Origin of the sequence: Chitinophaga chungangae, assembly GCF_017742215.1 — a bacterium.
GTDB classification, from domain to species: Bacteria; Bacteroidota; Bacteroidia; order Chitinophagales; family Chitinophagaceae; genus Chitinophaga; species Chitinophaga chungangae.
On record NZ_JAGHKP010000002.1, the window covers coordinates 1,335,175 to 1,392,845 of the forward strand.

The following is a 57,671-nucleotide window of genomic DNA, read 5'->3' on the forward strand; positions in this document are numbered from 1 at the left end:
TCGCCAAGAATGGCTCCACCGTTACCACGGCGGCTACTAAACTGGCACGCGCGTACACGGGCCGGAAGCTCATCGCGTTTCCCGGTGATCATCCGTTTTATTCGTACGACGACTGGTTTATCGGTAAAACCGTTTGCGACAAAGGTATCCCGGAAGAGATCTCCGCGTTGTCCGTCACCTACAGATCCGACGATCTCGATTCCCTGCGGGAATTGTTCGAAAAATATCCCGGTCAGATCGCCTGCGTGATCTCCGAGCCGGAAAAGAATTTCGGCCTGCCGGAAGGTTATCTCGCCAAAGCCATCGAACTGACGCACCGGCATGGCGCGCTGTACATTATCGACGAAATGATCACCGGTTACAAAACGGCTTTCCCCGGCTCGCTCACCAAATACAAGGTGAAGCCGGACATGGCTACCTGGGGCAAAGGCGTGGCGAACGGCTTTTCGTTCTGCGCGCTCACCGGCACCAAAGAAATAATGGAACTGGGCGGCATCCGGGAAACGGGGAAAGAAAAAGTTTTCCTCGTATCCACCACGCACGGCGGCGAAACGCATAATATCGGCGCGGCCATCGCCACCATCGATGTATTCGAACAGCACGACGTGATCGGGCATAATCATGCCATCGGCGACCGGCTGATCGCGAAATGTAAAGAAGCTGTGAAAAGCGCCGACCTCGGAGATTTCGTGGGCATTGCGCCCTGCAACTGGATGCCTGTTTTTATTTTTAAAGACAGGGAAAAGACTGCCAGCGCGGGTTTGCGTACGCTGGCCATGCAGGAGATGATCCGCAACGGCGTGTTGTTCCAGGGTGTGTTCGTACCGTGTTTTTCGCATACGGAAGAAGATGTGGCGCACTTTGCGGACGCTTTCGGCAAAACGCTGGACGTATACGCCAAAGCGCTGGAAGATGGTTTTGAAAAACATTTGAAAGGCGAACCGGCTAAACCTGTTTTCAGAAAATACCTGTAATGGGGAAGCAGACAAAAATATTGTTCCGTTGCGACGGCGGCCCGCAGATCGGTCTGGGCCACGTGATCAGGAACTGCGCATTGGCACAGATGCTCCGCGGGGAGTTCGATTGCCGGTTTTATATCCGCAATCCTTCGAAAGCATTGTGGAAATATGTGGAAGACGCGGGTTTCCCCGTGATGGAGCTTCCCGAAACGGACTTCGAAACGGAAGCAAAAGATTGGGCGGAGCAGCTGGATGGGAATGAAATACTGGTGCTGGACGGTTATTCCTTCAACACGCGTTATCAACAACTCCTGAAAACAAAAGGCAATAAGCTCGTTTGCATCGACGATATCCATGCGTACCATTTTGTGGCGGACGTGGTGATCAATCACGCGGGCGGCCTAACGGTACAGGATTATTCACTGGAACCTTTAACCCGCGCGTATCTCGGCACTGCCTATGCATTGCTGCGTCCTTCCTTCCTGCAGCCAAACGGAAACACCGCCCGCGAAGACGCGATACTGGTTTCCATGGGCGGCGCAGATCCGAAGAACGATACGATGGCCGTGCTGGAGCTGCTCAGGCGGAAAGGGATCGCTAAAAAATGTTTCGTGGTAACCGGCAGCGCTTACCTGCACCGGGATGCGCTGGAAACCTACATCCGTAAACACCGCCTGGACGCGGAAGTGTTGCAGAACCTGGACGAAGCCGCCATGGCGGCGCTGATGCGGAAATGCCGCTACGCCGTTTGCCCGCCCAGCACCGTGTCTTATGAATATTTATCTCTGCGCGGCGAATTGTATTTGCGGCAGATCGCAGACAATCAAAAAGACATTTATAGATTTTTTACCGGGGAAAAGCTGGCTTTCCCGCTGGAAGATATTTTTGTGGAGGATGCTGAAACGCTTACACAGTCTGCCTTACAGCAGGAGCGTTTTTTTGACGGGAAATCTCCGCGGCGGCTGCTGAAGCTGTTCCGCCAGCTCGATACCGAACAGCGGCTTACCCTTCGCCGGGTAACCGCGGCAGACAGCGATACGATATTCGAATGGGCGAACGAACCCGCCGTGCGGCAGCATTCGCTTAACCAGAATGCCATCCAACCGGAAGAGCACGCCGCCTGGTTCAACAACAAGATCATTGCGCCGGATGCGCGCATGTACATCCTGGAGCTGGAAGGCAAGCCCGTAGGGCAGATCCGCTTCGACATCGATATTCTCCGCTCGCAGGCCGCCATCGGTTATTCCGTAGACGCGGCTTTTCGCGGGAGAGGATTGGGAACGGCCGTGACAAGGCTGGGCATCGCCGCGCTGCAGGCCGCCCGGCCAGACATCCGGGAAATAAAAGCAGTGGTGAAAAACACCAATCTCCCGTCTATGCAGGTGTTCGAACAGCTCAATTTTTTAAAATCCGACGAAGAGACCATCCAGGGCCAGCCCTGTCATGTGTATCTTTTAAAACTTAACGCACGACCATGAAACCGATGGAATTTACAATAGGCCCGCATACCGTGGGCGCAGGCCACCGCCCTTTCCTCATCGCGGAAATGAGCGGCAACCACAACCAGTCGCTTGAAAGGGCGCTGGCCATCGTGGATGCCGCGGCGGATGCAGGCGCGCACGCCATTAAACTGCAAACGTACACGGCAGACACGATGACTATCAAAGGCGCCTATACCATCAGGGATGAAAATTCGCTCTGGAACAACCAGGAGCTGTATGACCTCTATAAAATGGCGTACACGCCCTGGGAATGGCACCAGGCTATTTTCCGGCACGCGGGAAAACGCGGTCTTCTCGCATTCAGCTCACCCTTCGACGAAACGGCGGTGGATTTCCTGGAATCGCTGAACGTGCCCTGTTACAAGATCGCGTCGTTTGAAAATACGTTCTGGCCGTTGCTGAAAAAAGTAGCGGCAACCGGCAAACCGGTGATCATGTCTACCGGCGTAAGTTCGCTGGCAGACATCAGCGAATCGGTGAATGTGCTGCGGGAGAACGGCTGCCAAAACCTCGTGCTGCTGAAATGCACGAGCACTTATCCGGCTACGCCCGAAAACACCAACATCCTCACCATTCCGCATATGGAACGGCTGTTCAATTGCCAGGTAGGCCTTTCAGACCATACGATGGGCACCGGCGTGGCGGTGGCCGCTACCGCGCTGGGCGCCACGGTGATCGAAAAACATTTTACGCTCCGCCGTGCCGATGGCGGGGTAGACAGTGCGTTTTCGATGGAGCCGGAAGAATTTAAACGGCTGGCGGAAGACACCAACAATGCATTCCTCGCGCTGGGGCATATCCAGTACGGCGTGCAGGAAGCGGAGAAAAAAAGCCTGCTTTTCAAACGGTCCATTTACGTGGTGAAAGACATTCAGCCCGGGGAAATATTCACCGCCGAAAATATCCGCGTGATCCGCCCCGGCGACGGGCTCCATCCGAAATATTACGAGAAGCTGCTCGGGCAAACCGCCAGGATGGCCTATAAGCAAGGCACTCCGCTTACGATCACCGGAATTTAATACAGCAGATAAGGAAGCATGAAAGTTTTATTTTTTAACGGCATGAACATCACGCCGCATATCGAAACCGAGATGGAGATCGCGACCGACCTGCTGAAGGAAGGCCATGACCTCTATTTTGTGCAATGCCGTGGCGAACTGCGTACCTGCTGCATCAACTTCACACGCGCCGAATGGATCTGCCGCGACTGCCGCAGCCGCCGGAAAAATTCGTTCAACATACTCGGCCTCCCTTCCGAAAAGATCCTGTATTTCGGGGATGTGCCCGTAGATGAAACGCTTATCCCTGAAAAATTCCCGTCGATAGACGAAGTGAAGGCCTTTACGTACGAAGGCTCGGACATTGGTATGGGCGTGGCTTCGTCGCTGATCTCGTCTTACCGCGACCATCGCCTCGATACGGAGAAATTCAAAAAAGAGATCCGCGACGGCATCTGGACGGCCATGTACGTGCATGAAAATGCAAAACGGATGCTGGACGAGCTGAAACCTGACCTGGTGATCTTCTTTAACGGCCGGTACCTCGAAATTCGCCCGATGATGCGGCTTTGCGAAGAAAGGGGCATCCATTTCCAGACGCATGAGCGCGGCGGCATCATAGAGAAATACATTCTTTGGGATAACAGCACGCCGCACTCGCTGACGGCGCTTGCGAATGAGATCGAAGAAGGATGGGAGAAAGCGCCGGAAGGGAAACACGAAAGGGGAAAGCAGTTCTTTGTAGACCGCCGCAACCGCATTATGCAATCGTGGTTCGTGTTCACTGCGGACCAGGAAAGAGGCAGCCTGCCGGCGGATTTCGAAAAGAACAGGAAAAACATCGTATTGTATAACTCTTCGCTGGACGAATACGAAGGCATTGCTAGCATTTCCGGCAAGATATACGCCAGCGACAATGCCGGCATCGCCAAACTGCTGGAAAGTTTTGAGCATCGCCCGGACATTCACTTTTATCTCCGTGTACACCCCAATCTTAAAGGGCTGGAAAACACGCAGGTGAGAGAATTAAACGAGATCGGCCGGCGTTTCAAAAACCTGACGCTGATAGGCGCTGAGGAAATGATCGACACGTACGCGCTGATGGACGCCGCGGACATCGTGGTGGTGTTTAGTTCCACCATCGGCGTGGAAGCGGCTTTCTGGGGAAAACCCGTGGTGCTGCTGGGCAATTCGTTTTACGACAGGCTGAAGGGATTTTATATGCCTGCCACACACGAAGAAGCCGTGGCCCTGCTGGAGCAGGATTTGCAGCCGCTGCCTTGGGGAGACGACCTGCTGAAGTACGGTTATTGGGAACTGGAAAGAGGCATTTACTACAAATATTATAAAGCCGAAGCGCTTTTCGAAGGCACGTTCATGGGGAAAAGCATCGCGGTGACGCCGGTGCAGAAAGCGCTGAACTACCTGCTTACGAAAGGAACGCGCAAACTGGCGAAGGGGAAACGGTTGCTGGGAAAATTAAAAAAGAAATAGCAGGATGAGTATATTTGAGAACAACTGTGAACACATAAAATGCTTTCATAATGCTGCTCAGAAGATTACTGCCCTTTGTTTTCCTGCTGCTTTCCGGTATCGGCAAGGCCCAGGAAAAACGCCCTAATATCATTTTTATTTTTTCCGACGACCACGCTTTCCAGGCGGTAAGCGCCTATGGCGGCAAACTCGCAAAAACGCCCAACATCGACAGGATCGCGAAAGAAGGCGCGATATTCCGCAACGCGCTCGTCACCAATTCCATCTGCGGCCCCAGCCGCGCTACTTTGCTCACCGGCAAGTACAGTCATAAAAACGGGTACACGCTCAACGAAAAACGGTTCGATGTCAACCAGCTGCTTTTCCCCCGCGTGTTGCAGCAACACCAGTACCAAACCGCCTGGATCGGCAAATGGCACCTCGGCGCTTTGCCCGAAGGCTTCGACTACTGGCGTATTCTACCGGGCCAGGGCAGCTATTACAATCCCGATTTCATCGAAAAAGGAAAAGATACCGCGCGGGTCCCGGGTTATGTGACCAATGTGATCACAGACGTATCTATCGACTGGCTGCAGCAACGCGATACGAGCAAACCCTTCATGCTGGTAGTGGGCCATAAAGCCACGCACCGCGAATGGCTGCCCGATCTGCAGGACCTCGGCGCATACGACAACGTAACCTTCCCGCTGCCTAAATCCTTCAAAGACGATTACAAAAACCGCGTGGCCGCGCAAAACCAGGACATGACCATCGAAAAAACGATGCGCCTCGCGGAAGACCTGAAAGTGCACGCGAATTACAACCGTGGCCTGTATGGCCGCTTTACGCCGGAACAAAAAGCAAAATTCAAAGGCTACTACGATAAGATCTCCCAAGAGTTCGACAACAAAAAACTCAGCGGCGATGCGCTCAACGAGTGGAAATACCAGCGTTATCTGAAAGATTATCTCTCCACTGCCCGCTCGCTGGACAGGAACATCGGCCGCCTGCTGGATTATCTCGATAAAAGCGGCCTTGCCGCAAACACCGTGGTGGTGTACGCTTCAGACCAGGGTTTTTACCTGGGAGAGCACGGCTGGTTTGATAAAAGGTTCATTTATGAAGAATCGCTCCGCACGCCTTTCCTGGTGCGTTACCCCGGGGTGATCAAACCCGGAACGAAAGTGAACGAACTGATGACGAACATCGACTGGGCGCCGACCATTCTCGACATCGCGGGGGTAAAAGCGCCGGAAGAAATGCAGGGCACGTCTTTTATGCCGCTGGTGAAACGCGGTGCGGACAAAAGCGGATGGCGCAAAGCGGCGTATTATCATTACTACGAATTCCCACAGCCGCATCACGTATACCCGCACTTCGGGCTGCGCACGGAACGGTATACGCTGGTGAGGTTTTACGGCCAGAGCGATACCTGGGAGCTGTACGATCTTGTAAAAGACCCGATGCAGCTGCATAATATTTACGGCACGAAAGGAACCGAAAAGATCACGGAAAGCCTGAAAGCGGAATTGCGCAAACAGATCGCGCAGTACGAAGACGATGAAGCGATGAAAATTCTCGATAAAGGCTGAAAGGAACGATAGAGAAAAAGCCGGCTGTGTATTGCAGCCGGCTTTTTTATTACGGCAGCGCCGCGGTCATATCTTTTACAGGCACGGGCCATACGCCGGGAGCGGGTACAGACACGCCTTTCGTGGGGCCTGCCACTTTACCGTCCTGCCCGAAATAATACAGGGGCCAGCCTTTGTAGGTCAGCTGTTTTTTTCCGAAAACGGTGATGGAGCCGAACAGGGTTTTGTCCAGAGAAGAAGGAACGGTGATCTTGTCGGTTTCATAGATCGGCCAAACGTTGTTGTTGGAAAAATCTGCCGCAGTGAAATTGTTGTCGTCTTTTTTATCGTTTTTGAACGTGTACAGCGTCACGCCGTTGCCGTCTGTAAAAAAGGTGGTTTTGCCATTCCCTTCCACGTACGCGGAGGTATAATTTTTTCCGTCGTTACCCACCAGCTGGGCGCTTACCAGCATGATGGAATAATCGGGTTTGGCTACGAACCAGTTGCCGCCTACTTTTTCACCGTCCGTGCGGCCGGCCGCTTCGGGCGTGTTCACGCCGTTTACTGCAGGGGCGTAGTAATAGAGCGGTTTCCCTTTGTAGGTGAGTTGTTTTTTACCGCCGGTCGTAATAGCGGTGAAGTCGGAAAATTCGAGGCCCGCGCCGATATTGTCTTTGGTGAGATCGTCTACGTTAAAAGCGGGCCAGAGCGCGGCGCATCCGCCGGCGCAGTTGCTGGTGAGCGGGGCGTCGTTCACGAAATAATAAAGGGTGCGGCCGTCTTTGTCCGTAAGGAAATTACCCAGCGTGGCGTTGCTTTTCAGCTGAACGGCGATCACAGGCTTTGGAGGTTCCGGCTCGGCGTTATCGTCCTTACAGGCCGGCATGGCGAAGATTGCGGCCGAACAGAGGCCGAGCAACAGTTTGGTAGTGATGGTCTTCATTGTGGTACGCGTATTTAAGTATGAACAGGCAATACAATTCCGGGGCGCTGTTTTGCACAGCTCCCGCTAGGGCGCCCGGTAATGAAATGGCCTGGTGAAAAATCCGATACTGTATACGGCAGTAATCCGGAAAAGGTTGGCTGTGGTTTTTGTTTCAGCGTAAAAAAAACCGGCCTGGCAGACAGGTTTTAAAAAAAGCGATGTGAGCTGTTTAAGAAGATTGCTCCCTGTTCAGCGGCCGGCGGTCGCCAAAAACAAGCAGCACCGCTACGATACCGATCGCGAAAAAGCTAAGTACCAGCGGGAACACGCCGTGCGTCATCAGGTTGCTGATAGCGGAGCCGAGCGTGGCGCCGATAAAAAAGAAAGAGGTTCCGTACACCGCGGCCGCCATTCCCGCCATATTGCCCATCGGTTCCAGCGCCAGCGCGCTGCTGTTCGGCTCGATGGTCAGGTTAAGGCCCATCAGCAAAGCGACGGCGACAAAAAATACAGTCATGCCCGGTGGATCGCCGGTGAAGAGCGAGATCAGCAGCAACACGCCGGCCGTTGCCGTATAAATGAGCAGCAGCCATTTTACGGTGCGCCGCGCACCGTATCTCGTGGAAAGAAAGGAATTGGTGAGCGTGCCTAAAGCCATTACCAGCCCGATGCCCGCGAAGATCCACGCAAACAGGTCCGGTCGGCCGTAAATCTCCCCCGCAATACGTTCCGAACTGGCAACGTAAGAGCTCAACCCTGTGAAAAGCAAAGTAGTGATCACCGTATAACGGAGAAAAACGCGGTTGCCCGCAATTTTCCTGATGGAACCGCCCACGCCAGACCAGTTGAGCGGCGTACGTTTTTCCGGAGGAAGCGATTCCTCCAGCCTGAACGACCACAGGAACACGACGGCCGCAAATATCGGCGGGGTCAGAAACACCATGCGCCACGAAAAAACATGCAGCACGGCCAGCCCGAGAAAGGGCGCAAACACCGGGGTAGACAAAAATATCGTCAATATCAGCGACATGATCCGCGCCATCCGGTCGCCCACATACCGGTCGCGCACACCCGCGATCGTGCTCATAAAAACGGCCGAAGCGCCCATGCCCGCGATAAACCGCGCCGCAAACATCAGCGGCAGGCTGGGAGCGTAAGTGGCGGCCACACCGCCGGCGATGTACAACGGAAATCCCGCGCGCAGGATCGCCAGCCTGCCAAACCGGTCTGATAATACGCCGAACACGATCTGCGCGATCTGCCCCATAAAAAAGAACCCGATGATCTGCGCCGTGGCAGTGGATTCAGGGTCGAGACCGAAATGTTTGCGCAGCTCGCCGAACACTGGCAGCATCACGTCGATACCGAGCGCGGTGAGCATCATCGTGCTGGCGGAAAGAGCGATAAATTCAGGAGACTTCATTTTCATACGCTATAAAACTACGCGATAGCTCAGCATTTACCGGGGTGTACATTGGACTTTGTAGCGGGGCGATCAGGCCATGAAAAACAAACCCGTAAAAACGTTTACGGGCCGGGGTGATATTTTTACCGGTTGATCAATTCGAAATCCGAAAATTCCGCCCGGAGAGGGAATGCTCCTTTGAAATGAAGGCCGGGCCGGGGGCTTCTGTCCCACTGCGGTAAAAAGCCGATATCCTGTTTTGTGCCGGGAGCAACCGGTTGCCAGTCGCCGTTGTACTGTTTGAAAAATACTTCGCAGGTGCGGTCGGGGCGCATGGTAAGTTTTAATTGTACGGGCGCGGCGTTGATGTTTTGCGTGGCGATCACCGTTCGTTGATTGTCTTTAACCATCCAGAATTCCACTTTGTCGTTCACCGCGCCAACTCCTACTGCCGCGTTGGCGTCGCCGTAAAATGCGAGCCCCTTGAGCGCTTCATTGCGGTTGGTCACGGTCGTGATGAGATCGAAACGATCGCTCGCCGGGCGAACGGTGAGTACCACGCCGGTTTTGTTTTCATCTTTGAATGCACCGGACAGGTACAACTTTCCTTTTTCCTGGCGGATGAGGGGGGTGGAATTGCGGAAATCCCATTGCCAGTAAACCGCCGGTTTTTTCTCATTGAACGATGTGGCGATGTCTGCCGCGGCTTTATCTGCCTGGCGGCTTATGAAAGACGGCCATCCGCCGGCGTTTTGCCATGTCAGTTCCGCCAGCATGCCTTCGCGGCCGGTAAATACGCTGCTTTCCTGGTTGTATGCGTGGTAGAGGTAGAGATATTTTCCATCGTCCTGTTTTGCGAACGTGCCGTGGCCGGGGCATTTCCAGGCCTCGTTCGCCTGCAATATGGGGTTCTGGCTGTAATCTTCGTACGGGCCTTTAAAATTTTTCGAGCGGGCAACACGCACGTTATAGCTGCAGCCGCTGCCGCAACAGTTGCCGGAAGAATAAAATAAATAATAGAAATCGCCTGATTTGAGAATGCTTTGTCCTTCCATTCCCAAACGCTGTTCATCTTTCAACATGGAAAACACTTCCCCTTCGAGTTTCAGGCCGTCTGCAGATAACCTGCTGCCGAGCAGCTCAATGGGCCATTTGTCGAGGCCGTACGCTTTAAAGGTCATATACAGCTGCCCGTTGTCGTTATACACAAAAGCGTCGATGGCTTCTTTGCCGAAACTGACGATCACGCCATGGTCTTTGAAACCTTTGTCCGGGTATTGCGAAGTAGCCACCCCGATGCAGGAAACGTTGTCGGATTTCCGGCGGGCGGTATAGTAGAGGTAATAAGTGTTGTTGTGGAAATAATACTCGGGCGCCCAGAAAGAACCGGAAGTCCATTCCGGCGCTTTGTCGAAAACATAACCCGCCTGTTTCCAATCCCGGAGGTTTTGAGAGGTATAGATGGGGAAATGCGGCGCCCATTCAGACGAGGTGCCGACGGCGTAATATCCTTTGGGGGTTTTGATGATGGAAGGGTCGGCGAAGTCGCCGGATATAAAAGCTTCGGAGCGGCTTTGCGCTATCGCGGGGTGGGCAAATGCAAATCCCGCCAGGAACAATAAGCAGTTGAAGTAATTTTTCATTGTGAACCGGTGAATGAATGCTGAATACGTCTTTAAATTACGACCACCGCCTTGTGGAGGCGGTGGCCGGGTCTGTAGGTATAAAGGTAAAAAAAGTGAAGGAGGATAAAAGTTTTTGACTTCGAACCGGGAGAATAAACACAGCGGCCCGGCTGAAATATACGATGGGAGAAGGTTTGGCGGAAATCTTTGAGAGGTTGAGCCGCTCGGCGGAAAAAGTGATTTTGCAGGGGTTAGTAATGGCGAAGCGGCCTGAAACCCGGATAAAAAGGATGGGGAGATTGGGGTGAATAGAACTTCAGTGGATGATAACATGTTGTAGCGCAATTGTGGTTGGGCATTTACAATGGTTTTATATTAAAAGGGTGTTCCTATAGAAAGAATTTATGAAACCGGTAATTGAAGGTGCTGCTGCGCCTAACATTCGTATATTTAGTACAATTTTTCAAACTAATTATTTCAGCTAGTCATGAAGTGGATAATCATTATCGCTACCGGCATTTTACTTTCTTTTAATAGTTACGGCCAGCCCCGCCTTAATGCCGGCATTTTGAGCGACAGTTCTTTTATGACCAGTGATCATGTGAAATTATTTCTTACATCGGCCGGAAAGGGTACTTCCTGCATTTTTGTTCACGGCGGCCCGGGCGCCTGGAGCAAGTCTTTTGAAGTAATGGGTGGAAATGTGTTGGAGAAAAAACTAACGATGTGGTACTACGATCAGCGGGGTTCGGGCCGATCCGAATCGCCGGAAAATGGCGATTACAGCTTGAACAGGATGGTGCAGGATATTGAGGATATACGTATAGCCACTGGTAAAAAAAAGATTTACTTGCTGGCGCATTCTTTTGGTGGCATACTGGCTTTTAATTACGCGTTAAAATATCCAGAGTACGTGAAAGGTTTAATACTGCTGAATGCAACATTGTCTATCAATCATTCGTTGGCAAACCAGATTATTTACGTTAATAAAACCCTTGGTACAAACTTTGGGTCCAATGCGGCAGAAGATACGCTGACGGCATACGTCAAAGCGATTACCGCATTACGGAAGAGCGGTAATGGATATATGATGTTATCTCACAATGAAGTGAATGTAGCCATGCTGGATAGTGTTGATAATTCTACCAGGCGTAATTATGACTTTGGCCGGTTGGCGCTGGGTATGAAAGAATATTTTACAGATTTCTCCCTGGCTACCGGCCGGCTCAATGTGCCGGTGTTGGTGATTTCCGGCACTGCAGATAATAATATTGGTCCCGAACATTATAAGCGGTTTAGTTTTCCGAAACAGACTGTAAAGGAAATTGTTGGTGGGCATATGCTTTATTACGAAAAGAATAAAGCGTTTGAAGAAGCTGTTTTTGAATTTGTGCGTTGAAGGGGGGCGGTAGAAGAAACTGCGATGTTGGGCGCGGGTTTGGCGGAAATAAAAAACCGGAAAAGCGTCGGTAAAAAACGCTTTTCCGGTATGGTAGCCTCGCCTGGAATCGAACCAGGATCTGGAGCTTCGGAAACTCTTATACTATCCATTGTACTACGAGGCCTGCTCCGCGAAGGAACGCAAAACTAATGTAAATTCGGAATTTTCTGAAGAATTTTATAACGTGCCGATATTGCTCTTGAAAATCCTTACGGCAATGGCCAGCAATATCACCCCGAAAAACTTGCGGACCACCATCAGGCCGGCTTTCCCGAGAATACGCTCTATCCAGCTGAGACTGCGCAACACCACGTAAATGATCACCAGGTTCACCAGGATGCCTGCCAGGATGTTATAATCCCCGAAATCGGCCTTCAGCGACATGATCGTGGTAAGCGTGCCCGAGCCCGCGATCAGCGGAAAGGCAATAGGCACCAGGCTGCCGGTTTTGGTGTCTTCGCTTTTGAAGAACTCGATGCCCAGGATCATCTCCATCCCGATAATGAATATCACGATGGAACCGGCCACCGCAAAACTCTGCAGGTCCACGCTCATCAGCTTCAGGAACGATTCCCCCACCAGCAGGAACACCACCATCAGCACGCCGGACGCCAGGGTGGCCTTTACAGCATTGATCTCGCCGATTTTTTCCTTCAAAGACAACAATATCGGAATGGAACCCAAAATATCTATCACTGCAAACAACGTAAAGCCTACGGTAATGATCTGGTCGATGCTGAACATATGATGGAATTTTTGCAAAAGTAGGGTATTCTTTTCGCCTGATTATGAGCTAAAATATCTAATTTGGCCGGTATTTCAGCACAGCCCCGTTTCAGGCAAACCTAAAATCCCGCTATGCAAGAAGATATCATCATTCAGATCAGCAATAAGATCAAGGAAAAACGCAAGGCGAAAGGAATTACCGTGCAGGAACTGGCCGATAAGGCAGACGTGAGCAAAGGCCTCATTTCCCAGATCGAAAATAACCGTACCGTGCCCTCGCTGCTGGTGCTGGTGAACATCATCCGCGCGCTGAACCTGGATATGAACGAGTTCTTCAACGACATCAACCAGCATAAACAGGCCGCCAAAGTGGTCATCAAAAGAAAAGACGAATACCAGGCTTTCGAAAAGGAAAACGCCAAAGGTTTCCTTTATAAAAGGATCCTCACCCGCAATATCAAAGCCGGCCCCGCCGATATCGTGCTGCTCGAGCTCAAAGCCGGCGCCAAACGGAGCCAGATCGTGAAAACCGACGCCTATGAATACAAATATGTGATCAAAGGCACGGTGGAATACCTCATCAACAATGAAAAATTCGTCCTCGAAACCGGCGATTCCATCTTCTTCGACGGCCGCTTCGGCCATAAACCCGCCAACATCGGGGCAGACGATGCGCTGCTGCTAGTGATATATTTCTTCCAGGACGGCGAAAAGTAAGCCCACAGCCACTTTGCAGACCCTTTAACCCCCATTTAATAAAAAATTAACAACGGATTGATGTAAAAATGTTTAATTTTACTACTCAATTTATTAGCATTTATAAACAATTTCCGATGTCAATATCCGTACAATCCTTCACTGTAAACGGTAAAACCTACACGCCGCCCGCCTGTCCCGTGGTGGTGATCTGCCTCGACGGGTCCGCGGACGAATACCTGGACGCCACCATGGCCCGCGACCGGATGCCCAGTCTTAAAAAGATGGTGCTGGCGGGTTACCGCGGTATGGTGAGGGGCGCGTTGCCTTCTTTCACCAACGTCAATAATTCCTCCATCGTAACCGGCGTAACCCCGGCCGTACATGGTATTTGCGGGAACTTTTTTTATGATACCCAAAGGAAGGAAGAAGTGATGATGAACTCTGCCGAATACCTGCGCGCGGAAACCATTCTTGCCGCCGCGGCCAACGCTGGCCGCAAGGTTGCCGTGGTAACGGCGAAGGAAAAACTGAGAGACATCCTCAGCCACAAAATGAAGGGCATCGCGTTTTCCGCCGAAAAGGCCAACCAGGCGCAGGAAGCCACCCACGGCATCGGCAACGCCGAAACCGTGCTGGGCCTCAAAACACCGGCCATTTACAGCGCCGATGCAAGCCTGTTCGTACTGCGCGCGGGCGTGGCGCTTATCGAAAAAGGACTGGGCGATTTTCTCTATCTCTCGCTTACCGATTATATGCAGCATACTTTCGCGCCGGAAGACGAGCCTTCGCTGGCCTTCTACGAAGCGATCGACCGTGAACTGGGCCGCCTGCTGGCCCTGGGCGCGGTGATCGGCGCTACGGCAGACCATGGCATGAACGCCAAACAAAAAACGGACGGCTCGCCAAACGTGCTTTATATCGAAACGATGCTCACCGAAAAATTCGGCGATGGTTTTCGCGTAATATGTCCCATCACCGACCCTTATGTGAAACATCACGGGGCATTAGGCTCTTATGTGGCGGTGCATGTACCGCAGCATGTGAACGAAACCGCGGTGAGCGATTGGTTGCAGCAACAACCGGGCATCACCGAAGTACATAACAAGGCCATGGCCGTACGTTTGCTGGAGCAGCCGGAAGACCGCATCGCAGACCTCGTAGTGCTCAGCGCCCGCGATGTAGTGGTGGGCAGAACACCTGCGCATCACGATCTCAGCGCACTGGATTCCGGGCTGCGCTCGCACGGCGGCCGGTACGAAGAAATGGTGCCGCTGCTGATCTCGCACCCGCTCACGGCCGCCTACAAAAGCAAAGCCGCCGGCGATCCCCGCAACTTCGATGTTTTTGATTTTACTGTGAACGGTACATCTCATAATTGATCCGAACTATGTTAGACACATTCGTTCCCGGGAAAGTAGCCGCGCTCACGGGTTACATTGCCGGCCAACCCGTTGAATCCAAACAATTGCTGGAAGTGCGCAGTCCATACGACGGGGGTATGGCCGGCACCGTTACACTTGCTTCGAAATCGCATACCGAAGCCGCTATCGAAGCGGGTTTGAAAGGTGGCGTGAAACTCAGCCGCTACGAGCGTTTCGCCATTCTCGACAAAACGAGGCAGCTGCTCGAAGAAAAAAAAGAAGAATTTGCCGCGCTGATCACTGCGGAATCGGGCCTTTGCATCCGCGAAAGCCGCTATGAAGTGGGCCGTGCGCGCGACGTGCTGCATTTCGCCGCGCTGGAAGCGTTGAAAGACGACGGGCAGATCTTTTCCTGCGATATTTCCCCCCAGGGCAAAGCGCGTAAAATATTCACCGTGCGCGAACCGCTGAACCTCGCCGTGGCCATCACGCCGTTTAACCATCCGCTGAACCAGGTGGCGCACAAAATAGCCCCGGCCATCGCTACCGGCACGCCGGTGATCCTGAAACCTTCCGAAAAAACGCCGCTCACCGCCATCAGGCTTTCCGAGCTGCTGTACCAAGCCGGTCTGCCGCATTACATGCTCAGCGTGCTGCTGGGGCCCACCGCGGAAGTGGCGGAAGTGCTGGTGGCCGATCCGAGGGTGGAACTGGTGTCTTTCACCGGCAGCGTGGCCGTTGGCAAACACATCGCGAAAAATGCGGGATATAAAAAAGTGATCCTCGAGCTGGGCGGCAACGATCCGCTGATCGTATTGGAAGACGCGGACATGGAACTGGCCGTTATGCTCGCCGCGGAAGGCGCCTACCGCAATTCAGGCCAACGTTGCACCGCCGTGAAACGCATATTGGTACAGGATTCCATCCATGATGAATTTGTACGGAAACTCGTGGAGAGAACAAAAGAATACGTTACCGGCGATCCCGCTTCCCCCGAAACCCGTGTCGGCACTGTAATAGACGAGCCCGCCGCGATCTACCTGGAAGATGTGGTGAAAAAAGCCGTAGCGCAGGGCGCCGAGGTGCTGACCGGCGGCAACCGCCGCGGCGCGCAAATGGAGCCCACCGTGATCGTAAACGTTCCCCGCGATGCGCAGATGGTGGTGCAGGAATCGTTTGGCCCGCTGGCGCCCGTTATGAAAGTACGCGATCTCGACGATGCGATACAGCTGGCTAACAGCACGGCTTTCGGGCTTTCCTCCGGCATCGTTACCAACGATATGCAAAAAGCGATCAAAGCGGTGAAAGAACTGCGCATGGGCACGGTGAACATCAATGAAGTGCCCGGTTACCGCATCGAAAGCTCTCCTTTCGGCGGTATTAAGGATTCCGGTTTGGGTATCAAGGAAGGCGTGATAGAAGCGATGAAATGTTTTACTTACGTGAAAACTTTTTCGCTGCCCTGGTAAGTCAGCTGCTCTTTTTTATCATTACACCCTCTCCATCTCCAACACCCTGAATTTTTTTCTCAATCTTTCCGGCGCATCAAATACGTACGGGTGAAACAGGTGCGCCAGCACTTCCACGCCGTCTACCAGCGTGCTGGCGCTGGGTTGGGTGAACAGGTCGTAGTCGGCGAGGTATACCTCGTTGTTGCGCACGGCCTGCAGGTTATTCCAGCCAGCAACATTCGTAACGAGGTGAAGCTCCTGTGCGGAGCGGTCGGTAAGAAAACCGCATGGCGCAATTACCAGCACTTCGGGATCGTAACGGAAGATCTTTTCCCAGGGCGTTACAATGGAATCGCCCGCGGGATTGGAAAGCATGTCTACCCCGCCTGCGTACGCCACCTGGTAAGGTATCCAGTGGCCGCAGTTGTACACGGGCGCCATCCATTCCATGATCATCACGCGGCGCAGCGGCGAGCGGTGCCCGCGCAGGCGGTCGGTGATACGGTCCAGCCGGTCCTGGAGCGCTGCCAGGTAACGGTAAGCTACGGCTTCCTGGTCCAGCGCCTGCCCGATAGTGATGGCGCAGTTGAACACGTCGGTTAGGTTGTTGGGGCTAAGACTTACCAGCCGCGGTTGTTTGGAAAGTTTATAAACCGCCTGCTGCGTGCAATGCGTATCGATCTGGCACACTTCACACACGTCCTGCGTAAAGATCACATCCGGCGCGATCTTCTCCAGCAAAGGCTCATCCACATAATACAAACTTTTTCCCTGCGCCTTGGACGCGGAAAAGATGCGGTCGATCTCCTCGCTGCTGTAAGTATTCCCTTCGAGAACATACCGCACCACGCGTTCTTTTTCCGCCAGCGCAACAGGCGGGCATTCGAATGTGACGCCCTGCAGCATGTGCTGGAGGCCCATGTCGTAGATCATTTGCGTAGCGGCGGGAAGAAAGGAGGAAGCGATCATATGTGAATCGGTTTTGCTTAAAAAAGGGAAAGGGCCGGCCATAAAGCCAGCCCTTGAATGTTATTAACGAACCGCCAGCGCCGGGATCTTTTTTTCCATCCAGGCAAACAGCCCGAAGAAAATGCCGCTGAAAACAAGATTGGCCAGCAAGGTGTTTTTCAGGAAAGGAAGACCCAGGGCATAACACCGCATGAGGCCGGAAAGGTCGCGGGTAAAGGGTTTGCCGGTGGTGATATCGTAACTGAAATCGCTCATGAACGTACCGAAATCCGCGATCAGCCAATGTACAACCGCCGCCAGCACACAAGCGGCCACGATGCGGCCCGCGCTCATTTTTTTGATCAGCAGCTGACCGATGAGCACGCTGGCTGCAAAACCGATATAGGCCCAGTACCAGCCGCTGAACATAAAACCGTTGGAATAGGCTTTGTATACCGTTTGCATCATGATCGCATCGCTGAGGAAAAGGGTGAGCAGCGGGAAAACGTATCCTTTCCACCTGTCTGCGAAGCAGGCCCCGCCAAACAGCGCCATGGCGCCTACAGGAGAAAAATTGGAAAACGGCGTGATGTCGCCCGCGGCGGTGATCCGCAATACGCCTGCCGCGATAATGAACAGTAGCAATACAAAAAAGCGGGGCTGTAAGTTCCTGATCGACATGTTGTCTGTTTTAATGATTACAGTGTAAAGGAAATTCCCGCGGCCACGTTGAAACCTAATACGGAGTAGCCGTAAATTTCCCAATATTTTTTATTGTTCGTGATGTTGTTTGCATTGAAAAACAGGTTCGCTTTCGGCGAAAAACGGTATTCCACGTACGCATCCAGCGTGGTGTACGCGTCCAGCGGCATTATTTCCATCGGCTGCGGGAAAGGCGGATAGTACTGATCGTAACGGGTGCCGGTATGGCGGAGCGTTGTGCTCACAAACAGGTGTTTGGTGAACTGGTAACCCACGTTCAGCGTGCCGGTATGGTTCGGGCGGCGAACGAGGTTGTTGTAGGTCGTGTCTTTCCCGGGCGTGGCCTGCGTGGTCACTTCACCGTCCACATACGCGTAGGTTGCCCTGACGCTCAGGCCTTTCGCGGGTTGCGCGGCCACTTCTATTTCCAGCCCTTTGTCGTTTTGTTGGTTGAAATTGGTGTAACGGTTGGTTTGCGGAATAAAAGCGATCACGTCTTTCAGGTCGCGCTTAAACGCCACTGCGCGCAGGTTAAGTTTGTCGTTCAGCAAAAAAGCCTGTGCGCCGGCTTCGAAGCTGGTGGCGTGTTCCGGCTTGAGGTCCGGGCTGCCCCAGATGCTGTACAATGCGGTAAGCGTAGGCGCTTTGAATCCTGAAGCCACGCTCGCGAATATTTTCAGCTTATCGGAAATGAGATAAGACGGATTGATGGTGTAAGTGAAGTTGTTGCCGTATTGGGAATGCATCGTATACCGCCCGCCCAGCTCAAAACTGAAGCCGTGCAGGTCTTTAATGAAAAGCGCCGCGTAAGGGCTGGTGTTGTGCATTTCACGGATGCCGTACGGGTCGCGGTACGCGGTGTCGAACATCTGCGATTTGCGGTATTCCACGCCTACCAGCGCCTGCAGCCAGCCGGTGATGTTATAGTTGCCGTACACTTCGCCGAAATAGCTGCGGCCGTCGAGATTCGTGATGCCCCAGGCGCTTTCGTCGCGCCGGGTTACTTTCTGGTAGGAGAAATTTCCGTGCAGCTGTCCGTTCCCGTTAAGGTCGTAATCCGCGCGGAGGCCGGTATGCAGCAGGTCCGACTGGTTTTTATTTTCGATCGCGTCTACGAAAGGGCCGCCGTCGTAAAGACTTTTATAATTGCTGTAAAAAAGGAAAGGGCGCAGTTTCAGATGCTCCGTTGCCTGTATGCCTACATTCGCGGTGAAGGAATTTTGTTTGATGCCGTCTCGGTCGTAATGCGGGTCGCGGATGGAATCGGGCGGCGCGGCTTCGGAGATGCCGTCGGTTTCGTAATGGGTGAAGCCGAGGTTGTAATCCACGTTGTTCTGCTGCCCGCGCAGGCCCAGCGAGCCTTTCAGGCTGCGGTTGCTGCCCCATGCGAGGTCGCCGAATGCGTTCACGGGTTTGTCGCCGCCTTTTTTGGTGATGATGTTAATGATGCCGGCGATTGCGTCTGCGCCGTACATCGTGCTTTGGGTGCCGCGCAGTATCTCGATGCGCTCTACCTGGTCTACCGGAAGGAACCGCAGGTCGATGGCGCTGCTGGTGAGGCCTGTCGCGTCCGCAACGGGAATGCCGTCCATCAGGATGGGCGTGTATTGGCTGGTAGCGCCGCGGAAATACAGTTCGCGGTTTTTGCCGGGATTGGAACCGACGCCGTTGATCACGATGCCGGCCTGTTCGTTCAATACGTCCGCCACGCTGCGGCCGATGTTTTGCGCGAGCTGCCGGCTGGTGATCACGGTGAGCACTTTACCGGTCTCGCTTTGTTTTTTTGCGAATTTCGTAGCGGTCACTACAAAGGTGTTCAGTTGGGAAACCTGCGCGCTGTCTTGCGCGGAAGCCGCATAGCATATAGCCAGCAGGCTGAAAGTAAGCATCGTGCTTTTCTTTTTCATGTACGTTTATAGGTTGAATATGTACAACATGCTCTCCGCTTTCACCCGAAGCAGGGAATGGAAGGTATGCGGCAGGTCTTCTGGCTTGCCCGCTTCCCGGTAGTACCTTCCCGCCCTGCGTTGTAGCAGGACAGTGGCTGGAGGAGACCGGAAAACATCGCGCTGCCGGAGCGGCAGGCGGCGGGTTTACAGCTACGGGGATAGCTCCGGATTTTCACCGGATTCCCTATTAATGCCCGATCAGGATCAGGGGCAACCGTTTACCGGGGGCAAACCTACGCATATTTTATGTAAATAATCACTTAATCGGTTATCTTGTAAAGTATGAGCATTAAACCAAAGCTGGGCCCTTTCGACCTCACCATGATCGTGGTAGGACTGGTGATCGGTATGGGCATTTTCAGGACGCCTATCAGCGTAGCCCGCGAAACGGGCACCCCGTCCCTCTTTTTTATGGTATGGGTATTGGGCGGACTGGTTACCCTTTGCGGGGCGCTCACCTATGCCGAGATCGGCAGCCGTTACCCGGTTGCCGGGGGATTTTATAAAGTGCTGTCTTACGGTTTCCATCCCGCTTATTCCTTTATGATCAACTGGACGTTGCTGATCTCGAATGCCGCGTCTATCGCCGCCGTGTGTATCGTAGGCGCTGAATATATCGGCCCTGTGCTGCTGCCTGAAACCCTCAGCAACGAAAGCGGGCGCAAAGCCATTGCCATCGGCGCCGTGCTGGTATTATACCTCATCAATCTTTCCGGCATTCGTATGAGCGCCAGCTGGCAGAACGTGCTCACGGTATTCAAGATCACCCTGGTGCTGCTGCTGTGCCTCGCGGCTTTCAGCAACAACGTGGCGCCGCCGCAGGCCAACGTTTCCGCTGCTACGTCAAACAGTTGGGCATATATTTTCGGGGCCGCGCTGGTGCCGGTCTTTTTTACCTACGGCGGTTACCAGCAAACCATCAATTTCGGCAGCGACGTGCGGGAGCCCGCCAGGAACATGCCGCGGGCCATTATGTTTGGCATCGCCATCATCCTGCTGCTGTACATCACGGTGAATTATGCGTACGTAAAAGTGATCGGTTTCGAGCAGCTGAAAACCACCGATGCGCTGGCCGCGCGCATGGCCGGGGCGTTTTTCGGGGAATACGGTTTCAAGATCACGAGCGTGCTGCTCTTTCTTTCGGTATTGGGGTACGCGAACGTGAACCTGATGTCTAACCCGAGAATGTATTACGCGATGGCTGAAGACGGCGTGCTGCCGGGCATTTTCAAAAGAGTGAACAGCAAAACGCAGGTGCAGGAAGTAGCGCTTACCGTGTTTGCCGCGCTGGTGATCGGCCTGCTGTATTTCCTGAGCAATTTCGACAACATCATCCGCTACGTCATGCTTTTCGATTCCATCGGGCTGGCTTCCGCCGCGGCTACTATTTTTGTACTGCGGAAAAAAACGGCTCATCTCGACGGGCGGGGCATTTATAAAATGAAACTTTATCCGTTCGTTCCCGCGTTCTTTATCCTGGTATATCTTTTCGTGACCGTCAATATTTTTATCAAAGACCCGGGCCAGGCGCTGGGAGGGATGATCTGGTTCGTGGCCGGGCTGCCCATTTATTTTTTCATGAAATATGTCGTGCGGAAAAAAGAATAGGCCGCCGCAACCGTTTTTAATTAATACTATGGATCTATCTTATATTATCAATCAGTTAGGGGAAGACAGGGAGCTGTATTTCAACGCCATCGCCCCGCCGATCGTGCAGAGCAGCAACTTTGCGTTTAATACGGTGGCGGAAATGCGCGCCCTGCTGCAGGATGAATACAAAGGTTTTTTATACAGCAGGGGCAACAACCCGACGGTGGACATTCTCCGTCAAAAACTGGCCGCGCTCGACGGCGCGGAAGACGCGCTCGTATTCGGCAGCGGCGCGGCAGCCATCTTCGTGGGCGTGCTGTCGCAGGTGCGGCAGGGCGATCATGTGGTGTGTGTGCAGGACCCATACAGCTGGGCGCGTTACCTCTTCGAGAGCCTGCTTCCGCGTTTCGGCGTTACCACCACTTTTGTGGACGGCACGCGCACGGAGAATTTTGAGAACGCCCTTCAATCCAATACCCGCCTCATTTACCTCGAATCGCCCAATTCCCTCACTTTCGATCTGCAAGACATTGAAGCCGTTTCGAAACTGGCGAAACACAAAGGCATCGTCACCATTCTCGACAACAGTTACTGCACGCCATTATACCAGCAGCCGCATGCCATGGGGATAGACCTTTGCCTGCAATCGGCCACCAAATTCATCGGCGGCCACAGCGATACGGTGGCGGGCGTGCTCACGGGCAGCCGCGACATGCTGCGCAAAATATTCGTGTCCGAGTTCCTGAGCGTAGGCAGCGTGATAGCGCCCTTTGCGGCATGGCTGCTGCTGCGCGGCCTGCGCACGCTGGAGGTGCGCCTGAAACGATGCCAGGACAGCGCGCAGGAGATCTGCCAATGGCTCAAAGAGCAGCCCCAGGTCGAAAAAGTATTTTACCCGCTCGACCCGGAGTTCCCGCAATATCAACTGGCGAAAAAACAAATGAAAGGGGCGGCGGGGCTGCTCACGATCCAGCTGAAAGCCACGGAAGCTGCGCAGGTGGAACGTTTCTGCAACGCGTTGCAGCATTTTTTAATGGCGGTAAGCTGGGGCGGGCACGAATCGCTTATTTTCCCGGCCAGCGCATCCCTGCCAGAAGGCGGTTTCAGCGCAGACCAGCCGAAACACAGGATGGTGCGCATTTACATCGGGCTGGAAGATCCTGGTTTCCTGAAAGCCGACCTGGCGCAGGCTTTAGCAAAAATATAAACTACATCAAGACATCAGGATATTAACGCAAAAGAGGCGGCCCGTTGAAGGCCGCCTCTTTTGCGAATGATGCATCCCGGATCAACCCGGCATGCGGCTGATATATTTGTCCATTTCCTTGATCTGGCTCACGATCTGGTCGGTCGTGGGTTTCTGCGCTTTTGCGCGGCGGAAATAGTCCTTGGCGGTTTTGAAATCGCGGCGGCTCATAGCGATGGAGCAAAGTGTGAGCAATGCCGCGGCGGTATTTTCTTTGTCCGGCAGGCCCAGCCTGATGGCTTTTTTCAGGTTGGAATCGGCGGTTTTGATATCGTTTTTCTGGTAAGCGATGGTGCCCAGCTGAAAATACTGCATGCCTTCATATTCCTTCATCGGGCTGCCGCTTTTGATGCTGGCTTTTACGGCCGCTTCGGCTTTGTCCAGATCCTGGGTGTACATTGCAAAATTGCTCTGCATCATGTAATAACCGGAACGGATGGGCTTGATGAGGAGTTTGGGGAATTTGATCTGGTTCAGCAAGCGGCTGGCCGTTTCCACGTCGCCGGCTTCCACGGCTTCCTGGATCAGGCGCATAGGGCCGAACAGGAAATGCGTCACGATACAGATCACGGCCAAAACCAGCACAATGGCGGCTTCCCACCAGCCAAAGGCAAAGCCCAGGGCGATACCGGCTACCAGGAGCACGATGCCCAGGGGGAGACGGTATTTAATAAATAAGTTAAATGCTTTCATAATAAATCAAAAACGAAGGGCAAAGATACAATAAGAAAAAAGGAAAAAGCGGGGCAAAATACGCCCTTGCTTTTTCCTTTGACAGTTTGTGAAAATATTTTCTTATTGCCTGCTGAATGAATATACTACATAAGCAGTTTTTCCTTCATAAGACACCGGCGCGCGCCATACCATGGAGGCATTGTCCGCACTTTGCAGTTCCACGCGGTAACCGTCGGTGATGTTTTTAGCCTTCACGCCGTCCATCAGTTCCTTGAACTGGAGCATGATCACGCCGCCCTGGTTGAGGGTGCTCCACACGATGTTCTGTGTGCCGGTCGGGCAGCCTTCGCCGGTGGCGGTGAGGGTGTACGAACCGTAGCTGTTGCTGGGCAATACCCAGTTGCTGCCCTGAAGGCAATCAGGAGGGATGTTGGAAAATACCGTCTTGATCTTTGCCGTTGAAGGCAGGCCGTCGTAGCTTACATTGCTCAGGGTCCATTTGCCCATGGCATTTTTGCGCATGCCGCTGGCCGTTGGTGCGGAAGCGCCCTGTTGCGAAGCGCAGGCGCTCAGCAGCAGCACGGCGGCCATGGGTACCATCAAAAAGCGGGTCAGTTGCTGTATCATTTTTTGGATGTTTTGTGCATAGGTAACAAATTTCCGGCCAAAAGTGTTGCAAACAATGTGGTGGCAAAGGTCAATGATTGTGGGATTCCGGTAACGGGCAAACAAACGACCGGTCGTAAAGCGGGGCTAAAAATCGCCGGAAAATAAACGTTCCGATCCGTTATTCCGACAATTGAAGTATTGAAATTGCCAGTTCAGTTCTTTATGTGTTTAAAGTCCGGCACAGGCTGAATAACTTTGTTGTGGTTAAGGAAACGATGAATTGTTTTTACTCCATGTATTGACCCCAAAAAAATATTCAGCCATTGTAAGGAAACTATGAATTGTATTAACTCCATGTTAGTGGCCCCAAAAAATATTCAGCCATTTACATTCAAAGGGAAATGCCGCTTGGGCCGGAAGGCTGGAGGGAAGCGCATTTCGGGGTATTGAGGAACCTCCGTGACGGGTGCGGGCGGGGTACCGGCAGCGGTATCCCGCGGCCCTCCGCGCATGAAGACATTTAACTTCCTTATAGGAATATGCTGCTAATAAAACGGGCGCGGGCTTCAGCTTGTGCCTCTTTTTTAATCACCGCCTCCGTCGCCGCCTCCACTGTCGCCGCCGCTATCGCTCCATCCGCCATCTGCGCCTCCACCGCCCCCGCTGCCTCCGTCGAACCCTGCGCTTGCTGCGGGAGCGCCGCTGCCGGTTGTATAACCGCTGCCGTAATCGTTATCATAATTATTATCCGGGCTGTTGCCATTCCCCTGCCGGTTCTTTCTCCTGGCAACGGTGTAAATGCCATATGTCAGCACCAGGACGAATGTGATCATAAAAAGGACTTGCATAACGCGGGAGTTATTTTTTAATGATAACCACCCGCGGGTTTTCAACCCAATAAAAACGGGCCGCGGGCGATCCCGGATGAAGACGTACGGGTGTGCGCCCGACAGAACCAGGGATAACTTATTGAAAAAGCAGATGGCAGGTAAAAGGGCCGCCTTTTCAGGCAGGCCCTTTTTCGTAGGGTTATCGCGGGAATATTGGTTGGTTTGCAATAGGTTGTAAACGGCACTGCACCGGCTGCATAAAAGCAGCGGTACGGCAGTGCAATCCGCCGGGGCGGATGGACGACTTAGACGGCGCCGCAGGTTTACGGCTCCCGTGAATTTTTTATGCTTGCTCTTCTTCCACAACTTCCGCTTTGGGCGTCAGCTGGTAGCTGGGGAAGGAATAGTCCAACAGGCTGTCTGCCGACGGCTCGCGCTGCACGGCATGCAACATTTCCCCCTGCCCGGCGATCAGCCAGCGGATGTTGAACTCGGGGAAACGATGGGCGATGTCTGCCACAATGTCCACACTCGGTTTTGCGCCGTTGGCACGGAACAGCCGGGCGATCTTTTCGCAGCTTTTATAGTGCAAAGCGCGGCTGAAGGCTGTAGTACTTAAGCCTTTATGCTCCAGGAAGCATTTAAGTCGGGTAGCGATTGATTCCATAACAAAAGAATAACTTACTTGGAAAAGACACCAAAACCGTTATAAAGGGTGAATTTTTACGAAAATTATTTTTTCAGAATGATTCACCCTTCCCCCCTCAAAATCCACTCTTAAGTATAGAACACCATCCGTAGTGTTGTTCCATCCGGTTTACGGAAGTTGAAAAACCCGTAAAGGCTTGTCCGGCGGAATACTGGATAATCGTACGTGAATTACTCGCTGGCCGGCCTTTCATTCGTCCAAGCCCCAATTCCGGACAAAGCCTTATGAGTGCAGCCTTTTGAGGCAGCATTATCTTTTTTCCGCCCGGGACCGTGGATGCCAGATAAAGAGGACCGGGGCGGCATTTTGCCGTACGCGTTACCCACCAGGGCCGAAAGATTTTCGTATGCCCTGCTCCGTGAGGAAATGTTAACGAAGGACCAGGCAGCCGCAAAAAATGTTAATGCAGGAAACCGCGCGAAAAAAAAGCGTGAAAACAATATTTTCTTCCGGTTGAAGAAAGATAAGTGAAGAAGAAAATGCAACCGGTTGTAATAAACAGTCTCATGTCTAATGTATGCATATACCGGAGGGTGAATTCTTTCACCCTTCTTTTATTTAGAAGTATAATTACTGTTGTTTGATAGTGTTTCGGGGGCCGGGAGGCCCCTTTTTTATTCCCGCCTAAAAAAACAGCAGGCCCCCGGATTGAGGGCCCGCTGCATATACGGTTTTTCCAGAGGAGCTGATTGTAATGTCACGAATGTATACATTCAGCCCAAGATCCGCTACCATACTGAAATATATTTGTTCGTATAAAGTGTGAATTATTTCAATTTGTCAGAATATTCACTATTTAAGCGTGTATTTTACGCCTTTGTTGCACAGGTCCCGGCTTTTTTGTATTTTTTCACCGGATTCCACCCACCACAGATAAGCAGAAGATAAGCACGCAAACTACAGTATCATGTTCAATTTGACCACGTCGAGGCTCTTAATGTTTTTAAGTGCCGCTTTGACAGCGGGCATACTCGCCATTGGCTGCAATAGCCGGCGGCCGGTGGATTACAGCTCGGAAGTCAAGCCGATCCTTAACAAACATTGCATCAGCTGCCATGGAGGCGTGAAACAAAGCGGCGGTTTCAGTGTATTGTTCAGGGAAGAAGCGCTCGGCAATACTAAAAGCGGCCATCCCGCCATTATTCCCGGAGACGCTGCCAACAGTGAATTCATCCGCCGCCTTCACAACAAAGACCCGAAAGAACGTATGCCTTACAAGGCCGCGCCGCTCAGTAAAGAAGAAATATCCATCCTCACCCGCTGGGTAGACGAAGGTGCCAAATGGGGCGAGCACTGGGCCTACGTATCGCCAGCCAAACCCGACTATGCCCCGCCCGCCGCCACGGCCGGCAATGCCGCCCAAAATGCCGGGGAAGGGGGAGTGGACCATTACATCAATCTCAAACTCGAAGAAGAAAAGCTGGAAGCAGCCCCGCAGGCAGACAAGATCACCCTGCTGCGCCGCCTCAGCCTCGACCTTACCGGCCTGCCGCCCACCGAACAAATGATGCAGTCGTTCCTGGCGGATAATTCGCCCGACGCGTACGAAAAACGGGTAGACAGCCTGCTGGCATCACCGCACTACGGCGAGCACTGGGCGTCTATGTGGCTCGACCTCGCGCGCTACGCCGATACAAAAGGATATGAAAGAGACGTGCGCCGCGATTTCTGGCGTTACCGGGACTGGGTGATCAACGCCTTTAACCACGACATGCCTTATGACCGCTTCACCGTTGAACAGCTCGCCGGCGACCTGTTGCCCAATCCGGATAACGACCAGCTGATCGCCACCGCCTTTCACCGCAATACCATGAACAACGACGAAGGGGGCACACAGGACGAAGAGTTCCGCGTAGCGGCCATCATCGACCGGGTGAATACCACCATGGAAGTATGGCAGGGCACCACCATCGCCTGCGTGCAGTGCCACAGCCATCCTTACGACCCTTTCCGCTTCGAGGATTATTACAAGCTCATGGCTTTTCTCAACAACACCCGCGATGAAGATACTTTTGGGGAACATCCCAAACTGCGCCTGTACGACAGTGTAGGCCTCCGCAAGGTCGATTCCATCACCGCATGGATCAAACAATACGGCACGGCGGGCGAACTGAGCGAGACAAAAGATTTCCTCCGCACGCTGGAGCCGAAGATACACGCGCATAATGCGGACGAATACATCAACGGCGAACTGGCAGACACCAAATTTATGGCGATCCGCCATGGCGGAAGCTGCCGTGTGAAAAAAGTGCCCGTCAACAACCGCAACAATCTTTTGCTGAAATACTGGACCGGCCGCGACGGTGGTTCGCTCGAGATCCGCGACGGCGGGCTGAACGGCCCGCTGGTGGCCCGTCAGTCCCTGCCCAAAGGCAACCGTGTGCTGGACATACCGATCACGCCGATGGAAGGTTACCGCAACCTGTATTTTATTTTCCGCAACAGCAGCCTCGGCCCGCTGGAATCCGTCTGCAACGTGGAGTGGTTCGCCCTCCGCAACGACCTCCCCGGCAAAGGCCAGCCTGGCTATAAACCGGTGGAAACCGCCTTTATGCAGGCCGTAAACGCCAATCCGGAAAGCATGCCCGTGATGTGGGAGAACCCGACGGAAATGTTCCGCCCCACGCATACTTTCGAAAGAGGCAACTGGATGGTGCTGGGAGAAGAAGTAAAACCCGACGTTCCGGAATCGCTCAATCCTTTCCCGGACAAGGCGCCGCGCAACAGGCTCGGCCTCGCGATGTGGATCACCGATAAAAATAACCCGCTTACCGCGCGCGTGATGGTGAACCGTTTCTGGGAACATCTTTTCGGCATCGGTATCGTGGAAACGCAGGAAGACTTCGGCACGCAGGGTTTCCTTCCTTCCAACCCCGCGCTGCTCGACTATCTTTCTTACCGCTTCATGAACACGTATAACTGGAGCATGAAAAGCCTGCTGCGCGAAATGGTGACCTCCGAAGCGTACAAACGCGATTCCCGCAGCTCGCCCGAACTGCAGGAAAAAGATCCCGCCAACCGTTATCTCGCCCGCGGCCCGCGTTTCAGGCTTTCGGCCGAGCAGGTGCGCGACCAGGCGCTGGCCGTGAGCGGGCTGCTCAGCAACAAAATGCTCGGCGCCAGCGTGATGCCGTACCAGCCCGAAGGCATCTGGCAGACCGTGTGGAGCGGCGACAACTGGAAGATCTCCGAAAACGGCGACCAGTACCGCCGCGCTGTATACACCTTCATCAAAAGGACCGCCCCTTACCCCTCTGCCATCACCTTCGACGCGAGCAGCCGCGAAGTGTGCCTCCAGCGCAGGATACGCACCAATACGCCGCTGCAGGCACTGGTAACGCTGAACGATCCCGTATACGTGGAAGCCGCGCGCAGCCTGGCTTTGCGCATGCAGGAAAGCGGCGGGCAGGATGCGAAAACGTGTATCCGTGCGGGTTATAAACGCGCGATGTATAAAGATATCATACCGGGCAAAGAAGCCGTTTTGGAAAAACTGTACAGGCAGGCATACGATAAGTTCGGGAAAGACCCGAAAGCCGCGGCAGCTTTCCTGCAGGCGCCCGAACCGAAAAAAGGCATGGAACATCTTGCGGCGCTGACCGTGGTGGCCAATGCGATTATGAACCTGGATGAATTCCTCTCAAAATCCTGATGCATATGTCAGAGAAGATCATACACGAAGCGAATGAAAGGGCGGCAAAATATTTTTCCCGCCGGCACTTCCTGCAGGATTGTATTACCGGCCTCGGCGCTACGGCATTAGGCTCGCTGCTGGGCGGATGCAATATTTTTTCCGGCTCCGGCAGCGGCGAAATGCCGCAAAGCCTGAACCCGCTCGAGCCGCGCGCTCCCCACTTCCCCGCGAGGGCCAAAAGCGTGATATACCTGCATATGGCGGGCGCCCCCTCGCAGCTGGAACTATTCGACTACAAACCCGAATTACAAAAACTGCATAACCAGCTTTGCCCGCCCTCGATCCTCGAAGGCAAAAAATTCGCGTTCATCCGCGGCGTGCCCAAAATGCTCGGCCCGCAGGCCGTATTTTCACAGCATGGCGAAAGCCGCGCCTGGGTAAGCGATCACCTGCCGCATTTTTCGAAGATGGTAGACGATGTGAGTTTCCTGAAAGCAGTGCAGACGGACCAGTTCAACCATGGCCCCGCGCAATTGTTCATGCATACAGGCAGCGCCCGCCTGGGAAGGCCAAGTATCGGTTCCTGGGTAACGTATGGCCTCGGTTCGGAAAACAGCAACCTGCCCGGTTTTGTGGTGCTCACTTCCGGCGGCAAAACGCCTGACGCCGGTAAAAGCGTGTGGGGAAGCGGTTTCCTGCCCAGCGTTTACCAGGGCGTGCAATGCCGCTCCAAAGGCGATCCTGTGCTTTACATCACCGATCCCGAAGGCATGGACCGTGATATGCGTTATCAATCCATTCACGCCATCAACGAAGTGAATAAACTCGAATACGAAGCCTTCCAGGACCCCGAAATACTTTCCCGCATTTCGCAATACGAGCTCGCGTACAAAATGCAGATCTCCGTGCCCGGCGTGATGGACATCAACGACGAGCCGGAATATATCCATCAATTGTACGGCACGCAGCCCGGCAAAGAAGCGTTTGCGAATAACTGCCTGCTGGCCCGCAAGCTCGTCGAAAAAGGCGTGCGTTTCGTGCAGCTGTTCGACTGGGGATGGGATACGCACGGTACCGGCGAAGACCTGTCCATCGACTACGGACTGCGTAATAAATCGCGCGAGATAGACAAGCCGATCAGCGCGTTGCTGCTCGATCTCAAACAACGCGGCCTGCTCGACGAAACGCTCGTGGTTTGGGGCGGCGAGTTCGGCAGAACGCCCATGCAGGAAAACCGCGACGGCAAAGAAATGCCGTACCTCGGCCGCGACCATCATGTGGAAGCATTTACCATGTGGATGGCAGGCGCGGGCATCCGCAAAGGAGGCAGCTGGGGAGAAACGGACGAGATCGGTTTCGCCGCCGTAAAAGGAAAGGTAGCCGTACACGATATTCACGCCACCATACTGCAACAGATGGGCTTCGACCATGAGAAACTGACCTACCAGTTCCAGGGCCGCCCGTTCAGGCTTACCGATGTGGGAGGTCACGTTATTCACGAAATTTTAGGTTGATCAGTTTATGTCTTTAAACAGAAGGAATTTTTTAAAACAATCCGCAGCCTTTGGCGCTGCTTCGCTTATGACCAACATCCCTGACGCTGCAGCGCAGCCCGTATTCACAACGCCTGCTGCCGCGGGTTTTAAACTGGTGGTGCTGCAAACGGACTGGGGCTTCCCCGGCACCCGCAACGAATATTGCCGCCGCACCAAAGAAGCCGGTTACGACGGTATAGAATTATGGTGGCCCACTACGAAAGAAGCGCAAGACGAACTGTTCGCCGCGCTCAAAAAATACGACCTCCAGGTAGGTTTCCTCTGCTCAGGCGGCGGCAGCAGCGATTTCACGAAACACGCCACGGCTTTTGAAGCCGCCGTTACGGCCGCCACCGGCCAGCAACGCCAGCGACCGTTATACATCAACTGTCACTCAGGCAAAGACTTCTTTACGTTCGAACAGAACAGTCAGTTGATAGACATGACGGTGCGCATTTCCAAAGCTACCGGCATACCCGTTTACCACGAAACGCACCGTTCCCGCATGATGTTCGCGGCGCATATCGCACGCAAATTCATTGAAGCCAAACCGGACCTGCGCCTCACGCTCGACATTTCCCACTGGTGCAACGTACACGAATCGCTGTTGCAGGACCAGGCGGAAACCGTTGCCAAGGCGCTGGAAAGAACGGGTCATATTCACGCGAGGATCGGCCACCCGGAAGGCCCGCAGGTAAACGATCCGAGGGCGCCCGAATGGGAAAATACGGTGAAAGCGCATTTTGCATGGTGGGACGAAGTGGCCAGAATAAAACGCGCGAAAGGAGAAGTGATGACCGTGCTTACGGAGTTCGGTCCGGCGGATTACATGCCCACGCTGCCTTATACGCGGCAGCCGGTGGCTAACCAGTGGGATATTAATGTACATATGAAGAACTTACTAAAAGCGAGATACGGGGGATGATGACATTATTGCAGGGAAACTGGAGCCTCTTTATTGGCCGTTTCCACCCATTACTGGTGCATTTGCCGATCGGGATGCTGATTGTCGCTTTTATATTGGAAGTGATGAGTAAAAACCGCCGCCTGGCGGTGCTGAGCGCGGCCGTGCTGCCCGTGCTCGTGTTCGGCGCGTTGTCTGCCGTGGCCGCCTGCATTGCGGGCTGGCTGCTTTCCACTTCCGGCGGTTACGACGAAGATGCGCTCGACCTTCACATGTGGATGGGCATCGGCGTAGCCGCGATCTCCGTGCTGTTGTGCGTTTTCAGGCGGTATGCGCTTTTCAGGAATGCCTGGCTGCCCGTGTCGTTCGTGATGATCGTGCTGCTTTCCGCCGCCGGGCATTTCGGCGGTAACCTCACGCATGGAGAAGATTATCTGACCGCGGCGCTTCCTTTCGGGAAAAACAGATCCGCCGAAGCAACGCCCGCCATCGCCAACCTGCCCGAGGCAAAGGTCTACGATCAGCTGGTAATGCCCATCCTCGAAGAAAAATGTTATTCCTGCCACAACGAAGCTAAACTCAAGGGTGGTCTCCGGCTAGACGGTATGGACAATATCAAAAAAGGTGGCGAGAACGGCCCCGTGATCAAAGACAGCGTGCCCGAAGCCAGCGAACTTTACAAACGTCTCGTGCTTTCCGAATCGGACGATAAACGCATGCCGCCCAAAGGCAAGCCGCAACTGACGCCGCAGCAACTGGAAATATTGTACTGGTGGATCGAACAGGGCGCGTCGCCAACCGCCACCGTCAAAGAATTGCACCGCACGGCCAGGATGCAGCTCGTGCTGGACGGTATGAAACCTTCCGGCGGATCGGATGCAAACCCGTTCGTGCCGCAGGAAGAAGTGAGCGAAGCATCCGGACAGGATGTTGCCGCGTTGGAAAAGATCGGAGTAAAAGTGATGCCGGTGGCGAATGAAAATGGTTTTGTGATGATCAACGCCGTAAACGCGCCCGGCTTTGGCAATAAAGAAGCGGAGCTGCTGCTGCCTTTGAAAAAACAGATCGTCTGGCTGAAACTCTCCAACACGCAAACGGGTGACAGCGCGCTGAAACTGATCTCGCAATTACCCGAGCTCACGCGCCTGCACCTGGAGAACACACCGGTAACCGATGCGGGGCTGACGCATCTTGCCGGTTGCAAACAGTTGAAATACCTGAACCTCGTGGGCACAAAAGTGACGGACAAAGGGATTTTGCTGCTGCAAAAAAATGCCGCGCTGAAAGAGCTTTTCCTCTATAAAACCGCTGTAACGCCCGCAGCCCTCGGCCAATTGCGGAAAGCCATGCCGGAGATGAAGATCGATACAGGCGGTTACGTGATGCCCGTGCTGGTGACGGATACGCTGGTGTATCGTAAACAACGGACATAAAAAACGTACTCGCAAAAAAAGGGACGTTTCTAAAAACGTCCCTTTTAATTTGTTAGTTCTGCTGTTTTTGCTGCGGCCGGCCGTGCCATTTGCGTTTATTGTTTTTCTTCCTGCCGTCAAGCTGCTGGCTGGAAGACTGGCGCATCTGCACTACGGGCGCCGGTTTTTCCACGGGCGTTTCGCCGGGCGGGAACGGGTGTTCGCTCACCACGGGAATGTTCTGGCCGATCAGCTTCACGATATCCTTCACGTACGGCCTTTCTTCCGCTTCGCAGAACGACAGTGCGATACCGCTCGCCCCGCCGCGGCCCGTACGGCCAATGCGGTGCACGTAGGTTTCAGGCACGTTCGGGATTTCGTAATTGATCACATGGCTCAGGTTGTCCACGTCGATGCCGCGCGCGGCAATGTCTGTCGCTACCAGCACGCGGACGCGGCCGGCTTTGAAATCGGTCAGCGAGCGCTGGCGCGAGTTTTGCGATTTGTCGCCGTGAATGGCGCTGGCCTGCACGCCGGCTTTGTTCAGTTCCTTGGCAACCCTGTCCGCACCGTGTTTGGTACGTGTGAACACGAGCGCGCTCACGATGGCGGGATCTTTCAGCACATGGATCAGCAAGGGGCGTTTGGAGCTTTTATCTACAAAATAAAGCTGCTGCTCCACCTTTTCTGCGGTGGAAGAAACCGGCGTTACGGCTACTTTTTCCGGATTGGTAAGGATGGAATTAGCCAGCCCCGCGATTTCCGCGGGCATGGTGGCGGAGAAGAACAACGTCTGCCTTTTTTCGGGCAGCTTGGTGATCACTCTTTTTACGTCGTGGATAAAACCCATGTCCAGCATGCGGTCTGCCTCATCGAGCACAAACTGCCGGATATTGCGGAGGTTGATGTGCCCCTGCTGCCAAAGGTCGAGCAGCCTGCCCGGCGTGGCGACCAGGATGTCTGTGCCTTGTTTCAGGGTTTGTATCTGGGTATGGGCGGATACGCCGCCGAAGATCACGAGATGTTTGATGCCGGTGTGCGCGCCATAATCCCGGATGTTTTCCGCGATCTGGATGGCCAGCTCGCGCGTAGGCGTCAGGATCAGCGTTTTGATATGCCTGTCAGGCACAGTGGCCGCCTGCTTTTCTTTATAAAGCAATTGCAGGATGGGAATGGCAAACGCGGCGGTTTTCCCGGTGCCGGTCTGGGCGCAGGCCAAAAGGTCTTTCTGGGCCAGCACCACGGGGATGGCTTGCGTCTGGATAGGTGTAGGCGTACTATAGCCCTGTGTTTCAAGCGCACGCAAAATGGGCGCGATGAGACTTAATTTCTCGAATGACAATATGTTTGATTTAAGTTTAAAACGATGCTAACAATCCTGCTTTAAAGAAGGGAAGGATGGCTAGATTGTATATCCACACATCATTTTAAGTGAACCTAACTGCGGAGGGAATGTACCTTTTCTGCGGAGAGGGGATATAAGAATGGTGCAAAGGTACACAAATTAACGGGATTCGCGCGCAAGGAAACGTTAAAACAGGAAAAAGCGCGACCGTGGGGGCGCGCTTTCCATTGTTTGAACCTGTTTAGCTTTAGTTGAAATTGGTGGAAGTGGCCAGCGCCTGCCATCCCAGCATATCTTCTTCCACGGCGGCGATCTTTTGTTTCGCCAGCTGATAAGCGTCCGGGCCGAGGAAAAGATGCAGCGGCGGGTTGCCGGACTTGCTCACGGAAATAATTACATCCACCGCTTTTTCGGGATCGCCGGGCTGCGCGCCGTCGATGTTCTGCTGGTGCGTTGTTTGAATCTCGCGGATGTTCTCATAATCCGCAATGGGATGCTCAGGCACCACCAGCGAGCCGGAAGACAGGAAGTTGGTGCGGAAATATCCCGGGCTCACGATCACCGCTTTTACGCCGAAAGGTTTCGCTTCCGCGGCCAGCGATTCGGTAAGTCCTTCCAGCGCGAATTTGGTGGCGCAATAGCTGCCAAAGCCGGGAAACGTACCGGTGAAGCCGCCGATGGAGGAAATGTTGAATATAAAACCGTCCTGCTGCTTGCGGAAAACGGGCATCACGTTGCGGATCACGTTCAGCGCACCGAACACGTTCACTTCGAAATTATCCCTTACCTCTTTATCGCTTAGTTCTTCCAAACCGCCTACCAGTCCGTATCCCGCGTTATTCACCGCTACGTCGATGCGGCCGAAGGCAGACAACGTTTGACGGATGGAACCGTTCACGCTCTGTTCGTCGGAAAGGTTCACGGCGAGGGGAAGGAAGTTGGGAGAATCGCTGCCGACGGCGGTCTTAAGCGCGTCCAGCTGGCGGGAAGTGGCCGCCACGCGTTCGCCGGAGGCCAAAAGTTTTTTAACTAATAACAGGCCGAAACCTTTTGAGGCGCCTGTGATATACCATACTTTTTGTTGTTCCATGAGTGGGTGTTTGTTTTGTTGACACAAAGCTACACCGGCCGGGAACCACGGCTGTTAATGATATCAAACCAAAAATTGCAAAAATCAAGCGGCCCGGAAAGAGCGGGGCGTAACCTGGGTTTTTTTCTTGAAGAAGTTATTGAAATGCGCCGGTTCCTGGAAACCGAGACAATATCCTATTTCCGAAACATTCCAGTCGGTATGTTTCAGCAGCGCCTTCGCTTCCTGCACCAGCCGCTCGGCGATCAGCTCGGAGGTAGACTTGCCGGTGGCGTCTTTCAGGGCTTTGTTCAGATGGTTTACGTGCACGGACAATTGCGATGCAAAATCGATCGCGGTGCGCAGGTTCACTTGCTGCAAAGGCGATTCAATGGGGAATTGTCTTTCCAGCAGGTCGGAAAACAGCGTGGAGATACGCGAAGCGGCATTGGAATGCGAGGGCGAAACACCGATGGGCTGCAGTTTCATGCCCATGTGGATCAGTTCCATCGCATAGTTGCGCAGCAGGTCGTATTTGTATTGATAATCGGAATGGATCTCCGCCAGCATTTTTTCGAAAAGCTCTTTCACCGCGCCTACCTGCGATTGCGGCAGGAACACCACGGGCTGCCCGCCGGGCCTGAACAGGGGAAATTCCGCCAGGCGGCTGGAATTGAAGTGGTGGAAAAACGCATCGGTGAAAATGCAGAAATAACCGGACTGGCGCTCGTCCAAAGGCTCGCACTGGTAAGGCACCTGCGGGTTGGCGAACATCAGCGCGTGTTCTTCCACATCGATGGTTTTGTCCGCAAAAAAATAGCGGTTCCGGCCGCTTACCAGGGCCACTTTATAAAAATCCTTACGGCTGTAAGGCAGCGGTTTTGCATGGTGGCCCACAAATTCCCGCGCGTTGAACACATTAAAATGCCCCACCTCCTTACTGATATCGGAAGGCATGGTCAGTTGTTTGAGGCGGTAGAATTCTTCGAGGGACTGTATTTTTTCCATATTTCAAATTTACGAAGAAGCAGGAACAGCAAAATTCACGGTTTTTTTGATTAAATTTTGAAGGTCAGGGTGATATTTCGCCGTTTTTTGGCACTATATGATAAAACCCATTCGTCATGGATGTATTAACAACATTATACCGGGAAGCCTTTCCCCATGCTGCGCGGGCCGTGCGCAGGCTGGGCGGGGAACTGGAAGAAGCCAGGGACCTGTTTCACGATGCCATAATTATTTACCTTGAAAAGAGCCGCAGCGGGCTTTTGCAGCTGGAATCGTCGCCGGTGGCTTACCTGGTGGGCATTACGAAGATCCTCTGGCTGAAAAACCACCGGCGGCAACCGAAAAATGAAACGCTGGATTACGTTGCGCATTTAATTTCCATCCCGGAAGATTTTTATGCCCACCCGGAGGAAACGCCGCTGCTGGAACAGCTGAAAGCCGCGGGGGGAAAGTGCCTGCAGCTTTTACAGGCGTTTTATTATGAAGAAATGAACATGCGCGAGATCGCGGAAACTTTCGATTACGGCAGCGCGCATTCCGCCACGGTGCAGAAATACAAATGCCTGGAGAAGGTCCGGAAATCATTTTCAAAAACAGCCTGCCATGCGGAAACCTTTGCTTGACATACAGGAGATTGAAAATTTCCTGCTGAAAAAAATGCCTTCGCAGGAAAAGACCGCATTCGAAGCCCGGATGATCATTTCGCCGCAGCTGGAAACCGCTGTGGACGAACAACGCCAGGCCCTTCGCCTTATCCGCCTCACGGCCCGCGACCGGCAGCGGGAAAAACTTTCCGCCATCTACGATCAACTGGCGCAAGACCCTTCTTTCACCCAAACCATTCACGCCATTTTTTACTGATATGACGCTCATACCCACTGTGCTCGACGGCTCCACGCGGAGCGCGTACGACATTTACAGCCTTTTGCTGAAGGAAAGGATCGTGTTCATTGGCACCGCCATCGACGAGCACCTGGCCAACCTCGTAGTAGCGCAATTGCTTTACCTCGACAGCGAAAACCATTACCCGATCAGGCTGTACATTCACAGTCCCGGCGGCAGCGTGTACGCCGGCATGGCAATTTACGACACGATGCGCATCTGTAAATCGCCTATCAGCACGGTTTCCGTCGGGTTTACCGGCAGCATGGGCACCGTGCTGCTCACCTGCGGCACCAAAGGCCAGCGTTATGCATTGCCGCATGCCACCATTCACATGCACCCCACCGGCGGCGGCGCCAAAGGATATACCGAAGACGTGCGCATCGCGTACCAGGAGCAGGAAAGACTGCAAGCGCAGGTGTTCGGCATCATCGGCGATAATTCGGGGCATAAAGTGCAGGAGATCGAGGAAATGTACCGCCGCGATAAATTTATGACCGCGCAGGAAGCCAAAGCGTATGGCTTGGTGGATGAAGTGCTGGCGTCATGAGTGCTCGCGGATGAACTGGAAAGCCCTGCGCTCAGACCAGTAATGTTTCCCTGAAAAGGTCACAAAACCCACGTGGCCGCCCGTTGCGGGCGTTTCAAGATGAAAGTTCGGGTTGGCCTCCGCCTCGGCGTAAGGAAAACTTCCCTTTCCCAGGAAAGGGTCGTCCAGCGCATTGATGAGCAGCGTGGGAATGGTGATGCAGGGAAGGAATTGCCGGGAGCTGTTTTTCGCCCAGTATTCTTCCGCATCCCTGAAACCATGTATGGGCGCGGTGTAGCGGTCGTCGAACTGACGGAAGTTGCGGATGGCGGCGAAACCTTCCAGCGAGATCTGTTCAGGGAATTGTTTGGCTTTGATCTCCAGTTTTTCTCCCAGCGAGCGGATGAAACGTTTCATGTAAATAAAATTGTGCCGTTTCTCCAGCTCGAAAGAACTGTCTTTCAGGTCTACCGGCGCCGAAATGGCTACGGCCGATCTCACCCGGTCAGGAATGGCCGCGCCCTGTTCGCCGAGATATTTCAACGTAACATTTCCGCCCAGCGAAAATCCCACCAGATGGAGGCTCTCATAATCTTTCTGAACATGCTGTATTACAGTATGAAGGTCGCCTGTTTCCCCGCTGTGATAGAAGCGGAGCGCGTGATTGCTCTCCCCGCTGCAGCCGCGGAAGTTCATAGACACGGTGTCGAACCCGCCCTCGTTGAAAATGCGCACCATGCCGGTCACGTATTGCCGTTTGGAATTGCCTTCCAGCCCGTGCAGGATCACCACCAATTTGCTGTTGCCGGTTTTGCTGAAGTCCAGGTCGATAAAATCGTCGTCTGCCGTGGGGATGCGGGTGCGGGTATACCGCACCGGTTTGATCTTCCTGAAAAGAGACGGGAAGATGGTGAGCAGATGCCTGTTCCTGAGCAGTACGGGCGCTGTATAATCTGTGGAGGGCAATACCGGCATGTTCCGTGAACGTTTCCGCAAAGGTAGCACAACTGCCGTCATTCATCAACAGGCGCTGGCGCGAACGTAAACATCCACTTTACGGGATTGTTCCAGTCCCGGCTTTCAAATGAACCCACGGGCGCTTTGATGAGCACGGTGTTCCAGCCTTTGCGGAGTTGTATTGGCGTTGGTTCGCGGTATTCGTAACCTTCATCCGTCAAAGGTGTTTCGAGCTGACCTTTTTGCCCGCCGTGCTGCCATTCCGGCGGCGGAATAAGGGTTCCGTTCACCCACACTTTGCTTTCTTTTTTATCCCAGGCGCCTTTGGGCGGGGAGTCGGTGGCGGGTGAGCGGGAAAGATTGTAAAACCCGATCCAGTAGCCTGCAGTGGTGTCTGCGTCGCTCCAGATGCGGGTGGTAGCGTACCAGGTAGAATTTGGTTTTTGAGGAGGCAGCCAGCTTTGCACCAGGGGCCACCAATGACGAAGGATGATCGTTCCGCCGGTGGCTTCCATGGCTGGTTTGGGAAGATCGCCGTTTTCCGGCGCGAAGCGGCGGGAGAGGTCGCCTCCATTGTCGAACGGACCATAAAGCTGCCATTTGAGATTGCTTTGCGCGGTGTAGGGGAAAGGTTTTTGATGGAAATATTCCTTCCCGTGCCGCACCAGCCTCCGCTCGAACTTCGCGAAAGCGGCCGTATCGGTGATTTTTACCTGGAATCCCTTCACGCCGCCGCCTTTCCATGCTTTCTCCGAAAACGCCAGGAGCGCGGGATAAACCGGGTTCATCCGCATCATGTCTTCTTCCGAGCGCACATTCCTGTCGTGCCACAGGCAAAGCGTGCCGCCTTTCATGTTCCGGTCTTCCTTCAGCCTGCCGCCGATCTGCCGGAAATAAATAGACACCGCGCTTTCCAGCGGGTCCATATGATTGATATAGAAATAACGGGAATCAATATACGAAAATGTAGAGTCCGTAACGCCGGCGTCTCCCCATAATTGACGGATGGTTTCCGCGCCTACATTTCCGCCTGGGCTCCAGCCGATCGTGCGTTTGCCGGCGTCGTGAAGCTGGCCGGTCATTTCAGGCAGGAAGTTTTTGTTTTTGATATGCACTTCGTCACCGCCGATATGGATGTACGGCAGCTGGTACGTATCGCAAAATTCGCGGAGGATGTTTTTTACGATAACAACGCCGCTGTCGCTCTGCATATCCGTTGCCATCGCGCGTTTGAACGCGGCGCTGTGGCCGGGCATGTCTATTTCCGGCACCAGCAGGATGTGCCTGTCCGCACAAAATTTGATCAGCTCGCGCATATCCGCTTCCGAATAAAATTTTCCTTTATTGCGGATCATATGCTCAGCCGCGGTAAGCTGTGGGTATTGTTTCACCGCCAGCCTCCAGGCGATATCTTCCGTGAGATGGAAATGAAAAATATTGTACTTGTATTTCGCCATCACTTCGATCTGTTCTTTCAGCAGCGCCATGGACTGGTAATTCCTTCCCACGTCTACCATATACCCGCGCCACGAAAATGCCGGCTCATCGGATATTTTGCAGAACGGCACGGCGCCTTCGTGTAAAAGCTGCATGAACGTCTGGATGCCGTAAAATGCACCCTGCGCGGTGGATGCTTCCAGCAGAATGCCACCTGCATTTACTTCCAGCCGGTATGCTTCTTTTCCCATCGGTTTTTTCCGGATCAGGAACGCGGGTTGTTTGGTACCGGGAGCAGGAAGATGTTGTTCTTCCAGCAATCGCGACAAACGGGCGGCTTCCTGCGGAAAATCGGCGGACCGGACGGAAAGCCCGCCGATACGCAGCTCGCTTTTGCCCCAGCTCAGCTGTTTCGGCTCGGGGATCAACGCGGGCTGGGCGGCCGCGTGAATGCAGCACAATAAGAGTAGCGCGGTGAACAGTTTCATTTTTTGATCTTTACGGTCGTGAATACGATCTGCCGGTAACCATTCCTTTCATACAACACACCGATGCGGTTGCCGGCCGTTTGCACAATATCGGAATATGCGGTGTAATCTCCTTTGCCGTCCGGGCTTTTATCGATGAGATAATTTTGCCGCCAGGTTTTCCCTTCGTCGGAACTGATGCGGAGCGTAAGATTATTGCGGCGCAGCGTATCGGCTGCATTGCAGAACGCCAGCCGGTTTCCGCTGATATTCAGCAACGTGCCCTGGCAAACGGGGTCGGGCAGGTGGAAGTCGTAATAAGCCGTATCCCAGGTTTGACCGCCGTTGCTGCTAAGCGCCACGATGCGGGCTTTTTCGCCGCCTTTTTGATTGCGGATGTTCATCATCAGCCTGCCGCCGGGCAACTCCGCCGCAATGGCCTCGTTGCCGCCGGGAATTTCGACGTTGTCGCTGAGGCGGAACGTTTTGCCGTGATCGTCCGAATAAAAACCATGCGCGCGGCCGTCGCGGTAATTGGGCAGGGGATCGCCTGCGGTGTGGTTTGCGGCTACATAAATGCGCCCTTTGTACGGCCCGCTTTTGAATTGCATGGCATGACCGGGCGTGTTGGCGTAAGTGCGCCAGTCTTCACTGAAGTTGTATGCCGGGTTGATCGCGGGTTGTTTGGGCCGGTGCGCTTCGCCGGTGATATTCACGGGATCGGACCAGGTGGCGCCGCCGTCTCCGGAAGTTTTATACCATACCTCGCGCAGGCCCTTCCCTTTGCGCACCTGCGGCTCGTGTTCGTTGCCGGTGTTGTAGAAAAGGAAGATCCTGCCCTTTGGATATGCAGGATCTTGAAGATCCACTACCGGCGCGGGATTGCCGGCCTGCAGGTTTTCATAATCGACGATGTGCTGCAAAGTCCCCCATGTTTTTCCATTGTCCCTGCTTTTTTTCATCACGATATTGATATCGCCGAAATCGGCCGCATTGTTGACCCGTCCTTCGCAAAAAGCCAGCAGCTGACCATCGGGCAGGCGGATGATGGCGGGGATGCGGTAACTTTTATGCCCGTCTTCGCCGGAAGTAAATACCGGTATTTTTTCCTGTGCGGCCGCCGTGATACAATAAACGGCCATCAGTAACAGTATGGATATTTTTTTCATTGTAATTATTTTCTGTTTTCGAGATATTGATCAAGCATTTGCCAGCAGCGCAGTTCCTGGCGCGGCAGGTGGAAGGGGCCTTTGAACAAATTGCCCTTCGCGGTTTGCGCCACGGCGCCGTTGCGGTGAAGATAACCAAACCATTCGCCGTTTTGCTGGTCATGAAAGCGGCTGTAGGCATAATCGTGCACCATCCGGTGCCAGCGGGCGTATTTTTCGTTGCCCGTCATAAGATAGGCCATCAGCGTGGCAATGATGGTTTCGTTGTGCGGCCACCAGAATTTCATGTCCTGCCAGTATTCCTGCACAGGTTTGCCGTACACGTCGCGGAAATACAGGATGCCGCCGTGTTCCGCGTCCCATCCGCGTTCCCACATATAGTCGAGCATGCGGCAACCGAGATTCGTGAGGTGCGGATCGTTGCCGCGATGGAGCGCTTCCTGCAAAATGAACCATGCACCTTCGATAGCATGCCCGGGATTGAGCGTGCGGCCGTCGATGTGGTCGATGATGCCGCCATCCGGCGCGACGGTTTCCATAACACAACGAATATCATCTTTCACGAAATATTTTTCGATCTCGTGAATGCAATGCATAATGTAATCATCGCAACGCTCGTCGCCGACGGTATTGCGCAGTTCCTGCGCCGTGTTCATCAGGATCATGGGAACCCCAATGCCTTTGGCGGGCCTGGTACCGGTGAATTTGGCAGGCAAAAGATCGGGACGGGCGGCATATTCCATACATTTTCCGAACAGTTTCCGCGCCATGGCCGCGGCTTCCCCATCGCCGGTCGCTTTGGCGTACGCCGCGGAAGCAATAACGGCAAAGGTTTCGGAGAAAAAATAACGCCGCTTGCGAATGGGCTTCCCGTCGCGGGCGACATGGAAAAACATACGCCCATCGGTATCAAAACAATGTTCCCGCAGAAACCGGATGCCCGATGCCGAACCGTCGAGCCATTCTTTTTCAGGGGAAACGGTGTTGTACATCGTTGCAAGCAGCCATGCGGCGCGGCCTTGTATCCACACGGCCTTATCGTCGTCTATCAGCGACCCGTCCGCATCGCGCATCAGCAGGTAACCGCCGTGCTCCTTGTCTATGCTGCGGGGGAACCAGAAGGGAAGCGTGTCTTCCAACAACTGTTTTTTGTAAAAATCCCGCAGGTTTACCAGTTCGTTCAATGTGTAGCTCATGACTTATAGACCGTTAACCCGGCCAGGTTTTTGGGCCTTCCGCCAGCCAGGCTGAACAGGTAGCCGAAAACGGCGCAGCTGGTAAGGCCGGTAAGCGCGTAGAGTAAAAGATTGATGTCTAAATACCGGAACACTAGATATTGGCAGATGCCGCTTGTAATAAGGCCTGCGGCCGCACCGAAGGCGTTCGCCCGTTTGGTGAAAATGCCCAGGACAAAAAGCCCCGCAATGCCGCCGGTGAACAGCCCGAGAATGGTATTAAACTGGTCCCAGAGCGAAACGATGCCCGTGCCCGCCATCACCAGCGCGATGCCTGTACCGAAAATGCCCACGAACAACGTGGAGATCTTGGCGGCGTTGAGATAATTTTTTTCCGTTTTGTTTGGAAAGAATTTTCGGTAAAAATCATTGACGAATACGGTGGACACGGCGTTGACACTTCCGTTCAGGCTGCCCATGGCCGCCGCAAAAATGGCCGTGATCACCAGCCCGGAAATGCCGCGCGGCATTTCATTCACGATGTACCACGGAAAGATCGTATCCTGCGCATCGAGTGCGATGTTCACTTTTTCGGGGTGATGCTGGTAGAACAGGTACAGCAACGTGCCGATGGAGAAGAAAATGATGGTGGAAGGAAGCGTCATCCAGGCGCCGAGTTTCAGGCTGTTCACGGCGGAACGCTCGTCTTTCGTGGTGAGGTACCGCTGCACCACCGTCTGGTCTGTGCCATACACGGTAAGGTTCAGCGCCAGCCCGCCGATCAGTACCACCCAAAGCGTGGGCGACGAAAGATCGAAACTGAAATCCAGCATTGTCAGTTTGCCGTTCGCGGTTATGTTTTCCCATGCCTCGCCCGCCGATGCGCCCATGTTGAGCGGCAGCAGGATGAGCGCCAGCACAGCCCCGCCCAGCAAGATGATCACCTGCACCACTTCCGTCCAGATAACGGCTTCCACACCGCCCAATACCGTGTAAAAAATACTGACGACGCCCATGATCAGGATGCTGACGGTAACGGGAATGCCGGTTACGACAGACAATGCGATGCTGGGCAGCAACAGCACGATACCCATTCTTCCGAGCTGCAAAAGCAGGAACAAGAGCGAAGCCATGCAGCGGGAAACGTAGCTGAATCGTTTTTCCAGGTATTCGTAAGCAGACGTTACGTTCAGCCGCCGGTAAAACGGGATGAAAAACCGCACCACCACCGGCATGATCATGATGATGGTCATGAGCATGAGAAAGTATGTCCAGTTGGAAGCGTATGTTTTGGCGGGTATGCCGATGAACGTGATAGCGCTCAGCTTCGCCCCGAAAATGCTCAGGCCCGTGGCCCATCCGGGGATCTTCTGCCCGCCGCGGAAATAATCGTTGGTAGAGCCCTGGTGGCGGGATGTCCACAGCCCGATGCCGATCATCAGCAGCAGGTAGAGCGCGAGTACGGTGTAATCCACCCAGGAAAAAAACTGTTTGCGGGTGATGGTGCCTTTCAATATTTGCGGTGTTCTTACGCCGGGTTTTATTTCCCCGGAAGGGATGATGATGTTGTCGCCCCATTTAACGGCGGCGGTGGTAACGGGCGTTTCGAAAGGGATCTCGCCGATGCGCGCCCAGGTGTCTGTAACGGTGTTGTACAGCAGCACGTCTTTGCTGAAACCCGGGTGAGCCGTGAGAAGCGGGAGTTTCGCAGCCTGCAGGCGTTGTTTTTCTTCGCCCGTTGCCGCTTTGGCGATGCGGGCGTTGAATGTTTCGATCTGTGTGAATACCTCCCCTTTGTCGCCGCCGAACAATAAAATGTACGTGGCGCCAGATGCTACGCCGCTGCCGGCGGAGATCGCGGGGGAGGGAATATCGTGCAGCCGTTTCCACCGGTAAGTTTTCGGATCGTATTGCCAGGCGCTGTTGTGCAGCTTACTGATGCCGGAAACGTTTTTCGTTCTTCCGCCCGCAACATAAATGCAGGTGCGCTCGCCGTTAGACTGCGCTACCGTTACTGCGTGTGAAACCGCCTGTGGCAAGGGCGGCAGCGTTTTCCATTCCGCGCCGGGCGAAAGTTCGAGGCTGTAAAAGGTGTTCACCGTCGCGGTCGCGTTCTCTCCGCCTGCCACGTACACGGTATTGCCGGCAAGCGCGGCAGATGCGTTGGTGAGCGGCTGGGGAAGAAGCGGCATGTTTTTTACGCGCACTGTTTTGGTCCCGGCGTCCCATTGCAGGAGGAAAACGGAAGAACGGGCCCCGTTTTCATCTTCCCCGCCGATGCACATCAATCCTTCCGGCGTGCTGACGCTGGCGGCGTATGCAAAAACAAACGGCAATTTTGACGGGGCGCCCGCCCATTGCATATTTTGGTCAAGCGCATACACGTCGCCATGATACATTTTTTTACCGCCTTCCCAGGGCATGCCGTCCGGGAAGTTGGCCCCGCCCGCAATGAGCAGCACCTGCTGATGCATGCCCGCCGAAGCGCCCGCAACGCCGGGTTGCGCATCAGCGCCATCGGGAATGGGCAGCTGCGCGGGAACGGACCAGCTAATGTGATGGTTGCCGGCTTCCTGCGCGGAAAGCGGCGGTAAATAGAACATACAGAACAGGATAATGAAAAGGAATTTTCGCATGATGATCGTTTATCGCCTGGCGGCCGCCGGCAGCCTGGAACAATAACCCGCGAAACCGAGCGAGCTCACTTCTTTTTCAAACATAACGAACCGCTCTGCGCTCATGTTGGCTACAGGCGGACGGAACCCGCCGCAATCGAGGCCCAGCAGTTTCATATAGGCTTTCCCGGTGGCAATGCCGCCGTATTTTCCCAGCAGCCTGATCATGTCTATCGACTGCTGCTGCAAGGTTCTCGCGGTTTCCATATCGCCTTTTTCATAAGCGGCGATCAGGTCGTAATATAATGGCGCGGCATAGTTGAAAGTGCTTCCCACAGCGCCTTTTGAGCCAACAGCGAGCGCGGGCAGCATGTTCTCGTCACGGCCCCAGAGCATATCGTACCGGCCATCCGCAAAATGGAGGCAGGAAAGAAAATCCATAAAATCTTCATGCGTGTATTTCACCCCGGCAAAATTGGGGCAGCGGCCGTGTATGGCTTTCAGCAGATCGTGCATGGCGAAGTTTACGCCCGTCAGCACCGGGATATGATAATAATAAAAAGGCATATCGGGCACGGCGGACGCAATGCTGATGCACATTTCAGCCAGCATATTCACCGAAGCCGGTTTAAAATAAAAAGGAGATGTAAAAGCGACGGAATAGAGGCCGCAATCCCTGGCATGTTTCGCCAGCTCGATGCATTCGGCCACGCTGGTGCCGCCCAGCAAGGTGATCACTTTAAACGACGGGTCGTGATGCGTGGCGGCGGCCCAGCTTTCAGCTATCGCCTTTTTTTCGGAAACGGTCAGCGACACGCCTTCGCCGGTGGAACCGCAGATAAACGCGCCCGTAACGCCGTTGAGCCGCAACATTTCATAATACGCCGGTATCAGCGCGGGGTGCAGGCTTCCGTTTGGGTGCATGGGTGTAAACGGGGCCGCGATCAGGCCGCTCAGATGTTCAATTGTCATATTTCGGATTTATTTTTTTTAGAGAAAGATCCGGGAACAGGATTATTCCCGGCCATGCTGTATACGCTACGAAAATTTTTAATAACCAAAGGTTTGTTTCAGCAAAGGATCTGCATTCAGCATGCTGAGCGGCAAAGGCAGCAGCATTTTGTAAGCGGTGGCGCTGCTGAAGTACGCCGGGTTTACAGCATTGTACACATACGTGTCTCCCGCCCTGCGGAGCGCCCACCAGCGACGGCCTTCCCCGATAAATTCGCGCAGGTCCTCTTCCAGCACCGCGTTTATGTTCTGTTCAGGCGTTCCGTTTACATATGGCGTATAACCGGCGCCGTAAGCGCGCTGTCTAATGGCATTTATCTCTGCAGACGGGTCACCGCCAAGCTTGGCATTTGCTTCAGCCAATAACAGCAGCACATCCGCATAACGGTAAACAGGAAAATCGGTGTCGTACAGCTGAATGCCCGCGTCCGTTCTACCAATGAACTTGGTAAGCAGCACGGCGGCAACCGGGAAACCGGGCAGGTTGCGGTACATCACCTTGAATGAACTGCGAATGCGGGTATCCGCCGGATCGTTGAGCCGGGTGATCATCGCCTGGCTCATGCCTACCCTGCTGGCGCCCGCTACGAGCGGGTATGCGGCCGAAACGCTTTGCTGTTCGGGTGTTCCTGCGTCCAGCAGCAGTGTGCCCGCTTGCGTGGTGTTTACGAGGAAGGAACCGAACATGCCGTTGGTAGACTGGTCTTTTTCGTAACTCACGGCAAAAATGATCTCTTTGTTATTGGCTTCTTTCGTGGCGTCGAATACATCGGCGAAATTGGTTTGCAAACCGATTGCGGGGATTGCTTTTGCTTCTTCCAGCGCGGTTTTGGCTGTATTAAAATCGCCGTTCCCGCCGCCCATCAGCGTGCCGCTCCAAAGAAACACATCGCCTTTTAATACCAGCGTGGCGGCCCTGTTCCAGTTCACATGTTTCCGGTCTGGGAAACCGTTGTTGCCGGCGAACAACGTAAGCGACTGTTCGATATCGGATTTTATCTGCGCCATCACGTCCGCCTGCGGCGAGCGCGCTTTGTACAATGCGGAAAGATCGCCGACGGTTTCCACCGGCTCGATGGTCAGCGGCACATCGCCCCAGGTGCGGAGCATCGCGTAATAAATGTAAGCGCGAAGGCCGTACATTTCGGCGACGCAACGCTGACTGGTGGCGGCTTCCACGTTAGATTGCGGGAAAAGTTTGATCACCGTGTTGATGCGGTCGATCAGCGGGTAGAGCCCGCCCCAGTTATTGGCGGGGGCGTTCGCCTGGCTGAAGTTGTGGCTCCAGTATTGTTTGAGCGTACCGTCTTCCGATTCGGTGTACAGCCCGTCTGCCCAGATGTCAGAACGCATTTCACCGAAGTTAAAAAATGCGGAATTGGAAGAACGGAAAGAAGCGTACACGCCGTTATAGAGCGTCATGGCCACATTCGGGTCGGTGAGCACGGAGTTCTGGTCCAGCGTGGTTTGCGGCCGCACCTCTTCCAGCTGTTTCTGGCAGGAGGCAGTGAGCATGGCCGCGGAGAGAAGTGTCAGAATATGTTTTGCGTAATTGTTCATGACGGAAGGATTAGAAGTTTACGGAAGCGCCGAAGGTGAGCGTTTTAGGAAGCGGGAAGCGGCCGGCGTCGTTGCCCCCGTTTTCCGGGAAGTTGCCGCTGTACCCGGTAATGTATGCCAGGTTTGAACCGGTAACGGATACTTTCAGGTTCCTGATCTTGTTGTTGGTCGCGTTTTTCAGCCATGCATCGGGTGTAACGTAGGCCAGGGTGATCTCACGCACGGCCAGGTAATCGCCTTTCTCCCAGAAGTTCGCGGGAGCGGTAGTGCCGCCGCCTGCGTCCATAAAATAGTTCCGGGCATAGTTAGCCCAGTAGTAGCGCGGTAAAGTACCGGAAGGATTGTCAGGCGACCAGGTGTTTTTCACATCTACCGGGCCGTTTTGCGAGCCCTGTACCTGCGACATGCCGCGCAGCCAGGTCTGGTTGGCGATCATGAAACCGAGCGAATAGTCAAATTGTGCGAAGAGACTGAAACCTTTCCAGGAAGAGGCGAGCGAAAAACCGCCCTGTATTGTCGGCTTTATGCGACCCACGTGTACATAGTCGCGGGTATCGAGCGTATCATTGCCGTCCACATCGCGCCAGCGCGCATCGCCAAGGAGTTTTACGCGTTTGTTGGTATAAGGCAGGAATGAATTGACCAGGCTGGCGCTTTTCGTCAGTTCCTCCTGTGAAGTATAAATGCCGTCGTAAACAGGCGCATAGATTTCGTCTTCAAGCCCGATGCGGTAACCTTCCTGCAAGCCGCCTACCCAGATCAGCTGCTGCGATGCCGGGTCCCAGATCTGCGCGGCGCTTTGACGGTTTCTCTCCAGGCCGTTGTCAGGTAATTTGATGGCGTAATTTTTTACGTGGAAGAAATTGGCGGAAATATCCAGTGAAGGGCCGTCCGCCGTTTTCGGGCGAAGCACGTTCACGCGCATTTCCAGTTCGATGCCTTTGTTGCGGAGCTGGCCGAGATTGGTAGTGTAGCTGGTATAACCCGTCCAGGCAGGAATAGACAGCGTGCTGATCTTGTCGTATACATTACGGATAAAATAATCGCCGATGAGCGTAATACGATTGTCGAAAAGACCGAGATCGAGGCCGAAGTTCAGCGTGCTGGCCCTTTCCCATTTCAGGTCCGCATTTACGATGCTTGTGCTTGCAAAACCGGGCTGGCCGTTGTAAATGCCCACGCTGCTGTACACCGCTGCGGTGGCGTAGTCGGAAAGCGGGTCCATGCTGCCGTTCACGCCGTAGCTGATGCGCGGTTTGATCACGGAAACGTAGCGGCTGAGGGAAGAACCTTTGAAAAAGTTTTCGTTATGCAGGTTCCAGCCCGCCGATATGCCGGGGAAAAATCCATACCGGTTGTTGGACAGTTTGGAAGTACCGTCGTAACGAAGGTTGGCGTTGAGCAGGAAACGGTCGTCGTAACTGTAATTCAAACGCCCGATGGCGGAAGCCAGCCGCTGCCAGCTGATAAAACCCGATGTGGGCACGCCAACGGCCGTGGTGGAGGCAGACAGCCAGGGAATGTAATCCGTGGCGGCGTTGCTGGCGGAGGCGCCGTAGTTGTAGCGGCGCGCATCGTAAAATTCACCGCCCGCCATCGCGGAAAGGTCGTGTTTTCCGAAAGTGTTCGTGTATTGCAGGAAACCGTTGTACAGGTACTGGTACATTTTGTTGATGCCGAAACTTGCGCTGCGGGTGTTCACCTGTGCGCCGCCGGTACCGTTGATATATGCTTTGTTAAAGGAATCGTCCGTTGTTTCGCGGATAAAACCGGAAGCGCTGCCGAGCAGTTTGAAAACGGGGGAAATGGAATATTCCAGCCCGAGATTCCCCGAATAACGCTGCTCTCTCGATTGCCGCAGGTATTTATCTGAAAAATATTTCGGATTGCCGAGCGTAGCGGCGTCTACACCGGGCAATATCGCGCCGGTCGCGTCGTGCGTGAGCCGCACGGTTGGCGCAATGGCGCCGAAACGCTGGATGAGGCCGCCGGTAAGACCGCCGTCGGCATCCGCCGTGAGATAAGAAGGCGTGGAATTGGTGCTGTACGCGGCAAGGTTGAGCGTCACTTTCAGGTCTTTACCCACATTCAGCCCGCCGTTAAAATTCGCGTTCATCCGTTTCAGGCCGGAACCGAGCACCATGCCGATGTCGCGGATGGCGCCGAGGCCGAGCGAAAAATTACCGGTTTCGCTGCCGCCGGAAAAGTTGACATAATGTTCCTGCAAAGTGCTTTCCTGGAGAATGAGATCTTCCAGCTCGCGCTGCGAAACGGAGCGGTAAAGAATGCTGTCGTTCTGACCGGCGGTAAACGGATTTTTATCGATCAGCAAATGCCACTGCGGATCGGAGAGCAATTGGCGGTTGTTGTTGGAAATGAGCTGGGTGGAATATTTTCCGTCCGGCGCGGCCCACCCTGAATTCAGGCCCCAGCCCCATGCGCCGGAAAGCTGGTTGCGGGTGTTGGTCTGTTCGCCGGCATTGTTGTCTGCCACGGCGGCTTCGTACCTGCTGGCGAGGCCGCGGCGGTTCCAGCGGATGTAATCTTCGGCGCTCATCAGTTCAATGCCGCTTCTTCTCACAAAATTTTTCGCGATGCGATAGCTATAGTTGACGGTGGACTGGCCTTTTTTCCCTTTGCGCGTTGTTACGAGAATAACGCCGTTTGAAGCTCTCGCGCCGTAAATAGCGGCAGACGCGGCGTCTTTCAGCACGTCGATGCTTTCTACGTCTTCCGTGTTAAGGCCGTATAATGAAGGAACGATCACACCGTCTACCACGATCAGCGGGGAGCCCGAACCGTTGAAGTTGGTGCCGCCGCGGAAAACGATGGTGGGAGTGGAACCGGGCTGACCGGTGTTCTGCTGCACGCGAAGGCCCGGTGCGGTGCCCTGGAGCGCAGTGGCAACGTTGGTGCGGGGCACTGATTTCAGCACGTTTTCGTCTACGCGGGAAATGGAAGAGGTGAGTGTTTTACGGCTTTGTTCGCCATATCCCACGATCACCACTTCATTCAGTTTGGCAATGTCTGGTTTAAGGGAAATAACGATAGAGGTGGAGTTGCCGGCCGGTTGTTCGTGCGTGGTAAAGCCGGTGAACCGGAATACAAGCACGTCCGCGGGAGCGGCGTCGAGGGAAAATTCGCCGTTGGGACCGGTTTGGGTGCCCCTGGCAGTTCCTTTTATCATAACGGTAACGCCGGGAAGCGGTTGTTTGTCTTCTTCCGAAGTCACTTTCCCGGAAATTTTTCTCACCTGCGCCCATGCGGCGGCAGAGAAAAGAAAGCAAGTCAGCAGAAGCCATACTTTCTTGTTAAATGATCTCATGTGAATGGAATTTTGGTTGTTTTAGGAACTATATTTGCATTATGTATGACATAATAAAGTTAAAAGAATTCGATCGGTAATTCCAAATAAAATATTTATACTTTGATTGTCAATAGATTATAAGAATGACTGAATTGCAATAGCCGGATTTCTTCCCGATTTTTTACATTTGAATTAAGTACAACATAATTATGAGCCTCTCCGCGATAAAAGACAGCCTGAAAACGATAGACACCAGCTCGCTGGTAGACAAAGTGGAAGCAAACCTTGTAAACCTGCTACAGGAAAGGAAATTGAAGGTAGGCGACCCCATTCCCAAGGAAATGGAACTGGCCGAAACGCTCGGCGTTAGCCGCACCGTGATCCGTGAAGCCCTGCTGCGGCTGCGTTTGATGGGACTGATCGAATCCCGCAAGAAAAAAGGCGCGGTGATCACGAGCCCTGACCTTTTTGGCAACTTGCACAAAAGCATGAATCCTCACATCCTCGACCAGGACACGCTGAAGGAAATTTTCGAAATAAGGCTCGTGCTGGAGATCGGCATGGCCGATTTTCTTTTCCACCGTGTTACCAAAGAGGATATTAAAGAATTGAAGAACATCGTCAAAAAAGAACCGCCCGCCACGCAGACGCATCTTTTTAACATCGAGCACGAAATTGCCTTCCATGGCAAATTGTACGAGATCGCGGGAAATGAGACGCTGAAAAAATTCCAGAAAATGCTGCTGCCGGTTTTCGATTACGTGCACAACAGCGGGCTGCTGAAAAAACAGCCGCAGCTGAGAACTTTCGTGTCGCACAAAGGGCTGGTAGACATCCTGGAAAACGGCACCCCGGAAGAGTTCCGCAACGGCATGCGTAAACATTTGGAGAATCACTTTGCCCGCCTGTTTGAATAACTCGTCATCCTGTCTTATTTTTAACCGTATGAGGCAGATTATTTTGACGGGAATTTTATTCCTTTTCACGGCAACCATGCTTAAAGCCCAGCAGCGGCCGCAATTTGCAGGCTGGCTTGCGTCTTTCAACTCTTTCAGGATCACCGGGTCGAAATTCGGCGTGCATCTCGATGCGCAGGCGCGCTCGAGCGACAAATGGGAATCTTTGCAGACCTACATCGTGCGGCCCGGCCTTAATTATCATGTGCGGAAAAATATGATCATCACGGCGGGTTACGCCCTGGTGAGCAACCGTTTCATGCAAACGGACCATTTTGCGGAGCACCGCATCTGGGAACAGTTTATCATCAATCACCCGGTGGGATTCGTTCCGCTTCAGCACCGCTTCAGGGTGGAACAACGTTTTATCGGCAATATGGTGTATGATCCTTCGGACGTGAAGTGGAAAAAAGACGGGCATAATACCGCCCACCGTTTCCGCTACTTCCTCCGCGGCATCATTCCTTTCAGCGGTGAGAGATCTTTTTCGAAAGGAATGTTCGGGGCGCTGCAGAACGAGCTGTTCCTCAATTTCGGCGATAAAAGCGCGGTGAACGGTAAAACCTTCGACCAGAACAGGGCGTACGTTGCGGTTGGGTACCGCTTCAGCGCCAAATTCGATTTGGAAGCGGGGTATCTCAACCAGTACATCACCCAGCGCAACGATAATTTCACGAACGTGCATGTGGCGCAGCTGGCGGGTTACCTGCGGCTGTAAAAAAATATTCAGCATAAAAAAAAGCGATTGCCGGATGGACAATCGCTTTTTTATGTGTATGCAAGTAATTATGCCACTTGTTTTTTCTTCCCTTCGATATTCGGTAAAAATCCCGTCAGCAGCCCGATCAGCGGCAGGTAAGCGCAAACCTGGTAGACGTAATTGATGCTCGTTCTGTCTGCCAGTTCGCCCAGCAGCGCGGAGCCTACGCCTGCCATGCCGAAAGCGAAACCGAAGAACAATCCGGCGATCATACCTACTTTTCCCGGAACTAACTCCTGCGCATATACGAGAATGGCGGAGAAGGCAGAAGAAAGGATCACGCCGATAAACACGCTGAGGATCACGGTCCAGAACAGGTTGACGTGCGGCATCAGCAGCGCGAACGGCGCCACGCCGAGAATGGAGATCCAGATCACGTATTTCCTGCCGATGCGGTCGCCCACCGGCCCGCCGATAAACGTGCCCGCGGCGATGGCGAACAGGAAAATGAACAGGTACACCTGCGAGTTCTGCACAGACACATGGAATTTGTCCATCAGGTAAAAAGTATAATAGCTGGTGAGGCTCGCCATGTAGAAATATTTGGAGAAGATCAGCACCAGTAGAATGGTGAGCGCAAATGCAACCTTTCCCTTGGAAAGCCGGACGGTTTCGCGGTGCGCGGCCTGCTTTTTCGGTTTGATGCGGTGGGTGTTGCCCAGGTACCAGCGGCTGATGCGCAGCATTACACCGATAGCGAGCAATGCGATCACGGAAAACCAGGCGATGGAATATTGCCCGAAAGGCACGATGATGGCCGCTGCCAGCAAAGGTCCAAGCGAGCTGCCAGTGTTGCCGCCCACCTGGAACAGCGATTGCGCCATGCCATGCCTGCCGCCGGAAGCCATATAAGCCAGGCGGGAAGCTTCGGGGTGGAACACGGCGGAACCAACGCCTACCAGTCCCACGGATACCAGTACGATGGCAAAGCTATGCGCGAAAGCGAGGCAAAGCAGCCCGAGCAGGGTAAAACCCATGCCGATGGCCAGCGAATAGGGTTGCGGTTTTTTGTCGGTGTACAAACCTACCAGCGGCTGCAGTATGGAGGCAGATAGCTGGAAGGTGAGGGTGATCAGTCCCACCTGTGAAAAGCTGAGGCGGAGGGAATCCTTAACCATCGGGTAAATGGCGGGTATCAAAGACTGAATGGTATCATTCAGCAGGTGCGTAAAGCTCAATGCGAGCAGTACGGAGAATACAGTCTTTTCGGCCACTTGCTGAGCCGTCTTTTTCTCTTCTCCTTCCAGTACAGTTTCCATGTTGTCAGATCATCAGATGTTTAAGTTCAAAAAAATATCATTTGTGCGTGCTGATCCGGGTGGCCAGGATCAGCGCCTGCGACGGGTTTTTGTCGATAATGCTTTCCAGCAGCGATTTGTGCAGCGCCTGCGATTCCAGGAATGCGTCCGTGTCAGCATACCTGTCTTTAAACGACTGCAGCATATGGCTGGAAATGGTTTTATACAGGTCTACCAGTATTTCGTTCTTCGACGCCACGGCGATGCTGGTGTGAAAGTTGATATCGGCTTTCATGCACGCTTCCACGTTGTTCGCCTTTGCATGTGTATGCCGTTGCTTAAGAAAATCCTTCATCTGCGCGATATCCTCTTTCGTGCGGTGCATGGCCGCTTTTTCGGCGATCTTCACTTCCAGCAGCAGCCGCACCTCGTTCAGGTCTTCGTATTCCGCGCGGTGCAGCCGTTTTGCAAGCGGCTCCGTCATCGGCTGTTTCGAAGTGATGAACGTGCCCAGGCCCTGCTGCACGCGTACCAGGCCGCCGTTCACCAGCAGGCGCACGGCTTCCCGGATGGTGGAGCGGCCCACGCCGAACTGCAGCATCAGCTCGGGCTCGGCAGGCAGCTGCTGGCCGATCTCGTACCTGCCGGAACAGATCAGCTCCTGCAATTGCGCGGCCACTTCGTCTGCCAGGTTTTTCCGTTTTAGAGGCGTGATATTCGTAGTCATCATATCATCAGATGACTGCAAAGGTAACAGAAAATCCGGTGAAGGGAAATATTTTTCACGGCAAGACAAGAAACCGCCATGGGCGGGATTATAGATACATTAATTGATTTGATAATGTATGTAATTGTCAGCGTGATAATCCATACTTTTGTATTTCCATTTAGTTGTTGAAAAAAAAATGTTATCCAATGGCACTACCCAAGTTCATGATTGCAGATGATCCCGTTACGGACCCGGATAATGAATATATCTTTCATACGGAAAGACCCCGCTTTTTCGCAAAGCGCGTAGAAGAAGATGAAGAGGTGGCGTACATCGATATCGTGGAAGAGATCGATAACGTGGAAGAATATTTTCACGGAGAACCGGAGAAAAAACAGGAGCTGCTGGACGAGCTGGAAGACTGGTATTACGCTTACATGGAATGGCTCGATGAGGAAGATGAGGACGACGACGAGTAATTCCTGAGATCCCGGGAAATCCGGGCGTTTGTATGCTTCATAAGCCGGGAACCTGCATTGCAGTGGCTTCCAGGACAAAGATTCCTGTATAGCCCCACTGCGGCGGCGTTTCATGTAGCCGCATCCGCCATTTTCCCACGCTTCAACCATTCCGGTAACCAACAATTCCCCGCATGATAAAGGAAAAAGACGCCAAAGACTGGCGGGAAAAACTCCACGGCGTGATCTACGAATCGGAGACCAAAGCCGGAAAGGCGTTCGACGTGGCACTGCTGTTCTGCATCCTCGCCAGTATAGTGGTCGTAATGCTGGACAGCGTTCACAGCCTGCACAGCCGCTATGGCGGCATCTTTCTCGCGCTCGAATGGATATTCACAGGCATTTTTACGGTAGAGTACATTCTCCGGCTGATCAGTATCCGCAGGCCGTATAAATACATTTTCAGTTTTTTCGGCGCCATCGACCTGCTGGCCATCATTCCCAGTTACCTCAGCGTGTTTTTCGTGGGGGCGCAGTCGTTATTGGTGCTCCGCGCATTACGGTTGTTGCGTATTTTCAGGATTTTCCGCCTCGTGCATTTCCTGTCCGAGATGCAGTTTTTGTCCGTCGCGGTGGTTAACAGTCTTCGCAAGATCAGCATCTTCATTCTTTTCGTGCTTACCTGCGTGGTGATACTCGGCTCGGTGATTTACCTGGTGGAAGACGACAGCAGCGGGTTTACCAGTATCCCGCAGTCGGTGTACTGGGCCATTGTGACCATCACCACAGTGGGGTACGGCGATGTGGCGCCGGCCACGCCGCTCGGCAAGTTCATCGCGAGTTTCATCATGCTGCTGGGTTACGGCATCATCGCGGTGCCTACCGGCATCGTAACGACGGAAATGGCGCAGCAGGCCTACAGGAACAAGGGCCGCGCGAACAATGCCTGCCCCAATTGCGGAAAGGAAGGCCACGACACCGATGCCAGTTTCTGCAAATTCTGTGGGGAAAAATTATAAAAAGGTCAGTTGCACTGGCCGAGCGCCAGGTAAATAATAGTGAACACAACGATCGTTCCAAGGCAGCCGCCGCCTAGTTTTTTAGCCCCGTAACCGGCAATTAACGCTCTCCAGAATTTATTCATGTTCGAAGGTTTTACGTGTTCTAATTTACGTTTTTTATCGCCGCCAACCGCCCGCTAATTTTTACATTTGTGAAATTCTTCGATGGACGAAAACGTTTACCTCGACTATTCTTCCATGGGCGCCGGCAAAGCCGCGCAATTGCCCGCCGCCGCCATTATCGACGGCTGGAAGGCGTTCCTTCCGCGTTTCAAAACCACGCATCATCAATTGGGCAACTTCACCGCACGGGAACATAACGGCGAGGCTGAAGTGGATTGTTACGGCACCGCCACCCACTTTTTCCGACTGAATCCATGCACAACGTGTGGACGGTGGTGGGCAGCTGTCATGCAAAACTGGCGTTTGGCAAAGGGCAGTGGCGTGTAGTGGCACTACGGTTGAACCTTAAGTACCAGGACGGTAATCCTGCGCTGCCACAGATCGCGGGCGGCGGGCGATAAAACGGGAAAATTTCGGTTTGTCGCGCCGTAAGGAAATTTTTTTACGGCAACCGGGGAATTATTTGCACACTTCCGGCACGAACAGCCGTTCAGCGCGGAGATTCCCCTCTGGCACAATTCTTCCGGGATATAGATAAAAACGGATTGTTATGACTTCAGGTTTCATCATTCTGATCATTGCGGTGACTGCGCTTGGGCTCATTTTCCTCATGCTTCACCAATTCCGTAAAACCCGGGACAAAGGGCCGGACAAGCTGATTAACCGGAACATCCCGCCCTACCGGCCGGACGAAAAAAAGGCGGATGACGTGGATGTTCAGGAAGAAATCACCCGGTGATATGCCCTCTTCTGTCATCAAATATTTCCGGTACGATCCGCGGACGGCCGTGTTGAAGATCACGTTCGTAACCGGCAAGGTGTACGAATACCTCTCCGTGCCGCAGGAGATCTACAACAACATGAAAGAAGCGTTTTCCAAGGGACAGTTCTTTAACAAACACATCAGGGACCACTTCACTTTCCGGATATTGGAATAGACATTTTCCGTGTCG

General features: G+C 53.6%; 50 protein-coding genes, 1 tRNA gene and 1 riboswitch (1 of these 52 running past the window's edge). Of the genes, 26 read left to right on the forward strand and 25 right to left on the reverse strand.

The genetic code is table 11. The annotated features are described in order from the left end of the window. The 5 genes in view from J7I43_RS13760 to J7I43_RS13780 are tightly spaced (at most 50 nt apart) and all read left to right on the forward strand, a layout consistent with a single transcriptional unit that may run on beyond the window. Positions 1–974: the 3' portion of a glutamate-1-semialdehyde 2,1-aminomutase gene (locus tag J7I43_RS13760; RefSeq protein ID WP_209146256.1), read on the forward strand. It extends 346 nt beyond the left edge of the window; 974 of the gene's 1,320 nt are visible here — the last part of the coding sequence; the start codon falls outside the window, past its left edge; the stop codon is at positions 972–974. Continuing rightward, the gene (gene pseG / locus J7I43_RS13765; protein ID WP_209146257.1) at positions 974–2,437 is read left to right on the forward strand and encodes a UDP-2,4-diacetamido-2,4,6-trideoxy-beta-L-altropyranose hydrolase; all 1,464 of its coding nucleotides are present in this window, start codon (positions 974–976) and stop codon (positions 2,435–2,437) included. Before J7I43_RS13760 ends, pseG begins: the two co-directional genes overlap by 1 nt. Further along, a complete protein-coding gene (gene pseI, locus J7I43_RS13770; RefSeq protein WP_236023368.1) occupies positions 2,434–3,480 on the forward strand; it encodes a pseudaminic acid synthase in 1,047 nt (348 codons plus the stop codon). The genes pseG and pseI overlap by 4 nt, the downstream gene beginning before the upstream one ends. 18 nt (positions 3,481–3,498) lie before the next feature. Then, entirely contained in the window at positions 3,499–4,953 is a 1,455-nt protein-coding gene (locus J7I43_RS13775; protein ID WP_209146258.1) for a capsular polysaccharide export protein, LipB/KpsS family, read from the forward strand. Positions 4,954–5,003: 50 nt separating this feature from the next. Continuing rightward, positions 5,004–6,524: a sulfatase family protein gene (locus J7I43_RS13780; protein ID WP_209146259.1), complete on the forward strand. Its 1,521-nt coding sequence runs from the start codon at positions 5,004–5,006 to the stop codon at positions 6,522–6,524. A 49-nt stretch (positions 6,525–6,573) separates the two neighbouring features. Here J7I43_RS13780 and J7I43_RS13785 read toward each other — a convergent pair whose 3' ends face one another. The 3 genes from J7I43_RS13785 to J7I43_RS13795 form a co-directional block, all read right to left on the reverse strand. After that, entirely contained in the window at positions 6,574–7,449 is an 876-nt protein-coding gene (locus tag J7I43_RS13785; protein WP_209146260.1) for a COG4315 family predicted lipoprotein, read from the reverse strand. Between the two features lie 211 nt (positions 7,450–7,660). Further along, positions 7,661–8,854: an MFS transporter gene (locus tag J7I43_RS13790; RefSeq protein ID WP_209146261.1), complete on the reverse strand. Its 1,194-nt coding sequence runs from the start codon at positions 8,852–8,854 to the stop codon at positions 7,661–7,663. Positions 8,855–8,979: 125 nt separating this feature from the next. Beyond that, positions 8,980–10,479, reverse strand: a complete 1,500-nt coding sequence (locus J7I43_RS13795) for a glycoside hydrolase family 43 protein (RefSeq protein ID WP_209146262.1) — start codon at positions 10,477–10,479, stop codon at positions 8,980–8,982. A 164-nt stretch (positions 10,480–10,643) separates the two neighbouring features. On the opposite strand from J7I43_RS13795, the gene J7I43_RS25025 reads away from it, so the two are divergent. Both J7I43_RS25025 and J7I43_RS13805 read left to right on the forward strand, forming a co-directional pair. Continuing rightward, complete coding sequence (locus tag J7I43_RS25025) at positions 10,644–10,769, forward strand: YdeI/OmpD-associated family protein (protein WP_209146263.1); 126 nt, start codon at positions 10,644–10,646, stop codon at positions 10,767–10,769. Between the two features lie 179 nt (positions 10,770–10,948). Further along, positions 10,949–11,860 (forward strand): alpha/beta fold hydrolase, encoded by a 912-nt coding sequence (locus J7I43_RS13805; RefSeq protein WP_209146264.1) that lies wholly within the window; start codon positions 10,949–10,951, stop codon positions 11,858–11,860. A gap of 91 nt (positions 11,861–11,951) precedes the next feature. Here the strand turns inward: J7I43_RS13805 and J7I43_RS13810 are convergent. Together J7I43_RS13810 and J7I43_RS13815 are read right to left on the reverse strand one after the other, a co-directional pair. Continuing rightward, positions 11,952–12,026, reverse strand: a tRNA-Arg gene (locus J7I43_RS13810). Positions 12,027–12,079: 53 nt separating this feature from the next. Further along, a complete protein-coding gene (locus J7I43_RS13815) occupies positions 12,080–12,646 on the reverse strand; it encodes a MarC family protein (protein WP_209146265.1) in 567 nt (188 codons plus the stop codon). A gap of 114 nt (positions 12,647–12,760) precedes the next feature. Here J7I43_RS13815 and J7I43_RS13820 point away from each other — a divergent pair, with 114 nt between their 5' ends. The 3 genes from J7I43_RS13820 to phnY all read left to right on the forward strand — a co-directional run bounded on the left by J7I43_RS13820 (position 12,761) and on the right by phnY (position 16,157). Further along, the gene (locus J7I43_RS13820; protein ID WP_209146266.1) at positions 12,761–13,345 is read left to right on the forward strand and encodes a helix-turn-helix domain-containing protein; all 585 of its coding nucleotides are present in this window, start codon (positions 12,761–12,763) and stop codon (positions 13,343–13,345) included. A gap of 116 nt (positions 13,346–13,461) precedes the next feature. Next, positions 13,462–14,706 carry a phosphonoacetate hydrolase gene (gene phnA, locus J7I43_RS13825; RefSeq protein ID WP_209146267.1) on the forward strand — a complete coding sequence of 415 codons (1,245 nt, stop codon included), beginning with the start codon at positions 13,462–13,464 and terminating at the stop codon, positions 14,704–14,706. Between the two features lie 8 nt (positions 14,707–14,714). Next, complete coding sequence (gene phnY / locus J7I43_RS13830; RefSeq protein WP_209146268.1) at positions 14,715–16,157, forward strand: phosphonoacetaldehyde dehydrogenase; 1,443 nt, start codon at positions 14,715–14,717, stop codon at positions 16,155–16,157. A gap of 21 nt (positions 16,158–16,178) precedes the next feature. Here phnY and J7I43_RS13835 read toward each other — a convergent pair whose 3' ends face one another. The 3 genes from J7I43_RS13835 to J7I43_RS13845 all read right to left on the reverse strand — a co-directional run bounded on the left by J7I43_RS13835 (position 16,179) and on the right by J7I43_RS13845 (position 19,696). Further along, on the reverse strand, positions 16,179–17,108 hold the full coding sequence (locus J7I43_RS13835) for an ABC transporter substrate-binding protein (RefSeq protein ID WP_209146269.1): 930 nt from the start codon (positions 17,106–17,108) through the stop codon (positions 16,179–16,181). Between the two features lie 63 nt (positions 17,109–17,171). After that, entirely contained in the window at positions 17,172–17,768 is a 597-nt protein-coding gene (locus J7I43_RS13840) for a DUF6580 family putative transport protein (protein WP_209146270.1), read from the reverse strand. Positions 17,769–17,785: 17 nt separating this feature from the next. Further along, positions 17,786–19,696 (reverse strand): TonB-dependent receptor plug domain-containing protein, encoded by a 1,911-nt coding sequence (locus J7I43_RS13845; protein WP_209146271.1) that lies wholly within the window; start codon positions 19,694–19,696, stop codon positions 17,786–17,788. Positions 19,697–19,749: 53 nt separating this feature from the next. Further along, a riboswitch (cobalamin riboswitch) is annotated at positions 19,750–19,972 on the reverse strand. A 48-nt stretch (positions 19,973–20,020) separates the two neighbouring features. Here J7I43_RS13845 and J7I43_RS13850 point away from each other — a divergent pair. Both J7I43_RS13850 and J7I43_RS13855 read left to right on the forward strand, forming a co-directional pair. Continuing rightward, positions 20,021–21,346, forward strand: coding sequence for an APC family permease (locus tag J7I43_RS13850; protein ID WP_209146272.1), 1,326 nt, complete (start codon positions 20,021–20,023; stop codon positions 21,344–21,346). 28 nt (positions 21,347–21,374) lie between these two features. Beyond that, the gene (locus J7I43_RS13855; protein ID WP_209146273.1) at positions 21,375–22,535 is read left to right on the forward strand and encodes a trans-sulfuration enzyme family protein; all 1,161 of its coding nucleotides are present in this window, start codon (positions 21,375–21,377) and stop codon (positions 22,533–22,535) included. 81 nt (positions 22,536–22,616) lie between these two features. Here J7I43_RS13855 and J7I43_RS13860 read toward each other — a convergent pair whose 3' ends face one another. The 4 genes from J7I43_RS13860 to J7I43_RS13875 form a co-directional block, all read right to left on the reverse strand. After that, the gene (locus J7I43_RS13860; protein ID WP_209146274.1) at positions 22,617–23,267 is read right to left on the reverse strand and encodes a tetratricopeptide repeat protein; all 651 of its coding nucleotides are present in this window, start codon (positions 23,265–23,267) and stop codon (positions 22,617–22,619) included. A gap of 102 nt (positions 23,268–23,369) precedes the next feature. Further along, on the reverse strand, positions 23,370–23,876 hold the full coding sequence (locus J7I43_RS13865; protein ID WP_209146275.1) for a lipocalin family protein: 507 nt from the start codon (positions 23,874–23,876) through the stop codon (positions 23,370–23,372). A 566-nt stretch (positions 23,877–24,442) separates the two neighbouring features. Next, the gene (locus J7I43_RS13870) at positions 24,443–24,691 is read right to left on the reverse strand and encodes a hypothetical protein (RefSeq protein ID WP_209146276.1); all 249 of its coding nucleotides are present in this window, start codon (positions 24,689–24,691) and stop codon (positions 24,443–24,445) included. Between the two features lie 340 nt (positions 24,692–25,031). Further along, complete coding sequence (locus tag J7I43_RS13875; RefSeq protein WP_209146277.1) at positions 25,032–25,355, reverse strand: hypothetical protein; 324 nt, start codon at positions 25,353–25,355, stop codon at positions 25,032–25,034. A gap of 949 nt (positions 25,356–26,304) precedes the next feature. Between J7I43_RS13875 and J7I43_RS13880 the strand changes: the two genes are divergently transcribed. From J7I43_RS13880 to J7I43_RS13895, 4 genes are read left to right on the forward strand one after another with little or no spacing between them, the layout of a single operon-like run. Then, complete coding sequence (locus J7I43_RS13880) at positions 26,305–29,049, forward strand: DUF1553 domain-containing protein (protein ID WP_209146278.1); 2,745 nt, start codon at positions 26,305–26,307, stop codon at positions 29,047–29,049. Between the two features lie 5 nt (positions 29,050–29,054). Continuing rightward, complete coding sequence (locus J7I43_RS13885) at positions 29,055–30,545, forward strand: DUF1501 domain-containing protein (protein ID WP_209146279.1); 1,491 nt, start codon at positions 29,055–29,057, stop codon at positions 30,543–30,545. A gap of 7 nt (positions 30,546–30,552) precedes the next feature. Next, positions 30,553–31,491, forward strand: coding sequence for a sugar phosphate isomerase/epimerase family protein (locus J7I43_RS13890; protein WP_209146280.1), 939 nt, complete (start codon positions 30,553–30,555; stop codon positions 31,489–31,491). Continuing rightward, a complete protein-coding gene (locus J7I43_RS13895; RefSeq protein WP_209146281.1) occupies positions 31,488–32,903 on the forward strand; it encodes a c-type cytochrome domain-containing protein in 1,416 nt (471 codons plus the stop codon). Before J7I43_RS13890 ends, J7I43_RS13895 begins: the two co-directional genes overlap by 4 nt. Before the next feature lie 52 nt (positions 32,904–32,955). Here J7I43_RS13895 and J7I43_RS13900 read toward each other — a convergent pair whose 3' ends face one another. From J7I43_RS13900 to J7I43_RS13910, 3 genes are all read right to left on the reverse strand, one after another. Further along, entirely contained in the window at positions 32,956–34,224 is a 1,269-nt protein-coding gene (locus J7I43_RS13900; protein ID WP_209146282.1) for a DEAD/DEAH box helicase, read from the reverse strand. A 250-nt stretch (positions 34,225–34,474) separates the two neighbouring features. Next, positions 34,475–35,317: an SDR family NAD(P)-dependent oxidoreductase gene (locus J7I43_RS13905; RefSeq protein WP_209146283.1), complete on the reverse strand. Its 843-nt coding sequence runs from the start codon at positions 35,315–35,317 to the stop codon at positions 34,475–34,477. Positions 35,318–35,401: 84 nt separating this feature from the next. Further along, on the reverse strand, positions 35,402–36,304 hold the full coding sequence (locus J7I43_RS13910; protein ID WP_209146284.1) for a helix-turn-helix domain-containing protein: 903 nt from the start codon (positions 36,302–36,304) through the stop codon (positions 35,402–35,404). 116 nt (positions 36,305–36,420) lie between these two features. On the opposite strand from J7I43_RS13910, the gene J7I43_RS13915 reads away from it, so the two are divergent. The 3 genes from J7I43_RS13915 to J7I43_RS13925 are packed head-to-tail and all read left to right on the forward strand — an operon-like array spanning position 36,421 to position 37,736. Then, positions 36,421–36,927, forward strand: a complete 507-nt coding sequence (locus J7I43_RS13915; protein ID WP_209146285.1) for an RNA polymerase sigma factor — start codon at positions 36,421–36,423, stop codon at positions 36,925–36,927. Next, a complete protein-coding gene (locus J7I43_RS13920) occupies positions 36,908–37,165 on the forward strand; it encodes a hypothetical protein (protein WP_209146286.1) in 258 nt (85 codons plus the stop codon). The genes J7I43_RS13915 and J7I43_RS13920 overlap by 20 nt, the downstream gene beginning before the upstream one ends. Before the next feature lies 1 nt (position 37,166). Further along, positions 37,167–37,736, forward strand: coding sequence for a ClpP family protease (locus J7I43_RS13925; RefSeq protein WP_209146287.1), 570 nt, complete (start codon positions 37,167–37,169; stop codon positions 37,734–37,736). On the opposite strand, the gene J7I43_RS13930 is transcribed toward J7I43_RS13925, so the two are convergent. From J7I43_RS13930 to J7I43_RS13965, 8 genes are all read right to left on the reverse strand, one after another. Then, on the reverse strand, positions 37,731–38,690 hold the full coding sequence (locus J7I43_RS13930) for a YheT family hydrolase (RefSeq protein WP_209146288.1): 960 nt from the start codon (positions 38,688–38,690) through the stop codon (positions 37,731–37,733). The genes J7I43_RS13925 and J7I43_RS13930 overlap by 6 nt on opposite strands. 38 nt (positions 38,691–38,728) lie before the next feature. Then, the gene (locus tag J7I43_RS13935) at positions 38,729–40,597 is read right to left on the reverse strand and encodes a family 20 glycosylhydrolase (RefSeq protein ID WP_209146289.1); all 1,869 of its coding nucleotides are present in this window, start codon (positions 40,595–40,597) and stop codon (positions 38,729–38,731) included. After that, positions 40,594–41,745 (reverse strand): sialidase family protein, encoded by a 1,152-nt coding sequence (locus J7I43_RS13940; protein ID WP_209146290.1) that lies wholly within the window; start codon positions 41,743–41,745, stop codon positions 40,594–40,596. Before J7I43_RS13940 ends, J7I43_RS13935 begins: the two co-directional genes overlap by 4 nt. A 5-nt stretch (positions 41,746–41,750) precedes the next feature. Beyond that, positions 41,751–42,941 carry an AGE family epimerase/isomerase gene (locus J7I43_RS13945; protein WP_209146291.1) on the reverse strand — a complete coding sequence of 397 codons (1,191 nt, stop codon included), beginning with the start codon at positions 42,939–42,941 and terminating at the stop codon, positions 41,751–41,753. Continuing rightward, positions 42,938–45,556: a sodium:solute symporter family transporter gene (locus tag J7I43_RS13950; RefSeq protein ID WP_209146292.1), complete on the reverse strand. Its 2,619-nt coding sequence runs from the start codon at positions 45,554–45,556 to the stop codon at positions 42,938–42,940. The genes J7I43_RS13945 and J7I43_RS13950 overlap by 4 nt, the downstream gene beginning before the upstream one ends. A 9-nt stretch (positions 45,557–45,565) precedes the next feature. Beyond that, positions 45,566–46,507 carry a dihydrodipicolinate synthase family protein gene (locus tag J7I43_RS13955; RefSeq protein ID WP_209146293.1) on the reverse strand — a complete coding sequence of 314 codons (942 nt, stop codon included), beginning with the start codon at positions 46,505–46,507 and terminating at the stop codon, positions 45,566–45,568. A gap of 78 nt (positions 46,508–46,585) precedes the next feature. Next, positions 46,586–48,106 (reverse strand): RagB/SusD family nutrient uptake outer membrane protein, encoded by a 1,521-nt coding sequence (locus J7I43_RS13960; RefSeq protein WP_209146294.1) that lies wholly within the window; start codon positions 48,104–48,106, stop codon positions 46,586–46,588. Between the two features lie 10 nt (positions 48,107–48,116). Beyond that, positions 48,117–51,431, reverse strand: coding sequence for a SusC/RagA family TonB-linked outer membrane protein (locus tag J7I43_RS13965; protein WP_209146295.1), 3,315 nt, complete (start codon positions 51,429–51,431; stop codon positions 48,117–48,119). A 191-nt stretch (positions 51,432–51,622) separates the two neighbouring features. On the opposite strand from J7I43_RS13965, the gene J7I43_RS13970 reads away from it, so the two are divergent. Continuing rightward, positions 51,623–52,330 carry a FadR/GntR family transcriptional regulator gene (locus J7I43_RS13970; protein WP_209146296.1) on the forward strand — a complete coding sequence of 236 codons (708 nt, stop codon included), beginning with the start codon at positions 51,623–51,625 and terminating at the stop codon, positions 52,328–52,330. Between the two features lie 28 nt (positions 52,331–52,358). Then, positions 52,359–53,087 (forward strand): DUF2490 domain-containing protein, encoded by a 729-nt coding sequence (locus J7I43_RS13975; protein ID WP_209146297.1) that lies wholly within the window; start codon positions 52,359–52,361, stop codon positions 53,085–53,087. A 68-nt stretch (positions 53,088–53,155) separates the two neighbouring features. Here the strand turns inward: J7I43_RS13975 and J7I43_RS13980 are convergent, their stop codons facing one another. Further along, positions 53,156–54,388 carry an MFS transporter gene (locus J7I43_RS13980; RefSeq protein ID WP_209146298.1) on the reverse strand — a complete coding sequence of 411 codons (1,233 nt, stop codon included), beginning with the start codon at positions 54,386–54,388 and terminating at the stop codon, positions 53,156–53,158. A 37-nt stretch (positions 54,389–54,425) separates the two neighbouring features. Then, the gene (locus J7I43_RS13985) at positions 54,426–55,097 is read right to left on the reverse strand and encodes a FadR/GntR family transcriptional regulator (RefSeq protein ID WP_209146299.1); all 672 of its coding nucleotides are present in this window, start codon (positions 55,095–55,097) and stop codon (positions 54,426–54,428) included. Between the two features lie 185 nt (positions 55,098–55,282). Between J7I43_RS13985 and J7I43_RS13990 the strand changes: the two genes are divergently transcribed. From J7I43_RS13990 to J7I43_RS14010, 5 genes are all read left to right on the forward strand, one after another. Further along, complete coding sequence (locus J7I43_RS13990; protein ID WP_209146300.1) at positions 55,283–55,555, forward strand: hypothetical protein; 273 nt, start codon at positions 55,283–55,285, stop codon at positions 55,553–55,555. 173 nt (positions 55,556–55,728) lie between these two features. Continuing rightward, a complete protein-coding gene (locus J7I43_RS13995; protein ID WP_209146301.1) occupies positions 55,729–56,553 on the forward strand; it encodes an ion transporter in 825 nt (274 codons plus the stop codon). Between the two features lie 207 nt (positions 56,554–56,760). Continuing rightward, positions 56,761–57,045, forward strand: coding sequence for a nuclear transport factor 2 family protein (locus J7I43_RS14000; RefSeq protein WP_209146302.1), 285 nt, complete (start codon positions 56,761–56,763; stop codon positions 57,043–57,045). A 223-nt stretch (positions 57,046–57,268) separates the two neighbouring features. After that, entirely contained in the window at positions 57,269–57,457 is a 189-nt protein-coding gene (locus J7I43_RS14005) for a hypothetical protein (protein ID WP_209146303.1), read from the forward strand. Position 57,458: 1 nt separating this feature from the next. Next, positions 57,459–57,656, forward strand: coding sequence for a KTSC domain-containing protein (locus tag J7I43_RS14010; protein WP_209146304.1), 198 nt, complete (start codon positions 57,459–57,461; stop codon positions 57,654–57,656). Positions 57,657–57,671: the final 15 nt, after the last annotated feature.

Coding starts and splice junctions, on each gene's coding strand:
- J7I43_RS13975 (WP_209146297.1), top strand. CDS start 52,359: ATGAGGCAGATTATTTTGACGGGAATTTTATTCCTTTTCACGGCAACC.
- J7I43_RS13945 (WP_209146291.1), bottom strand. CDS start 42,941: ATGAGCTACACATTGAACGAACTGGTAAACCTGCGGGATTTTTACAAA.
- J7I43_RS14010 (WP_209146304.1), top strand. CDS start 57,459: ATGCCCTCTTCTGTCATCAAATATTTCCGGTACGATCCGCGGACGGCC.
- J7I43_RS13920 (WP_209146286.1), top strand. CDS start 36,908: ATGCGGAAACCTTTGCTTGACATACAGGAGATTGAAAATTTCCTGCTG.
- J7I43_RS13795 (WP_209146262.1), bottom strand. CDS start 10,479: ATGAAAAATTACTTCAACTGCTTATTGTTCCTGGCGGGATTTGCATTT.
- J7I43_RS13925 (WP_209146287.1), top strand. CDS start 37,167: ATGACGCTCATACCCACTGTGCTCGACGGCTCCACGCGGAGCGCGTAC.
- J7I43_RS13840 (WP_209146270.1), bottom strand. CDS start 17,768: ATGTCGATCAGGAACTTACAGCCCCGCTTTTTTGTATTGCTACTGTTC.
- J7I43_RS13915 (WP_209146285.1), top strand. CDS start 36,421: ATGGATGTATTAACAACATTATACCGGGAAGCCTTTCCCCATGCTGCG.
- J7I43_RS13940 (WP_209146290.1), bottom strand. CDS start 41,745: ATGAAAAAAATATCCATACTGTTACTGATGGCCGTTTATTGTATCACG.
- J7I43_RS13885 (WP_209146279.1), top strand. CDS start 29,055: ATGTCAGAGAAGATCATACACGAAGCGAATGAAAGGGCGGCAAAATAT.
- J7I43_RS13960 (WP_209146294.1), bottom strand. CDS start 48,106: ATGAACAATTACGCAAAACATATTCTGACACTTCTCTCCGCGGCCATG.
- J7I43_RS13805 (WP_209146264.1), top strand. CDS start 10,949: ATGAAGTGGATAATCATTATCGCTACCGGCATTTTACTTTCTTTTAAT.
- J7I43_RS13785 (WP_209146260.1), bottom strand. CDS start 7,449: ATGAAGACCATCACTACCAAACTGTTGCTCGGCCTCTGTTCGGCCGCA.
- J7I43_RS13775 (WP_209146258.1), top strand. CDS start 3,499: ATGAAAGTTTTATTTTTTAACGGCATGAACATCACGCCGCATATCGAA.
- J7I43_RS13815 (WP_209146265.1), bottom strand. CDS start 12,646: ATGTTCAGCATCGACCAGATCATTACCGTAGGCTTTACGTTGTTTGCA.
- J7I43_RS13790 (WP_209146261.1), bottom strand. CDS start 8,854: ATGAAGTCTCCTGAATTTATCGCTCTTTCCGCCAGCACGATGATGCTC.
- J7I43_RS13955 (WP_209146293.1), bottom strand. CDS start 46,507: ATGACAATTGAACATCTGAGCGGCCTGATCGCGGCCCCGTTTACACCC.
- J7I43_RS13780 (WP_209146259.1), top strand. CDS start 5,004: ATGCTGCTCAGAAGATTACTGCCCTTTGTTTTCCTGCTGCTTTCCGGT.
- J7I43_RS13835 (WP_209146269.1), bottom strand. CDS start 17,108: ATGATCGCTTCCTCCTTTCTTCCCGCCGCTACGCAAATGATCTACGAC.
- J7I43_RS13950 (WP_209146292.1), bottom strand. CDS start 45,556: ATGCGAAAATTCCTTTTCATTATCCTGTTCTGTATGTTCTATTTACCG.
- J7I43_RS13865 (WP_209146275.1), bottom strand. CDS start 23,876: ATGATACAGCAACTGACCCGCTTTTTGATGGTACCCATGGCCGCCGTG.
- phnY (WP_209146268.1), top strand. CDS start 14,715: ATGTTAGACACATTCGTTCCCGGGAAAGTAGCCGCGCTCACGGGTTAC.
- J7I43_RS13820 (WP_209146266.1), top strand. CDS start 12,761: ATGCAAGAAGATATCATCATTCAGATCAGCAATAAGATCAAGGAAAAA.
- J7I43_RS25025 (WP_209146263.1), top strand. CDS start 10,644: ATGGGAGAAGGTTTGGCGGAAATCTTTGAGAGGTTGAGCCGCTCGGCG.
- J7I43_RS13935 (WP_209146289.1), bottom strand. CDS start 40,597: ATGAAACTGTTCACCGCGCTACTCTTATTGTGCTGCATTCACGCGGCC.
- J7I43_RS13895 (WP_209146281.1), top strand. CDS start 31,488: ATGATGACATTATTGCAGGGAAACTGGAGCCTCTTTATTGGCCGTTTC.
- J7I43_RS13965 (WP_209146295.1), bottom strand. CDS start 51,431: ATGAGATCATTTAACAAGAAAGTATGGCTTCTGCTGACTTGCTTTCTT.
- J7I43_RS13875 (WP_209146277.1), bottom strand. CDS start 25,355: ATGGAATCAATCGCTACCCGACTTAAATGCTTCCTGGAGCATAAAGGC.
- J7I43_RS13905 (WP_209146283.1), bottom strand. CDS start 35,317: ATGGAACAACAAAAAGTATGGTATATCACAGGCGCCTCAAAAGGTTTC.
- J7I43_RS13850 (WP_209146272.1), top strand. CDS start 20,021: ATGAGCATTAAACCAAAGCTGGGCCCTTTCGACCTCACCATGATCGTG.
- J7I43_RS14005 (WP_209146303.1), top strand. CDS start 57,269: ATGACTTCAGGTTTCATCATTCTGATCATTGCGGTGACTGCGCTTGGG.
- J7I43_RS13990 (WP_209146300.1), top strand. CDS start 55,283: ATGGCACTACCCAAGTTCATGATTGCAGATGATCCCGTTACGGACCCG.
- pseG (WP_209146257.1), top strand. CDS start 974: ATGGGGAAGCAGACAAAAATATTGTTCCGTTGCGACGGCGGCCCGCAG.
- pseI (WP_236023368.1), top strand. CDS start 2,434: ATGAAACCGATGGAATTTACAATAGGCCCGCATACCGTGGGCGCAGGC.
- J7I43_RS13860 (WP_209146274.1), bottom strand. CDS start 23,267: ATGAAAGCATTTAACTTATTTATTAAATACCGTCTCCCCCTGGGCATC.
- phnA (WP_209146267.1), top strand. CDS start 13,462: ATGTCAATATCCGTACAATCCTTCACTGTAAACGGTAAAACCTACACG.
- J7I43_RS13855 (WP_209146273.1), top strand. CDS start 21,375: ATGGATCTATCTTATATTATCAATCAGTTAGGGGAAGACAGGGAGCTG.
- J7I43_RS13980 (WP_209146298.1), bottom strand. CDS start 54,388: ATGGAAACTGTACTGGAAGGAGAAGAGAAAAAGACGGCTCAGCAAGTG.
- J7I43_RS13930 (WP_209146288.1), bottom strand. CDS start 38,690: ATGCCGGTATTGCCCTCCACAGATTATACAGCGCCCGTACTGCTCAGG.
- J7I43_RS13995 (WP_209146301.1), top strand. CDS start 55,729: ATGATAAAGGAAAAAGACGCCAAAGACTGGCGGGAAAAACTCCACGGC.
- J7I43_RS14000 (WP_209146302.1), top strand. CDS start 56,761: ATGGACGAAAACGTTTACCTCGACTATTCTTCCATGGGCGCCGGCAAA.
- J7I43_RS13970 (WP_209146296.1), top strand. CDS start 51,623: ATGAGCCTCTCCGCGATAAAAGACAGCCTGAAAACGATAGACACCAGC.
- J7I43_RS13845 (WP_209146271.1), bottom strand. CDS start 19,696: ATGAAAAAGAAAAGCACGATGCTTACTTTCAGCCTGCTGGCTATATGC.
- J7I43_RS13910 (WP_209146284.1), bottom strand. CDS start 36,304: ATGGAAAAAATACAGTCCCTCGAAGAATTCTACCGCCTCAAACAACTG.
- J7I43_RS13985 (WP_209146299.1), bottom strand. CDS start 55,097: ATGATGACTACGAATATCACGCCTCTAAAACGGAAAAACCTGGCAGAC.
- J7I43_RS13890 (WP_209146280.1), top strand. CDS start 30,553: ATGTCTTTAAACAGAAGGAATTTTTTAAAACAATCCGCAGCCTTTGGC.
- J7I43_RS13880 (WP_209146278.1), top strand. CDS start 26,305: ATGTTCAATTTGACCACGTCGAGGCTCTTAATGTTTTTAAGTGCCGCT.
- J7I43_RS13870 (WP_209146276.1), bottom strand. CDS start 24,691: ATGATCACATTCGTCCTGGTGCTGACATATGGCATTTACACCGTTGCC.